General features: G+C 71.1%; 26 protein-coding genes and 2 pseudogenes (1 of these 28 running past the window's edge). 17 read left to right on the top strand and 11 right to left on the bottom strand.

Annotation, left to right across the window (positions count from 1 at the left end; genetic code table 11):
- Window positions 1-1,713, bottom strand: partial view of a glycosyltransferase gene (locus AB0E24_RS41975; RefSeq protein WP_251772717.1) — the 5' portion only. It extends 627 nt beyond the left edge of the window; 1,713 of the gene's 2,340 nt are visible here — the first part of the coding sequence; the start codon lies at window positions 1,711-1,713; its stop codon lies beyond the left edge, outside the window.
- 676 nt (window positions 1,714-2,389) lie between these two features.
- Here AB0E24_RS41975 and AB0E24_RS41970 point away from each other — a divergent pair.
- Window positions 2,390-3,574 (top strand): FAD-dependent monooxygenase, encoded by a 1,185-nt coding sequence (locus AB0E24_RS41970; RefSeq protein WP_359385014.1) that lies wholly within the window; start codon window positions 2,390-2,392, stop codon window positions 3,572-3,574.
- An 81-nt stretch (window positions 3,575-3,655) separates the two neighbouring features.
- Here AB0E24_RS41970 and AB0E24_RS41965 read toward each other — a convergent pair whose 3' ends face one another.
- Both AB0E24_RS41965 and AB0E24_RS41960 read right to left on the bottom strand, forming a co-directional pair.
- Window positions 3,656-4,510 (bottom strand): ABC transporter permease, encoded by an 855-nt coding sequence (locus tag AB0E24_RS41965; protein ID WP_102936478.1) that lies wholly within the window; start codon window positions 4,508-4,510, stop codon window positions 3,656-3,658.
- Window positions 4,507-7,320, bottom strand: coding sequence for an alpha/beta fold hydrolase (locus AB0E24_RS41960; RefSeq protein WP_359385012.1), 2,814 nt, complete (start codon window positions 7,318-7,320; stop codon window positions 4,507-4,509). Before AB0E24_RS41960 ends, AB0E24_RS41965 begins: the two co-directional genes overlap by 4 nt.
- A gap of 166 nt (window positions 7,321-7,486) precedes the next feature.
- On the opposite strand from AB0E24_RS41960, the gene AB0E24_RS41955 reads away from it, so the two are divergent.
- Together AB0E24_RS41955 and AB0E24_RS41950 are read left to right on the top strand one after the other, a co-directional pair.
- Window positions 7,487-8,755 carry a VWA domain-containing protein gene (locus AB0E24_RS41955; protein ID WP_079152770.1) on the top strand — a complete coding sequence of 423 codons (1,269 nt, stop codon included), beginning with the start codon at window positions 7,487-7,489 and terminating at the stop codon, window positions 8,753-8,755.
- On the top strand, window positions 8,755-9,621 hold the full coding sequence (locus AB0E24_RS41950; RefSeq protein WP_069860589.1) for a hypothetical protein: 867 nt from the start codon (window positions 8,755-8,757) through the stop codon (window positions 9,619-9,621). The genes AB0E24_RS41955 and AB0E24_RS41950 overlap by 1 nt, the downstream gene beginning before the upstream one ends.
- A gap of 104 nt (window positions 9,622-9,725) precedes the next feature.
- On the opposite strand, the pseudogene AB0E24_RS41945 reads toward AB0E24_RS41950, so the two are convergent.
- A pseudogene (locus AB0E24_RS41945) lies at window positions 9,726-10,262 on the bottom strand (TerD family protein); the annotation flags it as partial.
- Window positions 10,263-10,415: 153 nt separating this feature from the next.
- On the opposite strand from AB0E24_RS41945, the gene AB0E24_RS41940 reads away from it, so the two are divergent.
- Complete coding sequence (locus AB0E24_RS41940; protein WP_069860587.1) at window positions 10,416-10,784, top strand: BlaI/MecI/CopY family transcriptional regulator; 369 nt, start codon at window positions 10,416-10,418, stop codon at window positions 10,782-10,784.
- Between the two features lie 197 nt (window positions 10,785-10,981).
- Window positions 10,982-11,716 (top strand): M56 family metallopeptidase, encoded by a 735-nt coding sequence (locus AB0E24_RS41935; protein ID WP_331717375.1) that lies wholly within the window; start codon window positions 10,982-10,984, stop codon window positions 11,714-11,716.
- 77 nt (window positions 11,717-11,793) lie between these two features.
- Here the strand turns inward: AB0E24_RS41935 and AB0E24_RS41930 are convergent, their stop codons facing one another.
- The 4 genes from AB0E24_RS41930 to AB0E24_RS41915 all read right to left on the bottom strand — a co-directional run bounded on the left by AB0E24_RS41930 (window position 11,794) and on the right by AB0E24_RS41915 (window position 14,439).
- Complete coding sequence (locus AB0E24_RS41930) at window positions 11,794-12,546, bottom strand: DUF305 domain-containing protein (RefSeq protein WP_359385010.1); 753 nt, start codon at window positions 12,544-12,546, stop codon at window positions 11,794-11,796.
- Between the two features lie 70 nt (window positions 12,547-12,616).
- Window positions 12,617-13,180 (bottom strand): hypothetical protein, encoded by a 564-nt coding sequence (locus tag AB0E24_RS41925; protein ID WP_359385008.1) that lies wholly within the window; start codon window positions 13,178-13,180, stop codon window positions 12,617-12,619.
- A 97-nt stretch (window positions 13,181-13,277) separates the two neighbouring features.
- Window positions 13,278-13,757: a YflT domain-containing protein gene (locus tag AB0E24_RS41920; protein ID WP_069860583.1), complete on the bottom strand. Its 480-nt coding sequence runs from the start codon at window positions 13,755-13,757 to the stop codon at window positions 13,278-13,280.
- A gap of 376 nt (window positions 13,758-14,133) precedes the next feature.
- Window positions 14,134-14,439 (bottom strand): hypothetical protein, encoded by a 306-nt coding sequence (locus AB0E24_RS41915; protein ID WP_069860582.1) that lies wholly within the window; start codon window positions 14,437-14,439, stop codon window positions 14,134-14,136.
- 122 nt (window positions 14,440-14,561) lie between these two features.
- Here AB0E24_RS41915 and AB0E24_RS41910 point away from each other — a divergent pair, with 122 nt between their 5' ends.
- Window positions 14,562-14,930, top strand: coding sequence for an arsenate reductase family protein (locus tag AB0E24_RS41910; protein ID WP_251773904.1), 369 nt, complete (start codon window positions 14,562-14,564; stop codon window positions 14,928-14,930).
- Window positions 14,931-15,116: 186 nt separating this feature from the next.
- Here the strand turns inward: AB0E24_RS41910 and AB0E24_RS41905 are convergent, their stop codons facing one another.
- Window positions 15,117-16,751: an AMP-binding protein gene (locus tag AB0E24_RS41905; protein WP_351386536.1), complete on the bottom strand. Its 1,635-nt coding sequence runs from the start codon at window positions 16,749-16,751 to the stop codon at window positions 15,117-15,119.
- 368 nt (window positions 16,752-17,119) lie between these two features.
- Here AB0E24_RS41905 and AB0E24_RS41900 point away from each other — a divergent pair, with 368 nt between their 5' ends.
- Entirely contained in the window at window positions 17,120-19,123 is a 2,004-nt protein-coding gene (locus tag AB0E24_RS41900) for a M6 family metalloprotease domain-containing protein (RefSeq protein ID WP_359385005.1), read from the top strand.
- Between the two features lie 52 nt (window positions 19,124-19,175).
- On the opposite strand, the gene AB0E24_RS41895 is transcribed toward AB0E24_RS41900, so the two are convergent.
- Window positions 19,176-20,570 (bottom strand): M28 family metallopeptidase, encoded by a 1,395-nt coding sequence (locus AB0E24_RS41895; RefSeq protein WP_359385003.1) that lies wholly within the window; start codon window positions 20,568-20,570, stop codon window positions 19,176-19,178.
- Between the two features lie 339 nt (window positions 20,571-20,909).
- On the opposite strand from AB0E24_RS41895, the gene AB0E24_RS41890 reads away from it, so the two are divergent.
- The 9 genes and pseudogenes from AB0E24_RS41890 (at window position 20,910) to AB0E24_RS41850 (ending at window position 55,183) form a co-directional block, all read left to right on the top strand.
- Window positions 20,910-21,467, top strand: coding sequence for a hypothetical protein (locus AB0E24_RS41890; RefSeq protein ID WP_231981161.1), 558 nt, complete (start codon window positions 20,910-20,912; stop codon window positions 21,465-21,467).
- A gap of 41 nt (window positions 21,468-21,508) precedes the next feature.
- Entirely contained in the window at window positions 21,509-35,890 is a 14,382-nt protein-coding gene (locus AB0E24_RS41885) for a type I polyketide synthase (RefSeq protein ID WP_359385001.1), read from the top strand.
- A gap of 80 nt (window positions 35,891-35,970) precedes the next feature.
- Window positions 35,971-42,555: pseudogene (locus tag AB0E24_RS41880) on the top strand (SDR family NAD(P)-dependent oxidoreductase); the annotation flags it as partial.
- Window positions 42,556-42,603: 48 nt separating this feature from the next.
- Window positions 42,604-48,435 carry a type I polyketide synthase gene (locus tag AB0E24_RS41875; RefSeq protein ID WP_359384997.1) on the top strand — a complete coding sequence of 1,944 codons (5,832 nt, stop codon included), beginning with the start codon at window positions 42,604-42,606 and terminating at the stop codon, window positions 48,433-48,435.
- Window positions 48,432-48,869 (top strand): nuclear transport factor 2 family protein, encoded by a 438-nt coding sequence (locus AB0E24_RS41870; RefSeq protein ID WP_359384995.1) that lies wholly within the window; start codon window positions 48,432-48,434, stop codon window positions 48,867-48,869. The genes AB0E24_RS41875 and AB0E24_RS41870 overlap by 4 nt, the downstream gene beginning before the upstream one ends.
- 35 nt (window positions 48,870-48,904) lie before the next feature.
- Complete coding sequence (locus tag AB0E24_RS41865) at window positions 48,905-49,372, top strand: nuclear transport factor 2 family protein (protein WP_359384993.1); 468 nt, start codon at window positions 48,905-48,907, stop codon at window positions 49,370-49,372.
- Between the two features lie 34 nt (window positions 49,373-49,406).
- Window positions 49,407-50,837: an NAD(P)/FAD-dependent oxidoreductase gene (locus tag AB0E24_RS41860; protein ID WP_079260059.1), complete on the top strand. Its 1,431-nt coding sequence runs from the start codon at window positions 49,407-49,409 to the stop codon at window positions 50,835-50,837.
- Window positions 50,834-54,736: a type I polyketide synthase gene (locus AB0E24_RS41855; RefSeq protein ID WP_359384990.1), complete on the top strand. Its 3,903-nt coding sequence runs from the start codon at window positions 50,834-50,836 to the stop codon at window positions 54,734-54,736. Before AB0E24_RS41860 ends, AB0E24_RS41855 begins: the two co-directional genes overlap by 4 nt.
- A 36-nt stretch (window positions 54,737-54,772) precedes the next feature.
- A complete protein-coding gene (locus tag AB0E24_RS41850; protein WP_069860571.1) occupies window positions 54,773-55,183 on the top strand; it encodes an acyl carrier protein in 411 nt (136 codons plus the stop codon).
- An 84-nt stretch (window positions 55,184-55,267) separates the two neighbouring features.
- Here AB0E24_RS41850 and AB0E24_RS41845 read toward each other — a convergent pair whose 3' ends face one another.
- A complete protein-coding gene (locus AB0E24_RS41845) occupies window positions 55,268-56,527 on the bottom strand; it encodes a cytochrome P450 (protein WP_079260057.1) in 1,260 nt (419 codons plus the stop codon).
- A gap of 172 nt (window positions 56,528-56,699) precedes the next feature.
- On the opposite strand from AB0E24_RS41845, the gene AB0E24_RS41840 reads away from it, so the two are divergent.
- Window positions 56,700-57,566, top strand: a complete 867-nt coding sequence (locus tag AB0E24_RS41840) for an alpha/beta fold hydrolase (RefSeq protein ID WP_359384987.1) — start codon at window positions 56,700-56,702, stop codon at window positions 57,564-57,566.
- Window positions 57,567-57,671 lie beyond the last annotated feature (105 nt).

Here is a 57,671-nt window from a genome sequence, read left to right as displayed (position 1 = left end):
CCAGAAGCCGTTGGAGCCGCCGAAGACACCGAAGGTGTAGAGCCGGGTCCGGCCGGGGTGGCTGACGGCGTAGATGGCCTCGAACTCCACGCCCACCAGCTTGGACACCCATGAGCTCTCGCCGTTGCGGACCACGCAGTGGCCCTGGACCACGTCATAGCCGTTGGAGAGCCAGTGCCAGGCGTGCTGGAAGGCGTCGGGCACCGGGTGGTGGTCGGCGTCGAAGATGCCGACGAACTCACCGCGCACCCGGGTGACCGCGGCGTTGACGTTCTGTGCCTTGGAGGTGCTGCCCGCCACCGGCATCAGCACCAGCCGCGGATCGCGGCGGGCCATCTCCCGCAGGGTCTCCTCGACGGGCATGGGGTGCGGCGTGTTGTACGCGAGCACGATCTCCAGCTCGTTGGGGTAGTCCAGGCGCAGGAAGGACTCGATGGTGTCGACGATGGTCGCGGCCTCATTGGGCAGATAGGCGGCGATGACCGCGCTGGCCGGTGGATACGGCTGCGCGGGCCGCTCGGGCCGGGGTTTGGCGTCGAGCGAGAAGAGGCACTCCAGCACGATCAGCACGGCGGAGAGCACCAGGCCGGACACCACGACCCAGTACGCGGCCGAGCCGACGTCCCAGCCCAGTTCGTACATCTGCTGATAGAAGACGAAGGGGATGCCCACCCCGAAGAGGAGCACCAGGACGGGCGAGAGCGCCGACAGCAGGGCGCGGAGCGCGCCGGCGAGGGTACGACGGCCCCGGCGGTGGGTGCCGCGCATCCACGCCGCGTACTTCACCGGCCGCAGATCCCGGTGGCGGATCGACTCGTCGACCGCGTTCCGGGCGTTGGCGACGGCCTGGGCGCGGTCCGCGCAGTCGGCCAGCGGGGTCCAGCCGATGGCCGGGGTGAGCCGTACGTTCTCATCGGCGACGACGAAGCGGGTCCCGGCCACGGCGTTGGCGAACTTCTCCAGGTCGCGGCGCGCGATGTCCTCGTCCACTCCGGGCATCAGCATCAGCAGATGGCCATCGTCGTCCCAGCCGAGCCGGTCGCAGACGCCGCCCAGCTTCTCCGCCACTCCCGCGAGACGTTCGGCGACCTCGCGGCGCACCCGCGGCCCCAGCCGGGCTTCGAGGGCCGCTATCTCGGCGACGCCGACCATGGCGACGACGCCACCGCTGCGGCTGTCGTCGACCCGCTTGAGTTCCCGGTCGAGTTCGCCCAGGAAGTGGGGCTGGGAGTACAGGCCGGTGCGCGGGTCGAGCAGCAGGTTCTCGACCGGGACCGGGACCCGGCGCAGTTTGGCCTCGATCCGGGCGGAGAGCTCGACGGGGTCGGAGCTCTCCAGCACACAGTCGTCGGCGCCGCCGCGCAGCATGTCGGCGACGCCGCTGGGGCCGGGGTCGGAGGTGACCATGAGCAGGGGGACCGCACGTCCCGCGGGCACGGCACGGACCTCTTGTATCACCTCCAGGCCCTCGTGGGCGTCGTCCAGGGCGACGATCGCGTCCGGTGGGGAGTGCCGCATCTGACGGCTGACGTCGCCGGGCGCCGCATGGCTCACCTCATGCCCGGTCGAGACGAGTGTCCGGGTCAGCCGGTCCAGTCTGGGGCCCGGTGTGCCGACCGCCAGCACATGCCCGCTCGGTCCCGCCAGGCCGCCGCGAGCGGCTGGTACGGGTTGCTGGGATTCGCGTGATCGTGGGTGGTGCGAAGTGAGCACCTTCGTGGTTCCTTTCTGGAAAAGTGCGTCACCGAACGGGCCGTGGGCAGGCCGACGTTCCGGCCCGGGTCCAGGCAGACCACGTGGCCCGTGGGCATGCGCACAGGGGGCATGCGCCTACGGGCAGGCCGGAGGACGGCGTCGCCGGGAAGGCCGGGGCGATCCGCCGTTCGGTGAGTGGAGAGAGGCGGCTACGCCGCGACCGTGGCCGATCCGCGCGGGGAGAGGTGAGCTCTCCGGCTCGGTCTGGGGCAGACGATGGCGACGGCGGCGGGGCACACGCGAAGGTGCTCCAGCGAATTGCGCATAAGGTCCCATCCTGTTCGGATCGTGGGGGGCGGACCGAACGTCAACCAGTGCGGGCCGACCGATCTTTTGCGCTGACCGGTCGGAATCCCAGTCTCATCGATCACTACAGAACCACACAACACATGGAAGTAACACTCTCATTAACCAATGAGAGAGTTCCGCCACTCTCCGGCCGACCGGCCCCGGGCTCAACTGGCTCCAACTCCCCTGCGGAACCCGGGTGTCGGAGCTCTGTCGGCGTGGCGTCGGCAGGGCGTCGGCGGGGCCCGGATCCGGCGTCGGTGTCGCGTCGGTGCGGTGTCGGTGCCTCCGGCCAGGCTTTTCCGGGACGCCACATTCGGTGGTTGAATTCGGAAGGGACAACACCATGCGGAATACACGACGGGTCCTGATTTCCGGGGCCAGTATCGCCGGACCCGCCCTCGCCTACTGGCTGAATCTCTATGGTTTCCGGGTCACGGTCGTGGAGCGCGCCCCGGGGCCGCGCCCGGGCGGACAGGCGATCGACGTGCGAGGTCCGGCGCTGGAGGTGTGCGAGCGCATGGGTGTGCTGGAGGAGATCCGGGCGCGCCGTACCGGGCTGCGCGGAATGTCGATGGTCGACGACAACGGAAAGGAGCTCTTCAGCACCACCGAGCACACCGCGAGTGGTGGAAGTCTCAGCAGCACCGACATCGAAATTCTCCGGGACGATCTGTCCTCGGTTCTCCTGACCGCGGGCGGCGACGGGATCGAGTATCTCTACAACGATTCAATCGCCTCACTCGCCCAGGGCACCGATGAGGTGGCGGTCACGTTCCACCGGGGCGATTCCCGCGCCTTCGACATCGTGGTGGCGGCCGACGGGGTGCACTCCTCCACCCGGGCGCTGGTCTTCGGCCCGGAGGAGAACTTCCTTCGCCATCTCGGGGGTTATCTGGGTGTGTGGACGGTGCCGAACTATCTGGGCCTGGACCGCTGGGAGGTCATCTACCAGATGCCCGGCGATGTCTGGGGCGGCATGGTGATGAGTGTCCGCGACAACACCGAGGCCCGGGTCTTCGTCGGCGTCCACTCGGACGAACCGCCCGCCACCTTCCTCGGCTCCCGGTCCGTCTCGGACCAGAAGCGGCTGGTGGCCGAGCGGTACAAGGACGCGCGCTGGGAGATGCCACGGCTGCTGGAGTACATGTGGGGAGCGCCCGACTTCCACTTCGACGCGACCGCCCAGATCCATATGGACTCCTGGTCCAGGGGCCGGGTGACCCTGGTCGGCGACGCCGGGTACTGCGGCTCACCGATGTCGGGGCAGAGCACCAGCATGGCCGTGGTCGGCGCGTATGTCCTGGCGGGCGAGCTCAAGGCCGCGGGCGGCGACCACACCGCGGCCTTCGCGGCCTACGAGCGCGAGCTGCGTGGCTATGCGACCGCCAACCAGCAGCTCGCGCTGGACAACCAGGCCCGGCGGGAGACCCAGGAGCCCTCGGCCGGGCAGGGGCCGGACACCAACCCGACCCATATCGGCGACAGCTTCTACGAGGTGGTCAACTCCTACACCCTCAAGGACTACTGACCCGGCCCGGACGGCCGGGCCGGATCAGGACACCACACCCGGATCAGGACACCACGCCCGGGTCAGGACATCACGCCCGGGTCAGGACACCACGTCCTTGCGGCCGAAGCCACGGAAGGCGAACGCGATGAGCACCAGCGCGTAGGCGACGGACACCGAGACGCCCTTCACCATTCCGCCCCACTCCAGGTGGGGCTGGAGCGCGTCCGCCCACGCGAACTGCCAGTGCGCGGGCAGAAAGTCGCGCCAGGAGCCGAGCGCCGTGACCGCGTCCAGCACATTGCCCACGATGGTGAGCCCCACCGCACCGCCCACCGCGCCCAGCGGCGCGTCGGTGACGGTCGAGAGCCAGAACGCCAGGGCGGCCGTGACCAGTTGGGACAGGAAGATGTACAGCACCACGAGGGCGAGCCGGGCGAGGGAGTCCCCGATGGGCAGTTCACCGCCCGTGGGCAGCCGCAGCGGCCCCCAGCCGTACGCCACGGTGCCCACCGCGAGCGCGACCAGTGGCAGCAGCACCATGGCGGCCGCGCTGAACACCAGCGCCACCGTCAGCTTGCTCACCAGCAGCCGGGCCCGGGGCACGGGCGCGGCCAGCAGATAGCGCAGCGAGGACCAGCTGGCCTCGGAGGCCACGGTGTCACCGCAGAACAGCGCCACCGGCACCACCAGCAGAAAAGCGGCCGAGACGAACAGCGCGGTGGCGGCGAGGTTGGCGCCGGAGGCGGTGGCCGTGGTCATCAGGGTGACCCGGTCGTCCCGCCCCTCGGGGGTGCCGCCGATGGCGAACGCGACGACGAGGACGAACGGCAGCAGCGCCAGCACCAGCGCCATCACCAGGGTCCGGCGCCGGCGCAGCTGCCGTACCGCCTCGACCCGTAGCGGCAGGGTGTGATGGGCCCGGTAGCCGGGCGCGACCTGGGTCACGGAGCTCACGCGGATCCTCCTTCGATCAGCGTCAAGAAGGCGTCTTCCAGGCGCCGGTTGGGCCCGAAGCTGGTCACCGGGATCTCCAGCCGCACCAGCTCGGCGAGCAGCCGTGCCGGGCCGGTCCCGTCGAGCTGGACGAGCAGTCCGTCGGCGGTACGGCTGGCGGAGATGACACCGGGCAGCACGCTCACCTTGCCGATGAGACCCTCGCTCAGCTCGCCGTCGTGGCCCACCAGCACACTGCCGCCGCTGCCGGTGATCTCACCGACCGGGCCCGCCTGGATCAGCCGCCCCCGGTCCATGACGACCAGATGGGTGCAGGACTGCTCGACCTCCGCCAGGAGATGGCTGGAAACGATCACGGTGCGGCCCGCGGCGGCGTACCGGATCATCACCTCGCGCATCTCGCGGATCTGTGGCGGGTCCAGGCCGTTGGTCGGTTCATCGAGGATCAGCAGATCGGGCAGGCCCAGCATGGCCTGGGCGATGGCGAGCCGCTGCCGCATGCCCTGGGAGTAGGTGCGCACCGCGCGCTCCAGCGCGCTGCCCAGGCCCGCGATCTCCAGGGCCTCCTCGATATGGGCGTCGGCGGCGGGGCGGCCGGTGGCCTGCCAGTACAGCTCGAGGTTGGCGCTGCCGGTCAGATGCGGCAGGAAGCCCGCACCCTCGACGAAGGCGCCGACGCGGGAGAGCACGGGCGCGCCGGGCCTGATGGCCTGGCCGAAGACGCGGATCTCGCCGTCGTCGGGGGCGATCAGCCCCATCAGCATGCGCAAGGTGGTGGTCTTGCCCGCGCCGTTGGGCCCGAGGAGCCCGAGCACCTGCCCCTTCTCCACGCGGAAGGACAGCTCGCGCACCGCGTAGCGGTCGGTGGACTTGGCGTAGCGCTTGCTCAGACCGGTGATCTGGAGCGGCACATCGGCCAGTTCGGGGTCGGGCGCGGGAGTGGCCGTACGCCGTCTGCCGGTCAGCAGGAGCCCGAGCGCCACCACGGCCGCGCCGAGCGGCAGCCCCCACACCCAGGCGGGCAGCGGGGCGGGCTGGGTCCGCACCCCGTCCGCGGTGGGAACCGTCAGGCCGCCGTCCACCAGCGAGGCCGTGTAGGTGGCGGGCTCGGTCGGGGAGGCGTAGCCGAGGTCGGTGGAGGAGAGGACGAGCCGCAGCCGGTGGCCCGCGATGAGCTCGTGGTCGACGGCGGGCAGCCGGACGGTGACGGTGCGGCCCTGCTCGGCGCCGGTGACGCGGAGCGGCGCGACCAGCTGTTCGGGCAGCACCTGCTGTCCGTCCGGCCCCACGTCGTAGACCTTGGCGAAGAGGACGGCGTCCTCGGTGTCGGCCTTGACCCGCACCTTCACCTCGGGCGAGCCGGTGATCCGCAGGGGCCGGTCCAGCGGCGCCGAGTCGAACCGGGCGAACTGGCCGGGGATGTCGAGGGAGAGGCCGACGCCGAGCGAGGACGCCTGGGACAGCGCGGCGATGCCCGGCACGGTGGAGATGGACGGCGGCCCCGCCCCGGGCGGGTTGGCGAAGGACTGCTCGCGGCCGCGCAGCGCCACCGTCCGGGTGCGGTCGCCGAGGCCCGGGTAGTGGTCGCCGGTGGCGCCGCGCAGCTGGATCGCGCCGTTGGTGGTGTCCACACCGCCGGTGCGGCTGATGCGGAAGGCGGGCCCGGTGTCGGTGCCCTTGTCGCCCTTGAGGTAGCGGTCGAACCAGGCGCGGGTGCGCGCCGCCACCCGCGAGGTCTCGCGGTCGCCGCCGTCATGTCCCCCGGCGGTCCAGTCGACGGCGACCGGCGCCCCGTTGGCCCGGATCGCCTTGGCCATGGCGTCGGCCTGGCCGAGGGGGAAGAGGGAGTCGGCCTGCCCCTGGAGGATCAGCGTGGGGGTCTTGATCCGGTCGGAGACGGCGGAGGGGCTGCGGGCCTCGAGCAGCCGGCGGGCGGCGGCGTCGGGCTTCCCGGCGACCGCGACCCGCTCGTACATCTCGCACAGCTGCTTCTCGAAGCGGCCGCAGCCCAGACCGCCCTCGGCCGTTCCCCCGTTCGTGTCTCCTCCGTCGTTCGTGTCTCCCGGGCCCGCCTGGGCGCCCTGGCCCGTGGTGCCGTTGGCTCCTCCCTGGCCGCCGGGACCTCCCTGGCCCATTCCCCCGCTCGCGCCTCCGGCGCCGCTCGCGTCCCCCTGGCCGCCCTGGGCCCCGGTGAGGTCGGCCGAGCCGGTGGTGAAGAACAGCCCGGCCCAGAGCTTCTTGTAGACACCGTTCGGGAAGAGCGCGTCGGCGAGGTTCCAGTAGGTGATCTCGGGCGCGATGGCGTCCACCCGGCGGTCGTATCCGGCGGCGAGCAGGGAGATCGCCCCGCCGTAGGAGGCGCCGGCGACACCCACTCGGGGGTCGCCCTGACGGTCCAGGCGCACCTCGGGGCGCTCGGCCAGCCAGTCGATCAGCCGCCGCACATCGGCCACCTCGTGGTCCGGGTCATTGAGCCCGATCTTCCCGGTGGATGTGCCGAAGCCGCGCGCCGACCAGGTCAGCACGGCGTATCCGTCGCGGGCCAGCGCTTCGGCCTGGTCGCGTACGTCGTCCTTGCTGCCGCCGAAGCCGTGGGCGAGCAGGACCGCGGGCCTGCGGCCGCCGCCCGCCGTGAAGTACGAGGTGTCGATGCGCGCGCCCGGCATGTCCAGCACGCGGTCCTGACGGTGCACGGCCGGCCGGTCGCCGGGGGCGGCGACCGCCCAGGTGCCGGCGCCCGCGAGGACGGCCGCGGCGGCCACGGCGGCGGCCAGGCGCCGGCCCCGCGGCCGGGTCTTTCGGAGATCCATAGCTGAACCCTAGAAGGAGGATGCGAACGGCGGCGCTGACACCAGACGGATTCTCGTCCCCTCCCGGGGGAGTACCCGGACACCCCCCGTACACCCGGCGCGGTATGCCCCAGGGCTTGACGGCCGGCTTTTGGATCAGTCGGTCGACGCTCCATAGGATGCGCCGGTGATCATAAAGAAACGTCTGGCGACAGGCGCGTTGGGGCTGCTCGCTGCCCTCGCCTGCGGCCTGATATCCCCTCCCGCCGCCATGGCCGACGAACCGGCTCCCGATTCCCCCAAGGTCGAGCTGGTGCTCGACGTCAGCGGCTCCATGCGGGCCCGTGACGTCGACGGCGACTCCCGGATGGCGGCCGCGAAGCAGGCGTTCAACGAGGTGCTGGACGCCACGCCGGAAGAGGTACGGCTGGGCATCCGCACCCTCGGCGCCAATTACCCGGGCAAGGACCGCAAGGCCGGCTGCCTGGACAGCGAGCGGCTCTACCCGGTGGGCCAGGTGGACCGCACCGAGGCCAAGGCGGCCGTCGCCACGCTGCGCCCCACCGGCTGGACGCCCATCGGGCTCGCGCTGCGCGGGGCCTCCAAGGACCTCTCCGGCGGCGACGGGACCCGCCGGATCGTATTGATCACGGACGGCGAGGACTCCTGCGGTCTGCCGGACCCGTGTGACGTGGCCCGTGAACTGGCCGCCCAGGGGACCCATCTGGTGGTCGACACGCTCGGGCTGACGCTGGACCGCAAGGTCCGTGAGCAGCTCAGCTGTATCGCCGAGGCCACCGGTGGCACCTATACGGCGATCCAGCACCGGGACCAGCTCTCCAGCCGTATCAAGCAGCTGGTCCGGCGCTCCGCCGACACCCCCGTGCAGACGCCCACGCCGGTGCGGGGGGCCGCGGAGTGCGCGAAGGCCCCGTACCTGGGCTCCGGTCTCTACAGCGACCGGGAGAGCTTCGGGGAACACCGCTGGTACCGGATGCGGGTGGCGCCCGGTCAGGAGCTGCGGGCCTCGGCGAGCGTGGCCATGGACCGCACCGTCGACCCGGACTACGGCGTTCTGCTGCGGGCGGTGACCCCGGGCGGCCGTGAGCTGGTGCGCGGCAGCGAGGCGGGCAGCGGCCGTACGGATGTCATCTCCAGCGGGCTGCGCTATCCGATCGCCGATGTGGACGACGACGAGGACAGGACCGCGCGGACCGTGTGCCTGGAGCTGAGCCAGTCGTTCTCCGCGCCGGCCTCCGTCAAGCGCGCTCCGGGCCTTCCGGTGGAGTTCGCCGTCGATGTGGTCGGCAACGACGATCCGCCCGCCGATCTGGCCGCCTTCGGCCTGGGCCGCGGCTGGGTGCTGCTGGGCGTGCTCACCGTGGGCGGGCTGCTCGTGGGGTTGCTGTGGGGCTGGCTGGCCCGCTGGCGTGTCACCGTCTGGAGGTCCAACTGATGCGAGCCCTGCGTACCGTGGGCGCCGCGCTCACCCTGTGCGCCGCCGCCTGGCTGACCGCCGCCGCCCCGGCCGCCGCGGATGGCACGGACGGTAAGGACGGCAAGGACACGCCCACCGAGGCGGGGACGAACTTCCGTACCGCCACCGAGATCGAGCCCGGCCAGAAGGCCACCGCCGCAGCCTCCACCGGCGACTATCTGTACTGGGCGTTCCCGGCCGCCGCCGGGCGGATCCCCAAGGTCGAGGCGGAGCTGAAGCTGCCCGACGCGGCGAGCCGACACGGCGGCGCCACCTGGCAGCTGGATGTCTACGACGGTCTGCGCCGCCACCAGCCGTGCGCCTCGGGCACGCCGACGCGCAGGGCGGCCCAGCAGGACCGGTCGGTCACCGTGAGCTGCACCTTGCGCCAGGTGCGGTCCTGGTCCGAGCGCTGGGCCAACGACCCGCTGCCGGGCGCGTACTACGTGCGGCTCACCGTCGTCGATCTGCCCGCCCAGGACCTCGGGCTGCCGATCGACGCCGAGATCGAGGCGTCCACCGGCGAGGCGGGCGGGGCGCACGCCGACGGCGGGGACCTGACCCCGCTCAACCCGGTACTGCGGGCCGGAACGGCACCCGGCACGGACTCCGAGCCGCCGGACGACACCTCCTCGGCTTCCCCGGACGACGACAAGGGCGGGGACGTCCCGCACGCGGTCGCCGAGCCGGAGGACGGCTGGGGCTCCGGCTGGTGGTCCGACCGGTGGGTGTGGACCGTCATCGGCGCGGCGCTGGCGGCGCTCGCCGGGGTGGGCGGCTACACCCTCACCCGGGGGCCGCGCCACCCGGGGCGCCCGCCGATCGGCACCGGGTCCGACATCTGACCCGATATCCGGAATCGGCGTGGGGCCCGCACCGTGATGGTGCGGGCCCCACGCCACGCCGGACCCCGGTCGCCCGGACGCTCGGGAAGCCGCGGCGAGGACGCTCAGGAATAGTCCTTGCCCATGAGCCGCCCAAAGTCTTCCGGCTCCGCGTCGAATCCCCGAATAGCGCTCTGAATTCCCCATTCCCCGGACTCGTCCCGGGCGAATACCGCAACCGTGGCGGAAGTGGCTCCTGAGACGCCGGTGAAGTCACTCTTCACGAGTTCGGTGTATCCCTCGAGAATCCGGACGCTGGTGTTCGGAACATCCCCGAACGTCTTCCGCCCCGAACCCTGCTGGATGGTTATCCCGACGACCACCCGCGCGTATTCGGGCGACAGCCGTTCGAGCTCCAGCGTCATGGACTCGTCGGTGCCGAGGCCCTGACCGGTACGGCTGTCCCTGTTGAGGTTGATGGTGCCGTCCGGTGAGCGGCTGTCGAAGTGGACGAGGTACGCGGGCTCACCGTACGGATCGGCGGCGCGGTACGTCCCCGCCACGATGTCGAGATCATGGGCCGGCTCACCGATGGGGCTCGGATCCCACTTGAGCGCCACCTCGATTTTCCGAAGCCCCTTGTTCAGACCAGTCACCCGGACTTCCCTTCCCTGGAACCGTGCAGATGTTGAATGCGCGTGGCGTCAAGCCTATCGCGGGCAGGGCGAGTTGAGGATTATCCGACAGCCGCGTGCGGTGCCCCGCCGAGGGGTCCCTACTATGGGCCTCCGTACTAACGGCGGAAGGAAGCGTCCATGCGACGGTTGGGGGAGCTCGAGGCGGAGATCATGGACCGCCTCTGGGCTTGGCAGCGTCCGACGACGGTGCGCGAGATCGTGGACGACATCAACGAGCACCGTCCGGTCGCCTACACCACGGTGATGACCGTCGCCTCCATCCTCTACAACAAGGGCTGGCTGCTGCGCGCCAAGGAGGGGCGGGCGTGGGTGTACTCGCCGGTGCGCAGCCGCGAGGAGTACACCGCCGCCCTGATGGAGGACGCGCTCGGCACCAGCGAGGACCGCTCCGCCGCCCTCACCCACTTCGTCGAGCAGATGGGCCCGGAGGAGGTCAGCGCGCTGCGCAAGGCGCTGCGGGCCGCGGGGCGGCGGACCCGGGCGTGACCGCGGCCCTCGCCCTGGGCTGTTATGCCGCCATGGTCGGCGTGGTCGTCCCGAAGGCGCTGGTGCGCAGCGCCTGGCCGTATCGCGCTCCCGCCGTGGCGGTTGCCGTTTGGCAGGGGTTGGCCCTTTCCTTCACCATCGCACTGGCTCTGACCACTTATCACCTCGTCACCCCAACTTGGCATCTTCATAATGGAATGTCCGGCTTGCTCCGCTTCTGTGGGCTGACGTTCGACGCCCCTATCCCGGGTACGGGCCCGCTCGGCGTTCCGGCCATCGCCGTACCGGCCTCGGTGGCGCTGCTTCCGCTCGCCCGATTCGGCCATGAACTGCTGCGGGCCCGGCGCGTCCGGGCCCGCCACCGAGGCGTTCTGGACATGGTCGGCCGGCGCTCGGCGCGGCTGCGCGCCACCGTGCTCGACCACGACACGCCCGCGGCGTACTGCCTGCCGGGCCGCAGGCCGCGGATCGTCGTGAGCGCGGGTGCGCTGCGGCTGCTCTCCCCCGCGCAACTGGAGTCCGTACTGGAGCATGAGCGCGCGCATATCGCGGGCCGGCACCATCTGGCGCTCGCGGCCACCGAGGCGTTCGCCCGGGTGTTCCGGTGGCTGCCGCTGGCGCGCGAGGCCAGGGCGCAGACGGCACTTCTGCTGGAGATGGCGGCGGACGACCGGGCACTGCGCCGCCATCCGCGCCAGGCGCTCGCCTCCGCCCTCTACACGATGGCGGCGGGTCACGCTCCCGGTGGCGGCGCGGGCCACGCCCCCGGCGGGGCGCTCACCGCCAGCGGGCCTGGAGCCGTGGTCCGGCTGCGGCGGATGCTGGACGCCCGGCGGCGTCCGCATCCGGCGCTGTGCGGTGTGGTGGTGACGGTTGCGGCGGGCTTACCGCTGCTGCCCCCTCTGCTCGGCTGCGCACCCGGGATGGGGTAGCGCGCACCTCACAGCCCCAGAGGCCGCCCCGGGCCACGCGGAGGGACCGGGCCCGGGGCGGCGGGGTGTACGGCGGATCAGAGCCGGTCGAGAAGCGTCCGCAGGGTGGTGACCTCGGTGGACTGGTTCTTCACGACGTCATCGGCGAGCTTCTTGGCCTTGGCGTTACGGCCGTCCTTCTTCTCGTCCTTCGCCATGTCGATCGCGCCCTTGTGATGGTCGATCATCATGCTCGCGAAGGCGCGGTCGAAGGCGGCCCCCTTGGCTGCCTCGAGCTTCCGCATGTCCTGCTCGGACATCATTCCGCCCATACCGCTCTTACCGCCCGAACCGTGGTCCATTCCCTTCATGCCGTCCATACCGTCCGAGCCATGGTCCATGCCGGGCATACCGTCCGAGGGTGCACCGGATGACTTCTCCGGCTTGCCCCACTCCTTGAGCCAGGACTTCAGGGTGACGATCTCCGGATCCTGAGCCTTCTCGATCTGCCCCGCCAGGCTCTTGATCCGCGCGTTCGAGGCCCGGTCGTCGGCCAGTCGCGCCATCTCCAGGGCCTGCTCATGATGGGGGATCATCATCTGCGCGAAGCTGACGTCCGCGTCGTTGAAGGTGCCCGCCGTGGAGCTCGCGGTCGCCTCGGAGGCGGCGGTGGACTCCTTCGCGCCCGTGTGGTCCATGCCCTTCGTGTCATCGTTCCCGCCACAGCCGGCGAGCAGCAGCCCTCCGGCGGCGACGGCGCCCACGAGCGCGAGACGGCGGTGGAGCGGGCGATGGCGGTGGAGCGGGCGATGATGGAGCGACCGACGCGGGACATGCGTGAATGCGGTCATGTCGATTTACCTCTTTTTGCCAAGTGTTGACTGTTCTTGGGGCGTACCGGCGCGTTACGCGCGGTTCGGCCTATATCCGCAGAACAGACAGGGCAGTGAGGTCGGGTCCGCATGAGGGAGGGTCGAGCCGTGCGGTGGCGGCCGCCGTCACGGGGAGCCCCGGCGGCGGGCCGCTCCGGCGGGCCGACACCACACGCAGCAGCGCTCCGAGGACCCAGACACCGAGCACCGCGACACACAGCGAGGCCATGTCCATACCGGTCATGGGGTCGCGTGGCTTCGTCTCGGGCGCGTCCGGCGCATGCCGGGCCTCCGCGTGCGGGACCGCCGCGTATGGGGCCTCCGCGGACGGGAGCTCCGCGGACGGGGCGGGAGCGGCCCGCTGCGGCCTGGAGCCGGTGGCGACCGTACCGCCACCGCCCATACCGCCCGTGCCGCCACCGTGGTCGCCGCCGTACGGCGCGGGGCGCATCTCGGCGGAGGCACGGTGCGCCGAGTGGCTCATGCCCGAACCGGATCCGCCGTCGGGATGGCCCAGGGTGTGCATGACGAAGACACCGAGCGCGAGCACGACGACGAGCAGGAGCCGCGGAAGGACTCCGCCCGCGCGCATACTCCTGCCGGTGTTCACCATCGCTCCTCGGGGGTCGGCGTGATCTCTTTCGGAGTCACACACTACTGCTAATGCCGTTAGTACGTGCATGGGCCCCCGGAAGACTCACCGAAGCCGCTCAGCCCTCCCCCATCGCGATCCTGGCCAGCATGTTCTTCGCCTCGTCGGCGACCTGAGCGTCCGCGACCACGTCATAGCGCGCGGCCACGATCTGGCTGCGGGACGAGAAGTCGCGCTGTCCCCGGGTCATGGCATGCCCGACGAATCCGAAGATCGCGCCGAACACCGCGCCGTAGACGAGGCCGCTCACCAGCAGCAGGATCACACTGTGGGCCCCGGCGGCGAACACGGACAGCAGCAGCCCGATCAGCAACCCGAACCAGGCTCCGGTACCGGCACCCGCGAGCGCCGCACGGCCCCTGGTCATCCGCCCGAGCACCGTCTCGACCATCCGGAGGTCCGAGCCGATGATCGCCGTGTGCTCCACCGGGAACTTGCTGTCGGCCAGGAAATCGACCGCACGCTGGGCACCGGCATAGGTCGGGTACGAGCCGACGACCGGACGGTCGACCACTTCCGACGGCGGTTGCTGGGTCATCGCCGACTCCCTCCGTCAAGGAGAGCGTGCGCCCGCGTCCGCCCCCTCGCAACGGGAGAGGCGCGAGGGAGTGCGGGAACACCCACGGATGGCCCGCAGCGCCGGATATCCGGAACGCCCGCGCGGCCGTCCGCGAAACATTTCCCCGGAACTCTCCGCCCTTCATTTCCCGCCCGGACCCGACACCGCGCGATTCACGCAAGCGGCCGGTTTCTTTCCACCGAGCGGACGAGCGGAAAGGAGACGCGGGGCCGGACCTTACGGGCGGCTGTCGCGGGCCGGCGCCCCGCTCTCCATGGGCGCCCCGGACGCGGCGATACCGCGCACCACCGGGCCGGGCCCGCCGCGCCCCGAGGAGGCGCGGCGGGACGGGCGGTCAGCGGCGAACGGGTCGGTCGGTGCGGTCGGTGGAATCGTTGCGGATGAGGGAGCGCACCATGCGGCAGGTGATGTCGGAGGGCGGATGCACTCCGATCCGGGCGGCCGTGGAGCGTATCTTGCGGTTGGGCGCCTGCTCCGGGCGGTAGACACCCGAGTTGAGCAGCGCGATGGCCAGACGCATGGCCTTCAGACGGCGGTTGTGGGACTCGTACCACTCACGCGGGCGCCCGGCGGGCATCCGCTTCTTCGGCAGGGTCGGAAAGCTCGGCAGATCGTGAAGAGGGGGTACGGCAACGGCCATCGGCAGCCTCCTGAGATGGTCGGGAAACCTTCCCTTCAACTCCCTCTATTCTACGGCCGGGCACTGACAAAGGCCCCTGGTCAGGCCGCATTCCAAGGCGGTCAGGCGGTACCGTGTGCGGCATGGAGATCTGGATCAATCCGGCATGCTCGAAGTGCCGCGGCGCGCTCACCCTGCTGGACGCGGAGGGCGCCGGTTACACCGTCCGCCGCTACCTCGAAGACGTACCGAGCCAGGACGAGATCCGCGTCGTGCTCGGGCGGCTCGGGCTGGAGCCGTGGGACATCACCCGGACCCAGGAGGCCGCCGCGAAGGAGCTGGGGCTGAAGGACTGGCCGCGTGAGGAGAGCGCACGGGACCGCTGGATCGCGGCGCTGGCCGAGCACCCCAAGCTCATCCAGCGGCCGCTCATCACGGCCGACGACGGTTCGGCGGTGGTGGGGCGCACCGAGGAGGCGGTGCGGGAGGCGCTGTCCCGGTCCCGCGGATGACCTCGGGGCCGATGGGCCTACGTATGGTCTGAGGGCCAATGGGCCGGTGGGCCGGTGGGCCAATGGGCCGGTGGGCACGCCCCGGTGCCCCATGCGCGGCACGGGGCGTACGGGGCGTGCGCGATACGGCGACGGCGCCAGGGCGTGCGAGGGTGCCCGCCGGGGCCACCTCGGCGCGGGAGCCGCTCAGCGGCGCCGTGAAGGGGCCTGCTGTGGGCGCAGCAGGAACCGCTGTGTCTTTCCGCTGGAGGTCTTCGGCAGCTCGGCCACGAAGTGGACGTTCCGCGGATAGGCGTGCTTGGCGTACCGCTCCCTGACCAGTTGCTGAAGCTCGGCCGCGAGCGCGTCGTCCGTCTCCGTCCCCGGCCGCGGCACGATGAACGCCTCCACGACCTCGCCGTACTCCTCGTCCGGCACACCGACCACGGCGGCCTCCGCCACGGCGGCGTGCTCCAGCAGCACGGTCTCCACCTCGAAGGGGCCGATGCGGTAACCCGCCATCAGGATGATGTCGTCGCCGCGCCCGGAGAAGAACATATGGCCCTCCTCGTCGCGGGCGGCGGTGTCACCGGTGTAGAACCAGCGCCCGTCGGGGCTGAACTTCTCGGCGGTCTGCTCGGGCGCGTCGCGGTAGCCCTTGAACCACATCAGCGGGCTGTCGGCGATGTCCACCACGACCCGGCCCGGGACGTTCGCACGGGCCGGGGCCGAGTTGGTGTCCTCGCGGAGCACCTTGACATTCCAGCCGGGCAGCGGACGCCCCATGGAGCCGGGCTTGATCTCGTCGCGCAGGTCGGGGTGCCAGGCATGGGCGACCACCATGCCCAGTTCGGTCGAGCCGTAGTGGTCGCGCACGGGGACGCCGAGTGTGTCCAGCGCCCAGTCGACGACGTCCGGGGGCAGCGGCTCGCCCGCGGCGGAGCAGCAGCGCAGCCGCAGATCGCCGGGTGCGGGAAGGCCGGAGGCGCGCAGCTTCCGGTAGACGGTGGGCCCTGCGGCGAAGTTGGTGACTCCGAAGCGGGAGAGCATCTCCCAGGTGGACTCCGCGGAGAACAGGCCGTTCAGCAGCAGGCCACGCTGTCCGAGGGCGAGGGGCCCGATGATCGCGAAGTACAGGCCGTACGCCCAGCCCGGGTCGGCGCCGTTCCAGAAGACGTCGGTGGGCCGGTGGTCCAGGCCGAACTGCTGGTACATGGCGAAGCCCGCGACGGCCCGCAGCGGGATCGGGACGGCCTTGGGAGTGCCCGCGGTACCCGAGGTGAACAGCTCCACGATGAGCCCGTCGCCGCCCACGGCCACCGGCTCGGGCAGCGGGGCGTGTCCCTCGACCAGTTCCGCGAAGGACAGATCGGCACCGGTGGCCGGGCCGGTGGTGACGATCCGCCAGGGGCGCTCACCGGGGAAGCCCGACTCCGGTTCCAGCTTGGGCCGTTGGTCGGCGTCGGTGATCACGACCTTGGTGTCGTTGCCCGCGATCCGCAGCGCGATGGCCGGCGCGGCGAACGCGGTGAACAGCGGCACCTGGACGGCCCCGAGCCGCCAGATCGCCAGGCTCGCGACCAGCAGTTCGGCGGATTTGCCCATCAAGGTGGCGACGCGGTCGCCCGCTCCGACACCCTGGGCGGCCAGGGCACCGGCCATCCGTGACGAACGGTCACGAAGCTCGCCGTACGTAATGTCGTGGCCGGTCATGTCCTTGCCCACCACCGTGAACGCGACGGCGTCGTCCGGGTGCCTGTCGCACAGCAGGTACGCGGTATTCGCCGCAGGCTCACCGAAGGTCTTGAGCAGGTCAGCCATGCGCTGTTCTGGGCTGGTCAAGAGGGCTCCTAGTGCTGGTATCCACGAGTCGCGCCGAACGGGAGGGAGAGCCGGTGCCCGGCCTCGGGCGAGCGCGGACGCACCTCTGGGGCGCGGGCGCACCTCGCCTTCCGGGGTGGGCTGTTCCCGGCGTAGCTGACGAAGTCCCAGGCGGCGGCAGCTCCCGTTGGCCTGTACACGCTATCGCGCTTTCACACCGGCCCGGCAGCCGGACGCCCCGGTGTCCCGAGGCGCTCTGGCGTCCCCCCTTTCCCCGTCCTACCTTTGGGCAGCGGTAGGCATACCGCTCGCACGGCTTGTCATGTCTGAGCTCCGAGACGCCCGACACGAGGTGAGCCTTGATCCTCCCCCGAAGACCCGTCGGCCGGTTGACCGTCGTCGCCACGATCCTCGCCACCGCGGCGGCCATCGCCGCCGGACCCGCGCGGGCCACCCCCGACGGCACACCGTCGGCCGGACCCGCCCGGCCGCCACTGGCGCGCCCCATCGACCCGCAGCACTGGCGCAACCCCGACGACATGACCTGGGCCGACTACCGCGCGGTCCCCGGTACGCACTGGGCCGACCCCTCGGTCGAGCCCACACAGCGCACCTTCAAGGGCGCGCTGGTGCTCCTGGACTATCCGGACGAGGAGTTCACGGTCAGCCGGCCCGCCGGATCCACCCTCTTCGGCAATCCGCAGCCCAGCGCCTCGGATATCCCCCGCGACCGACTGCCGCGCTTCTACCAGGACTTCCTCAATACACCGGGGCCGCTGAACAACGGTCACACCATCAACGAGTACTGGATGGAGGACTCCGGCGGCCGCATCGGTGTCGATCTGACCGCCTTCGGTGTGTACCGCATGCCGGGCAAGTCCTATCAGTACGGCGTCGAGAGCTCGATGAACCCGGGCGCCTGCCCGGCCGGGGACACCTGCGGCAAGGACATCAGGGCCGACGGCAAGGCCGCCTGGGTGGCCGATGTCGGCGGCGACGAGGCGGGCTCGTTCGACTTCGTCTTCTATCTCACGGCCGGCCAGGACGAGTCGTCCACCTGGCAGGAGTTCGGCCAGATGAAGTTCCCGGGCGCCGGGGACATACCCGCCGCCTGGGGGCCGCCGATGACCGCGGGCGACAACTCCGCACGGACCCGCTATGTGCCGTGGACGTCCTGGCAGGCCGCCGCCCGTATCTGGCCCAACGCCGCCGACGGGTCCTCGGTGCAGGCCGAGAGCTCGGGCATGGCCGTGTACGCCCATGAGCTGAGCCATATCCTGGGCATCGGGGACAACTACAACAACCCGTACGGCACCCCGCTCAGCCGTGCGTACACCGGAATCTGGAGCATGCTCTCCCGCGGTTCCTTCAACGGCCCCGGCGGACCGCACACCCGCTGGCAGATCCCCGCCACGGCCGGGGGCTCGATGGGGTCCCAGCATGTGCTGCGCGACAAGCTGAAGCTCGGCATCGTCGACGAGAGGAACGTGTTACGGCTGGACCGCGACGCGATGAAGGGCTCCGGACTCGTCGTCGCCCGGGTCACCGCACGTTCGGCGCCACCGGGCGAGAAGGGGCTCGCCGGAGTGAACATCACCATGGGCGAGGACCTCTCGGCGCCCTGCGACAACGCCACCGATCCCCTGTGCGACGGCGGCGGCTACGACAACTACACCGTCGAGGTCGTCGACCGCATGGGCATGGACTCCTTCACCCCGGACCACGGGGTGCTGCTCACCAAGACCAAGGACAAGGACCGGGCCCCGTTCGCCTGGGTGGTCGACGCCCACCCCGAGGACATCGACATGGTGGACTTCGAGCGCCCGGACGGCACCACCCAGAAGATCACCATGGGCGACTACCGGCAGCTCAGCGATGCGCTCTTCCACGCCGGGGCCGACTCCGGCAGCCAGTACGAGTACATCGACCAGGCCAACCGGCTGCACTTCTACGTACTGGACCTCAAGCGCGACAGATCCGGAGTGCTCTCGTACACCATCGCTGTGAAGTCCCTCGACGGCGCCGGACCGCAGCGGCGCGGACTGGCTCTCCACCGCGGCGAGGCCAAGGGGGACGCCTCCCGCTCCCGGGCCGTGTGCACCTTCGGCCTCGACAACACCGGGCGTGCCACGGGCGGTGGGGCCGCGACTCCGGCCACCTCGGTGGACTCGGATGTCTACCGGCTGTCGGCGAAGGCCGTCGGCCGGGGCTGGTCCGCCTGGCTGCCCAACCGTCTCGCCACCGCCAGGGCCGGAGGATCGGTGGATGTCGAGGTGGCCGTGGCCGCGGGGAAGGGCGCCGAGCGGCACGGCGAGGTGGTCCTCACCGCCCGTTCGGAAAGCGATCCGCACCGAACCGCCAAGGCGCTGTGCCGGCTGTCGGGTCGCCGGTAGGGCGACGGGTACGGCCCGCCGACACCCGGTGAGCCGTACCCGTTCGGCGCTCCTACGTCGCGTCGGTCGCGGTCTGGATCGGCACCCGGAGGGTGTCGGGCTCACAGCCCGCCGTACCGGCGATGATCCGCGCCGCCCCCTTGGTGAGCGGCACGAGGCTCTGCTCGTCCACCTTGTCCGGGGTGTCCCGCGGATCGAAGATGTACATGGGCGTGGTGATCATCTGCACCAGCGGCACACCCGTGTAGTAGAAGTAGGCGCCGTCGGTGGCCGGGTTCGGCGCGAAGGCGGTCGGCGACAGGATCCATGAGCGGCGCAGGTCCTCCGCCGCGAGTGACTCGGCCACCAGCTGCTCCAGCCGCGGCGCCTGGGTGGTGAACCACCAGCGCACCTCGGGGTCGTCGGTGGGCACGACCTCGCCGTCGACCACCTCCGCCTGGCGTGCGGCGTGTTCCAGATGCATTTCGAGGACCACCCGCGGAAACAGCTCGGGGTGCGCCGCGATGAACGCCTGTGTGCCCGCTGCGCCCGCCATATGGCCGGACGTCAGCACGAACAGCATGTTGTGCGGCCGCAGTTCCTGCGGCACCGACGCCCAGAACTTGGCCTGCGCCAGGACGAGCGCGACCCCGGAGGCATCCTCCACCGCCGACGCCCAGGGACCGTCGTGGTGTGAGCCGACGATCACCCAGTGGTCGGAGGCGCCGGGCAGGGTGCCCACCACATTGTGGGTGGTCTCCTCGGTGATGGTGGCGTCGGAGACGATCCGGCCCTCGCACTCCCCCGACGCCATCAGCTCGCGGACCCGCTGCCCGTCCTTGCCGCTCAGCCAGATACCGGGGATGGAGCGCCGTTCGGCGTCATAGGGCCAGTAGAAGTCGCTGGTCTCCCAGGGCAGTCCGGTGAGCAGGCCGACATAGGCCGTGGCGCCGTCCTTGCGGGCGATGTCGAAGTCCAGCACATGGGGAAGGTCGAAGGGCACGGTCTGGACGAGGTCGGGGAACACGCCCTCGGGGTCGTAGCAGCCGGTGGCCCGGGCCTGCACCTCGGTCTGCGGCAGCCGGGTGAAGCCGATCTCCTGGACCGCGATGGAGCCGCGCACCTCACCGTCCTCCATCCGCACCAGCCGGCCCTCGGTGCCCTCGGTCGGGGTGGTGTACGGCTGGGCGAGCCCCTCGAAACGGATGACCTCATCGGGCCGTCCCGCGGGCCAGATCTCGAAGGCCGCGGACCTCGGCCGCCAGATGGGCGTGTCCAGCGGCTCAAGCCGCACATCCGCCAGCCCGGTCTCCCGGAACTGCTCCGCGGCCCACTCCTCGGTCCACCCGTCGGCCGGATAACCGGCCCGGCGAATCCCCTGGCTGACGATCAATTCGATCCAGGCCATCATCTCCTTCGACGTGGGTGCCCGATCGATGTACTTCTCCAGCTCCGGCCAGCCGCTCATCGTCATCCTCCTCATCGCCAAGATCCCGGTTCATGGTCGACGGGCGGGCTAAAGCTGGGCTAACGCGATGCCAGTGCGCCGCTTTTCGCGGAGCCCCATTTCGTACCGGTCCGCCGTCGATGAGCAGGCCAAGCCGGGCGTTAGACCCACTTTGGCCACGGCACAAATGATGGTCGCCGTATCCGGACAAGCCGCCTGACCGGCGGTTCAGCCGCAGGTCAGCACCCGAATGACGGTGGGGAGTCGAGTGTGCGCACCGAAACGTCACAGGAACGGGAACCTTATGACACGGCCCGGCGGAGGAGGTGGCGCCGACAGATCCCGGCCGGTGTCGTGGGTGTGGCAGCCGTGAGCCTGGTCGCGCTCGCCGTCTCCCCGGTGAACGCCGAGCCCGATACCAGAGCGAAACCGCCGCACGGCAAAAATCCCCTTCCCGCTCCCCCGCAGATCCGCGATCTCGACTTTCTGCTCGGCTCCTACACCTGCGACTACACCCCACCGCCGGGCGGAAAGCCGGCGGTGCTGAAGCTGACCACCAAGCGGGCGATGGGCGGGCACTACCTCTACACGGACGCCACGCTCGAGCCGGGCAGCGTGGTCGGCCGTACGTCCTTGGGCTGGAATCCCGTCGACGGGAAATTCATCAACCAGTACCACGACAACTGGGGTTCATCCGGAAACTACACCTCGTCCGGCTGGAAGGACGGCCACCTGATATTCAAGGGTCCCCTCACCCAGGTGATCACACCGAATGGTTCCGGGCAGACAACCGGCGTGAAGCTGGACCTCGTGGACGACTACCAGGTCCTCGGCCCAGGACATTTCAAGGACACCACGAGCTTCACCTTCCCCGACGGAAGTACTTTGCAGGGCAGTTACGACTGCCGCCGCCAATAGCGTTCAGCGTTCCGGACCGAGGGAAGTGGGGGTGGCCGACCATGGCGAGCAATGAAGAGAAGCTGCTCGACTATCTGAAGCGGGTCACGGCGGATCTCCGTCAGACGCAGCGGCGTCTCAAGGATGTCGAGTCCGCGGGGTATGAGCCGGTCGCGATCGTGGGAATGTCCTGCCGCTTTCCCGGAGGCGTACGGTCCCCCGAAGAGCTGTGGGAACTGGTCGCCGCGGAGCGGGACGCCATCTCGGAACTCCCCACGGACCGCAATTGGGATGTGGAGAACCTCTTCCATCCCGATCCGGAACACCCGGGGACGAGCTATACGCGCGAGGGCGGCTTCATCGACGACCCCGCGGGATTCGACGCCGCGTTCTTCGGCATCAGCCCCCGCGAGGCCCTCGGGATGGCGCCCCAGCAGCGGCTGGCCCTCGAGGCGTCCTGGGAGGCCATCGAGCACGCCGGTGTCGACCCGGAGTCGCTGCGTGGCAGCCGGACCGGCACCTTCATCGGCTGCGACCACCTGGACTACTGCTCCGACGCCTCCCAGGTGCCCGAGGGCTCGGCCGGCTACTTCACCATCGGCAACTCCGCCAGTGTGGTGTCCGGCCGCGTGGCGTACACCCTCGGTCTGGAGGGGGCCGCGGTGACGGTGGACACCGCGTGCTCCTCCTCCCTGGTGGCCATGCATCTGGCCTGTCAGGCGATTCGGCAGGGCGAATGCGATATGGCGCTGGCCGGGGGCGTCGCCGTGATGTCCTCGACGGCGCCGTTCATCGGCTTCAGCGAGTTGCGAGGGCTCGCACCGGACGGCAGGTCCAAGGCGTTCTCGGCGAACAGCGACGGCATGACCCTGGCCGAGGGCGTGGGCGTCCTGCTGCTGGAACGGCTCGCGGACGCGCGCCGCAACGGCCACCAGGTGCTGGCCGTGGTCCGGGGCACGGCGGTCAACCAGGACGGCGCAAGCAACGGCCTCACGGCCCCGAACGGGCCCTCGCAACAGCGAGTGATCCGGCAGGCGCTCGCCAACGCCCGGCTGTCGCCGTCGGACGTGGACGCCGTCGAGGCACACGGCACCGGGACTACGCTCGGCGATCCGATCGAGGCCCAGGCGCTGCTGGCCACGTACGGGCAGGAGCGGCCCGAGGGGCGTCCGCTGTGGCTGGGGTCCATCAAGTCCAACATCGGACATGCGCAGATGGCCGCGGGCGCGGCCGGGGTCATCAAGATGGTGATGGCGATGCGGCATGAAGTGCTGCCCGCATCGCTGCATATCGATGAACCGACGCCCCATGTGGACTGGAGCGCGGGCGATATCCATCTGCTCACCGAGGCGCGGGAGTGGCCTCGCGGCGAGCATCCACGCCGGGCGGGGATCTCTTCGTTCGGCATCAGCGGAACCAACGCACATGTCATCGTGGAGCAGGCCCCCGAAGAACCGCCGGCGGCGGTCGTCGCTGTCGCGGCGGAGTCGGTAGAACCGGTGGAGCTGGCGGAGCCGGTAGAGCCGGTGGGTGGGCCGGTGCCGTGGATGGTGTCCGCGCGCGGGGCAGAGGCGTTACGGGGCCAGGCGCGGGCACTGGCGGCACGGGTGAACGCCGACCCCGGGGTGAGCGCCGAAGAGGTGGGCTGGTCCCTGCTGCGGTCCAGGACCCTCTTCGACCACCGAGCCGTGGTCATCGGCCAGAACCGCGAAGAACTGACGGCGGGGCTGGAGGCACTGGCCGCCGGAGAACCACATCCGGGTGTGGTGGAGGCTGGAAAGGCCGCCGAGGTGGCCGGAAAGACCGTGTTCCTCTTCAGCGGACAGGGCAGCCAGCGCCCCGGCATGGGCGCCGAACTCTACGACCGCTTCCCCATCTTCGCCGAAGCCTTCGACGAAGTCTGCGCCCTCCTCGACCCGCATCTTGAGCACCCGCTGCGGGAGTTGGTCTTCAGCCGCGAACCCGAACAGGTCGCGTTGCTGGACCACACCACCTACGCCCAGGCCGGGCTGTTCGCCCTGCACATCGCCCTGGCGCGACTACTCGACTCCCTCGGCGTACGACCCGACACCGTCATCGGACACTCCATCGGCGAGATCGCCGCCGCCCACATCGCCGGAATCTTCGACCTCCCCGACGCCTGCCACCTCGTCGCCGCCCGCGCCACCCTCATGGGCGGACTCCGCGAAGGCGGGGGGATGGCCACCATCGCCGCCACCCCCGACGAACTCGCCGACGACCTGGCCCAACACGAGGGCCAGGTAAGCATCGCCGCCCTCAATACCCCCACCAGCACCGTCATCTCCGGACCCACCGAACTCATCACCAACATCAGCGCCACCTGGGCAGCCAAAGGCCGTAAAACCCGCACCCTCACCGTCAGCCACGCCTTCCACTCCCCGCTCATGGCCCCCATCCTCGAACCCTTCAAAGAGGCCATCAGCGGGCTGACCTACCACCCACCCACCATCCCCCTCATCAGCAACCTCACCGGACAACCAGCGGATGAGCACATCACGACGCCCGACTACTGGACCCAGCACATCCGCCACCCCGTCCACTTCCACCCCGCCGTCGCCCATATCGCGCCCGAAACCGGCATCTTCCTCGAACTCGGCCCCGACCCCACCCTCACCACCGCAACCCACCACACCCTCCACCACCACACCAGCACCGCGCAGAACCCCACCAACCAGCCCACACCCCTGATCACATCCGCCCTCACCCGTAAACAGCCCGAGCGGCAAGCCCTCACCCACGCCCTCGCCCGGCTCCACACCGCCGGTGTCGAAATCGACTGGACCAGCTGGTTCCCGGCCGACCCGGTTCCCCGGGTGGTCGGGTTGCCGACGTATGCCTTCCAGCACCAGCGCTTCTGGCTGGCCCCGCCAGCCGCCCGTACGAGCTTCGAGGGGACTGCCGGGGACCCTGCCGAGGCGCGGCTCTGGCATGCCATCGAGGAACTCGATGTCGATGCCCTGAGCAGCACGCTCCGGCTGGAGAAGGACAGCCCCGGCGTCGACGCCCTGCTGCCCGCGCTCCCCGTACTGTCCGCCTGGCGGCGTCAGCACCGCGAGCGTTCGACCATCGGCTCCTGGCGCTACCGGGCCACTTGGCAGCAGCTCCCCGACCCGCCCACACCGGCCCTCACGGGCACCTGGCTGGTGGTCGTCCCCGCCGGGCAGGAGGAACACGCGACGGTCCAGGTGACCGTCCAGGCGCTGCGGGCGCATGGCGCCACGGCGCTCCGGCATGGGGTCAACGCTCATGACATCGATCGCGCCGCGCTCCACGAACGCCTCGCCCGGCTCACCGAGGAGTTCCAGCCCGCCGGAGTCATCAGCCTGCTCGCCCTCGACACGGAACCGCTCATCGGCCACTCCGCGGTGCCCGCCGGGCTCGGCGCCACCACCGCGCTCCTTCAGGCTCTCGATGACGCCGAAATCGGCACGCCCCTGTGGTGCCTCACCCAGGGCGCCGTCGCCACCGGCCGCGGCGACCTTCTCCCCCACCCCGGGCAATCGCAGATCTGGGGGTTCGGCCGGGTGGCCGCGCTGGAGTATCCGCAGCGCTGGGGCGGCCTCATCGATCTGCCCACCACCATGACCCACCACACCGCGGGTCGGCTGGCGGCGCTTCTCGTACCCGGGCAGCCCGAGGACCAGGTCGCCATCCGCACCACCGGGACGTACGCACGCCGCCTCGCCCGTGTGCCCGCCGCCGACACCGCCCCCGCCCCTTGGGAGCCGTCCGGCACCACGCTCATCACCGGCGGCACCGGGGGTCTCGGCGCCCAGATCGCCCGCTGGCTGGCCCGCCGGGGCGCACCCCGTCTCCACCTCATCAGCCGTTCCGGACCCGATGCGCCCGGCGCGTCCGAGCTCGGTGAGGAGCTCACCGCTCTGGGGACGGACATCACCATCACCGCCTGCGATGCCTCCGACCGCGCCGCACTTCAGCGGCTCATCGACACCGTCCCCGCCGAACACCCCCTCACCACCGTCTTCCACACCGCCGGGACGATGGAACTCGGTCAGATCGGCGAGCTGGACCCCGGGCGGTTGCAGTCCGTTCTGCGGTCGAAGGCCCTGGCCGCCGCTCATCTGCACGACCTCACCCAGGACTTCGATCTCGCGGCCTTCGTGCTCTTCTCGTCCAACGCCGCGACCTGGGGCAGCGGGCAACAGGCCGCCTACGCCGCCGCGAACACCTACCTGGACGCGCTCGCCGAACACCGCCGGGCCCGGGGCCTGCCCGCCACCAGCCTCGCCTGGGGCCCGTGGGGCGAGGCAGGCATGGCGGCCGACCAGCACACGCTCTCCCATCTCAAGCGGCGCGGTCTCTCGCCCCTCCCTACCGACCTCGCCATCGCGTCACTGCACCAGGCCCTGACACACGACGACACCGCCGTCACGATCGCGGATGTCGACTGGGAGACGTTCGGCCGTACGTTCACCACGCAGCGCCCGAGTCCGTTCCTCACCCGTCTGCTGCCGACGAGCGCGGAGCCCACCACGCCCGCGGCCACCGCCGACGACAATCCGCTGCGGCAGCAGCTCGGCGCGGCGCCCACCGCTCAGCGGCACCAGATCCTGGTGCGCCATATCCAGACCCTGGCCGCGACGATCCTCGGCCACCCCGGGCTGGACGCGATTCCCCCGGGGCAGCCCTTCCAGGAGCTGGGCTTCGACTCCCTCACCGCCGTTGAGCTGCGCAATCAGCTCGCCGCCAGCACCGGGCTCTCGCTCGCCCCGGCGCTGGTCTTCGACCATCCGACGCCGAACGCCCTCGCCACGTATCTGGGCGCCGAACTGACGGGGCAGAGGGCCACCGTCGCCACCCATACGTCGTCCGTGGCCACCGATGACGAGCCGATCGCGATCGTCGGCATGGCCTGCCGCTACCCGGGCGGTGTGCGCTCACCGGAGGAGCTGTGGAAGCTGGTCGCCGCAGGTCGGGACGCCATCGGGGAGATGCCCACCGACCGTGACTGGGATCTGGACACGCTCTTCGATCCCGACCCGGAGCGCCTGGGCACCACCTATGCGCGTGAGGGCGGCTTCCTCCACGATGCCGCCGGATTCGACGCGGCGTTCTTCGGCATCAGCCCACGCGAAGCGCTCGCCATGGACCCCCAGCAGCGCCTGCTCCTGGAAACCGCCTGGGAGACCTTCGAGAGCGCGGGCCTGGACCGGGACACACTCGCCGGGAGCAACACCGGCGTCTTCGCGGGCGGCACCTATCAGGGCTATGGCGCCTCCGGAAGCTCCTCGGCGCGGGAGGTCGAGGGATACCTGCTCGCGGGCGGTACGCCGAGTGTCATGTCGGGCCGGGTGGCGTATGCGTTCGGCCTCGAAGGCCCGGCGGTCACGGTGGACACTGCGTGCTCATCCTCCCTGGTGGCGATGCATCTGGCGGCCCAGGCCCTGCGCCAGGGTGAATGCACGATGGCGCTCGCGGGTGGCGTCACCGTGATGGCCACGCCGACCACCTTCGTGGAGTTCTCCCGCCAGCGCGGACTGGCGGCCGACGGTCGCTGCAAGCCGTTCGCGTCGGCCGCCGACGGCACCGGCTGGGGCGAGGGCGCCGGGCTCCTGCTGCTGGAACGGCTGTCGGACGCGCGCCGCAACGGCCACCGTGTGCTGGCGGTGATCCGGGGCTCCGCCGTCAACCAGGACGGCACGAGCAACGGCCTCACCGCCCCGAACGGGCCCTCACAGCAGCGAGTGATCGGCCAGGCGCTCACCAACGCCCGGGTGTCGCCCACAGAGGTCGATGTGGTGGAGGGACACGGCACCGGGACCACGCTCGGGGACCCGATCGAGGCACAGGCGCTGCTCGCCACGTACGGGCGGGAACGGCCCGAGGGACGTCCGCTCTGGCTCGGCTCCATCAAGTCCAACATCGGCCACACCCAGGCCGCCTCCGGAGTGGCCGGGGTCATCAAGATGGTGATGGCGATGCGGCATGAAGTGCTGCCCGCATCGCTGCATATCGATGAGCCGACGCCCCATGTGGACTGGAGCGCGGGCGATATCCAACTGCTCACCGAGGCGCGGGAGTGGCCACGCGGCGAGCATCCACGCCGGGCGGGGATCTCTTCGTTCGGCATCAGCGGAACCAACGCACATGTCATCGTGGAGCAGGCCCCCGAAGAACCGCCGGCAGTGGTCGGCGCTGGCGCGGGCGAACCGGTAGAGCCGGTGGAGCGGGCGGAGCCGGTAGAGCCGGTGGGTGGGCCGGTGCCGTGGGTGGTGTCCGCGCGCGGGGCGGAGGCGTTACGGGGCCAGGCGCGGGCACTGGCGGCACGGGTGAACGCCGACCCCGGGGTGAGCACCGGAGAGGTGGGCTGGTCCCTGCTGCGGTCCAGGACCCTCTTCGACCACCGAGCCGTGGTCATCGGCCAGAACCGCGAAGAACTGACGGCGGGACTGGAGGCACTGGCCGCAGGCGAACCACATCCGGGCCTGGTGGAGCCCGGAGAGGCCACCGACACCACGGGCAAGACCGTCTTCCTCTTCAGCGGACAGGGCAGCCAGCGCCCCGGCATGGGCGCCGAACTCTACGACCGCTTCCCCATCTTCGCCGAAGCCTTCGACGAAGTCTGCGCCCTCCTCGACCCACACCTGGAACACCCACTCCGGCAGGTGGTCTTCGACACCGACCCCGAGCATGCCGGGCTGTTGGACCACACCACCTACGCCCAGGCCGGACTGTTCGCCCTCCACATCGCCCTGGCACGACTGCTCGACTCCGTGGGAGTACGACCCGACACCGTCATCGGACACTCCATCGGCGAAATCGCCGCCGCCCACATCGCCGGAATCTTCGACCTCCCCGACGCCTGCCACCTCGTCGCCACCCGCGCCACCCTCATGGGCCAACTACCCGAGGGCGGGGGGATGGCTACCATCGCCGCCACCCCAGAGGAACTCGCCGACGACCTCGCCAGCCACGACGGCCAGGTAAGCATCGCCGCCCTCAACACCCCCACCAACACCGTCATCTCCGGACCCACCGAACTCATCACCGACATCAGCACCACCTGGGCAGCCAAAGGCCGTAAAACCCGCACCCTCACCGTCAGCCACGCCTTCCACTCCCCCCTGATGGACCCCATCCTCGAACCCTTCAAAGAAGCCATCAGCGGACTGACCTACCACCCACCCACCATCCCCCTCATCAGCAACCTCACCGGACAACCAGCAGATGAGCACATCACCACCCCCGACTACTGGGCCCAACACATCCGCCAACCCGTCCACTTCCACCCCGCCATCACCCACACCGCACCCCACACCAGCACCTTCCTCGAACTCGGCCCCGACCCCACCCTCACCACCGCAACCCACCACACCCTCCACCACCACACCAACACCGAGCAGAACCCCACCAACCAGCCCACACCCCTGATCACATCCACCCTTACCCGTAAACAGCCCGACGGGCAAGCCCTCACCCACGCCCTCGCCCGGCTCCACACCGCCGGTGTCGAAATCGACTGGACCAGCTGGTATCCCGCCACCCCCACCCCCCGCACCATCGACCTCCCCACCTACGCCTTCCAACACCAGTACTACTGGCTGTCGTCGGCCGCCTCCTCGAGTCCGACGCCCACCGAGGCAGCTCTGGTCGACAGGAAGTTCTGGGAGGCGGTAGAGCGCGAGGATCTGGAAGCCCTGGCGGCGACCATCGACTCACCGGCTGACCAGCAGCCCATGCTGAGTGCCGTGCTCCCGACGCTGTCCGCTTGGCGGCGGCATCACCGGGAGCAGTCGGTCATCAATTCCTGGCGGTATCAGATCGCCTGGAAGCGCCTTTTCGCTCCCTCCACCCCTCCGGACCTCTCCGGCACCTGGCTGCTGATCATCCCCGCCGGTCAGTCCGACCACCCTGCTGTGGAAACCGTCGCGCATGCCCTGACCACCCATGGCGCCACCCTGATCCGCCATGTGCTCGACACCCACACCGTCGATCGCGACGCCCTGGCGGACCACCTCACGCGTCTGGCCATGCAGGGCGAACCCGCCGGAGTGCTGAGCCTGCTCGCACTCGACGAGGGGCCGCACCCCGAATATGCCGCCGTGCCCTCCGGGCTGGCCGCGACCACCGTGCTCCTCCAGGCCCTCGGGGACGCCGAGATCCCGGCACCCCTGTGGTGCCTCACCCAGGGCGCCGTCGCCACCGGTCCCGGCGATCCGCTACCCAGCCCGCGGCAGGCGCAGACATGGGGACTTGGCCGCGCCGCCGCTCTGGAACACCCTCGCCGCTGGGGTGGCCTGATCGACCTCCCGGCCGTCATCGACCACCACACGGCCGACCGTCTGGCCGCCCTGCTCACCCCCGGTCGGCCGGAGGACCAGACCGCCATCCGCGCCATCGGCAGCTACGCCCGGCGCCTCCGTAAGGCCACCGCCCCGACCGCCGCCCCCAGGACGTGGCAGCCCACGGGCACCACGCTCATCACCGGCGGCACCGGTGGCCTCGGCGCCCATGTCGCCCGCTGGCTCGCCCGCCTTGGCGCACCCCATCTCCACCTCATCAGCCGTTCCGGTCCGGACGCACCGGGGGCCGCCCAACTCACCCAAGAGCTCGCCGACTTGGGCACGGCTGTCACCATCACCGCATGCGATGCCTCCGACCGTGCCGCACTCCAGCGCCTTCTCAGCGCCATCCCCGCCGAACACCCCCTCACCACCGTCATCCACGCCGCCGGAACCTCGGACACCGAGCTCCTCGCCGATCTGGATCCGGAGCGGCTGGAGCATGTGCTCGGGCCCAAGGCCCTGGCCGCCGCCCATCTGCATGAACTGACCCAGGAGCTCGACCTCAGCGCCTTCGTGCTCTTCTCGTCCGGCGCGGCGGCGTGGGGCGGCAGTCGCCAAGGGGCCTACGCCGCCGCCAACACCTACCTGGACGCCCTCGCCGAACACCGCCGCGCTCTGGGCCTGCCCGCCACCAGCCTCGCCTGGGGCCCCTGGGGCGACGCGGGCATGGCCGCCGACGAAACCGCGCTCGCGTTCTACGGCCGACGTGGGTTGTCTCCGCTGAGCCCCGAACTGGCCGTCGTATCGCTCCAGCACGCCCTGGACCACCGTGACACCACGATCACCGTCGCCGACATCGACTGGGAGAAGTTCCCAACGGCGTTCACCGCCCAGCGCCCCAGCCCGCTGCTCGACGACCTGATCACGGCCATCGAGAGCCCGACCGAACGCATCACGGGCGCATCCACCGGCACCTCGCTCCGGCAGCGGCTCTCCGCCGGCACCCCCGAGCAACAGCACCAGCTCCTGCTCGAACGCGTCCAGTCCCTCGCGGCCTCGATCCTGGGGCATTCCGGGCCGGACGCCATTCCGCCCGCCCAGCCGTTCCAGGAGCTCGGGTTCGACTCCCTGACCGCCGTGGAGCTGCGCAACCAGCTCGCCACCGCCACCGGAATCGACCTCGCGCCCGCGCTCGTCTTCGACCATCCCACGCCCAATGCCCTGGCCACCTACCTTCGCGCCGAACTCACGGGCCAGCAGACGGCCGTCGCCGCCCACAGCCCCACCACGGCCGCCCAGGACGAGCCGATCGCGATCGTCGGCATGGCCTGCCGCTACCCCGGCGACGCACACTCCCCGCAGGATCTCTGGGAGCTGGTCATCGCCCACCGCGATGCCATCGTGCGGATGCCCACCGACCGCAACTGGGATCTGGACGCGCTCTACGACCCCGACCCCGACCGCGCGGGGACGAGCTACGTCCGCGAGGGCGGCTTCCTCCGCCACGCGGCCGAGTTCGACCCCGCGTTCTTCGGCATCAGCCCGCGCGAGGCGATCGCCATGGACCCGCAGCAGCGGCTGCTCCTGGAGACCGCCTGGGAGACCTTCGAGAGCGCGGGCCTGGACCGGGACACGCTCGCCGGCAGCAACACCGGAGTGTTCGCGGGGGTGACCTCGCAGGACTATCTGTCCCTCACCGGCGATACGGCGAGCGACGTCGAAGGCTATGTCGCCACGGGCAATATCGGCAGTGTGGTGTCCGGCCGGGTGGCCTACTCGTTCGGCCTCGAAGGCCCGGCGGTCACGGTGGACACTGCGTGCTCATCCTCCCTGGTGGCGATGCATCTGGCGGCCCAGGCCCTACGCCAGGGCGAATGCACGATGGCGTTGGCGGGTGGCGTCACCGTGATGGCCACGCCGGGTGCGTTCATCGAGTTCTCCCGCCAGCGCGGTCTTGCACCCGACGCGCGGTGCAAACCGTTCGCGGCAGCGGCGGACGGCATGGTGTGGGGCGAGGGCGTCGGCCTCGTACTGCTGGAACGGCTGTCGGACGCGCGCCGCAACGGCCACCGTGTGCTGGCCGTCGTCCGGGGCTCCGCCGTCAACCAGGACGGCACCAGCAACGGCCTCACCGCGCCGAACGGACCCTCGCAGCAACGGGTGATCCGGCAGGCGCTCGCCAACGCGCGGCTGTCGCCGTCGGACGTGGACGCCGTCGAGGCACACGGCACCGGAACCACGCTCGGCGACCCGATCGAGGCACAGGCGCTGCTCGCCACGTACGGACAGGAACGGCCCGAGGGACATCCGCTGTGGCTCGGCTCCATCAAGTCCAACATCGGCCACACCCAGGCCGCCGCCGGAGTGGCCGGAGTCATCAAGATGGTGATGGCCATGCGCCACGGCGTGCTGCCCGCATCACTCCACATCGACGAACCGTCCCCGAATGTCGACTGGAACGCGGGCGACCTGCGCCTGCTCGCCGAAACCGTCCCCTGGCCCCAGGGCGACCGGCCCCGCCGGGCGGGGGTCTCCTCCTTCGGCATCTCGGGTACGAACGCCCATCTCATCCTTGAGCAGGCCCCCGAGCCAACCGGGCCCGCCCCCGTATCGAACGTCGCGGGGGTCGTGCCATGGGTGGTCTCCGCACAGAGCGACGCGGCGCTACGGGGCCAGGCGCGGGCCTTGGCCGGGCACATCATCGGCGACCCCGAGGCGAGCGCCGGAGAGGTGGGTTGGTCCCTGCTGCGGTCCAGGACCCTCTTCGACCACCGAGCCGTGGTCATCGGCCAGAACCGCGAAGGACTGACGGCGGGACTGGAGGCACTGGCCGCAGGCGAACCACATCCGAGTCTGGTGGAGCCCGGAGAGGCCACCGACACCACAGGCAAGACGGTCTTCCTCTTCAGCGGACAGGGCAGCCAGCGCCCCGGCATGGGCGCCGAACTCTACGACCGCTTCCCCATCTTCACCGAAGCCTTCGACAAAGTCTGCGCCCTCCTCGACCCCCACCTGGAACACCCACTCCGGGAGTTGGTCTTCAGCCGCGAACCCGAACAGGCCACGTTGCTGGACCACACCACCTACGCCCAAGCCGGACTGTTCGCCCTGCACATCGCCCTGGCACGACTGCTCGACTCACTCGGCGTACGACCCGACACCGTCATCGGACACTCCATCGGCGAAATCGCCGCCGCCCACATCTCCGGAATCCTCGACCTCCCCGACGCCTGCCACCTCGTCGCCACCCGCGCCACCCTCATGGGCCAACTACCCCAAGGCGGCGGCATGGCCACCATCGCCGCCACCCCCGACGAACTCGCCGACGACCTGGCCGCACACGACGGCCAGGTGAGCATCGCCGCCCTCAACACCCCCACCAACACCGTCATCTCCGGCCCGACCGACCTCGTCGCCGACATCAGCGCCGCCTGGGCAGCCAAAGGCCGTAAAACCCGCACCCTCACCGTCAGCCACGCCTTCCACTCCCCACTCATGGACCCCATCCTCGAACCCTTCAAAGAAGCCATCAGCGACCTGACCTACCACCCACCCACCATCCCCCTCATCAGCAACCTCACCGGACAACCAGCAGACGAACACATCACCACCCCCGACTACTGGGCCCAACACATCCGCCAACCCGTCCACTTCCACCCCGCCATCACCCACACCGCACCCCACACCAGCACCTTCCTCGAACTCGGCCCCGACCCCACCCTCACCACCGCAACCCACCACACCCTCCACCACCACACCAGCACCGAGCAGAACCCCACCAACCAGCCCACACCCCTGATCGCCTCCACCCTCACCCACAAACGACCCGACACCCACGCCCTCACCCACACCCTCGCCCAACTCCACACCAGCGGCACCACCATCGACTGGACCAGCTGGTATCCCGCCACCCCCACCCCCCGCACCATCGACCTCCCCACCTACGCCTTCCAACATCAGCACTACTGGCTCGCCCCGCCCGCGCCACGTGCCGACAGTCGTCTCAACGGCCACAACCCGGCCGAGGCCAGCCTCTGGGACGCCATCGAGGAGCTGGACGTCGACGCCCTCGCGAGCTCACTCGACCTGGAGAAGGACAGCCCCGGCGTTGATGCCCTGCTGCCCGCGCTCCCCGTACTGTCGACCTGGCGCCGCCGGCACCGCGAACGGTCCACCATCGACTCCTGGCGTTACCGCGTCGCATGGAAGCAGGTGCGGGACCCCGCCACCGCGCCGACCCTCAGCGGGACCTGGCTGCTGCTCGTGCCCACCGGGCTGGAGGAACATCCGGCCGTCCACGCCACCGTCGAGGCGCTCGACGCCCATGGCGCGGCCCACGAGGTTCTGTCCATCGATGGCGTGGACGCCCGGCGCGACGCCCTCGCCCCGCTGCTTTCGCAGCTGCCCGATGGCAGCACCCCCGAGGGCATTCTGAGTCTGCTCGCGCTCGACCAGACGCCCCACCCCGGCCACCCGGCCGTCCCCACAGGGCTGGCCGCCACCGCCGCCCTCGTCCAGGCCCTAAGCGAGGCACCGCTCATCGCGCCCCTGTGGTGTGTCACCCAAGGCGCGGTGGCCGCCAACGCCGCCGATCCGCTGCCCCACCCGCACCAGGCCCAGATCTGGGGCATGGGCCGGGTCGCCGCGCTGGAGCACCCCCGGCTCTGGGGCGGCCTCATCGACCTCCCGGCCGTCGCCGACGCCCGCACCCCGGCCCGTATCGCCGCCATGCTGGTGCCCGGTCAGCCGGAGGACCAGGTGGCGATCCGCTCCACCGTCCTGGCCCGGCGCCTGGAGCGGGCCGCCTGCCCGGACACCGCGCCCAGCGCGTGGCGCCCCGACGGTACGACCCTGATCACCGGTGGCACGGGGGGTCTCGGCGCCCATGTCGCCCGCTGGCTGGCCCGCCAGGGCGCACCCCATCTCCACCTTGTCAGCCGCTCAGGACCCGACGCGCCCGGAGCATCCCAACTCGCCCAAGAACTCACCGACTTGGGCTCGGCCATCACCATCGCCGCCTGCGACGTCTCCGACCGAGCCGCGCTCCAGCGCCTTCTCGACACCATCCACGCCGAACACCCCCTCACCGCCGTCGTCCACGCCGCCGGTCTCCCGGAGAACACCCCGCTCGCCGAGCTGGATCTCCCGGGGATCGACGCTGTGCTGCGGCCCAAAGCACTCGCGGCCGCCCTGCTCCATGAACTCACCGAGGAGCTGGACCTCAGCGCCTTCGTGCTCTTTTCGTCCGGCGCCGCCGCGTGGGGCGGCGGACGACAGCCGTCCTACGCCGCCGCCAACGCCTATCTCGACGCCCTCGCCGAACACCGCCGGGCCCGGGGCCTGGCCGCCACCAGCCTCGCCTGGGCGCCGTGGAGCGATGCGGGCATGGCGTCCGACGAGGCCGCCGTCGACTACTACCGCCGGCGCGGGATGCGTCCCCTGGACACCGATCTCGCCATCGCCTCGCTCCAGCACGCCCTGGACCACGGCGACACCACGATCACCATCGCGGACATCGACTGGGAGAGGTTCCCGGCCGGTTTCACCGCACAGCGGCCCAGCCCGCTGCTGTCCGACCTGGCCGCCGCCGCGTCACCCGGCCCCGATGCCGCCCCGGACGCCACCGCGGCCATGAACGGTTCGCTTCAACGGCAGCTGGCCACCGGCACCCCCGCCCAGCGGCACCAACTTCTTCTGCATCACATCCAGACGCACGCCGCCGCGATCCTCGGCCACCCCACCATCGATGCGATCCCACCCGCCCAGCCGTTCCAGGAGCTGGGGTTCGACTCCCTCACGGCCGTCGAATTCGGGCACCGCCTCTCCGCCGCCACCGGCGTCGACCTCCCGCCCACCCTTGTCTTCGACCACCCCACACCCAAGGAGCTGGCCGACTATCTGCGCGAGCGGCTCGTCGAGGGGGAGCCGACCTCCGAGGGACATCTGCTGTCAGAGCTCGACCGCTGGGACTCGGTCTCGGAGCGCTCGGCGGTGGACGAGGCGGCCCGTCGCCGGATCACCGGACGGCTGCGGCTGCTGCTGGCCAAGTGGAACGACACGGAACGGGACACGGAGCGTTCCGCGGCCCACAGCGAACTCGAGACGGCGACGGCAGAGGACATTTTCGACCTCATCTCGGACGAGTTCGGAAAGTCCGACGAGTTCCGAAAGTCGTGAGCCCGATGACCCCCATCCCCCGCGACGCGTCAAGGAGCCTCCGCTAGATGTCGAACGAAGAGAAGCTGCTCGACCACCTCAAGTGGGTCACGGCCGAGTTGCGCCAGACCCGTCAGCGTCTGCGGGAGGCCGAGTCCGCGGAGCCGGAGCCCATCGCGATCGTGGGCATGGCCTGCCGCTATCCGGGCGGGGTGCGGTCGCCGGAGGAGCTGTGGCGGCTGGTGCGGGACGGCGAGGACGCCGTTTCCGGCTTTCCCACGGACCGGGGATGGGGCACCGAGGAGCTGTTCGACCCGGATCCCGAAAGCTATGGGAAATCCTACGTGGACCAGGGCGGATTCTGCTACGACGCGACCGAATTCGACGCGTCCTTCTTCGACATCAGCCCCCGCGAGGCCCAGGCCATGGACCCGCAGCAGCGACTGCTCCTGGAGACCGCGTGGGAGGCGTTCGAACGCGCCGGGCTCACCCAGGAGTCGCTGAGCGGCAGCAACACCGGTGTGTTCGCCGGGGTGGGTTCGCATGACTATCTGTCGGTCATCGGCAACATCACCAGCGAGGTGGAGGGCTACGTCGGCGCCGGGAACCTCGGCAGTGTGGTGTCCGGCCGGGTCGCGTACTCGCTCGGCCTCGAGGGCCCGGCGGTCACGGTGGACACCGCGTGTTCCTCATCGCTGGTCGCCATCCACTTGGCCTGTCAAGCGCTGCGCAACGGCGAATGCGATCTGGCCCTGGCCGGCGGGGTGGCCGTGATGGCGACGCCCGGCGGGTTCATCGAGTTCTCGCGTCAGCGTGGCATGGCCCCGGACGGCCGCTGCAAGCCATTCGCGGCGGCCGCCGACGGCACCGGCTGGGGCGAGGGCTCCGGGTTGATCGTCCTTGAGCGGCTGTGCGAGGCGCAGCGCCGCGACCGCCGTGTCCTCGCGGTGATCCGGGGTTCCGCGGTCAACCAGGACGGGGCCAGCAACGGCCTCACGGCGCCCAACGGGCCCTCGCAGCAGCGGGTGATCCGGCAGGCGCTGGCCAACGCGCAACTGTCCACCGCCGAGGTGGACGCGGTCGACGGACACGGCACCGGGACCACCCTCGGCGATCCGATCGAGGCCCAGGCGCTGCTGGCCACGTACGGGCAGGGCAGGCCGGAGGACCGGCCACTGTGGCTCGGCTCGATCAAGTCCAACCTGGGGCACACCCAGGCCGCCGCCGGTGCGGCCGGTGTGATCAAGATGGTGATGGCGATGCGGCATGAGCTGCTGCCCGCCTCGCTGCACATCGATGAGCCGACGCCCCACGCCGACTGGGCGTCGGGTGCGGTGCGGCTGCTGACCGAGCCGGTTCCCTGGCCGCGCGGGGAGCGTGCGCGCCGGGCCGGTGTGTCCGCCTTCGGCATCTCCGGTACGAACGCCCATCTCATCCTGGAGCAGGCACCCGCCCCCGCCGGAACACCATCCGTCACAACGGTGCCGACCGACGGCGACGGTGTTCCGGCGGGTGGTGTGGTGCCGTGGGTGGTGTCCGGGCGTGGCACTGAGGCACTGCGCGGCCAGGCGCGGGCGCTGGCCGAACGCGTGGCCACCGACCCCGACGCCTCCCCGGCGGAGGTCGGCTGGTCCCTCATCAGCACCCGCTCCGTCTTCGACCACCGCGCCGTCATCGTCGGCGAACACCGCGACGAACTCCTCGCCGGACTCAACGCCCTCGCCACCGGCAACACACACCCCACCATCACCGAACCAACCACCGGTCCCGGCGCGGGCGGCATGGGACCCGTCCTGGTCTTCCCCGGCCAAGGCTCCCAATGGCTCGGCATGGGCGCCGGACTCCTGGACACCTCACCGGTCTTCGCCACCCGCGTAGCCGAATGCGAACACGCCCTCACCCCCCACGTCAACTGGTCCCTCACCGAGGTTCTGCGCGGCGGCGTCAACACCGCCGACCTCGCCCGCGTCGACGTCGTCCAACCCGCCCTATGGGCCGTCATGATCTCCCTGGCCGCCGTATGGGACCACCACGGCCTCACCCCCACCGCCGTCATCGGACACTCCCAAGGCGAAATCGCCGCCGCCTGCGTCGCCGGAGCCCTCTCCCTCGACGAAGGCGCCCGCATCGTCGCACTCCGCGCCCACGCCCTCCGACGCCTCGCCGGACACGGCGCCATGGCCTCCCTCACCACAAGCCAAACCCACACCGAAGAACTCCTGATCAACCTCGGCGAACCAGCCCGCGAAGTCGGCATCGCCGCCGTCAACGGCCCCGGCTCCGTCGTCGTATCCGGACCCCCAGAACAAGTCGCCCACGCCGTCACCGCATGCGAACAAGCGGGCCACCGGGCCCGGCTCATCGACGTGGACTACGCCTCCCACAGCGCCCAAGTGGACGAAATCGCCGAAGAGTTGAGGGAAGTGCTGTCGGGGATCGAACCCGTCCAGGCGGAGGTGGCGTTCTACTCGACCGTCACCGGCGCCCGTATGGACACCAGCGGCCTCGACACCGCGTACTGGGTCAAGAACCTCCGCGAACGCGTACGCTTCGCCGACGCCGTACGAGCACTCCTGCACGACGGCCACCGCGTATTCATCGAGGCCAGCACCCACCCCGTCCTCACCATCGGCATGCAGGAGACCTTCGAGGAAGCCGGTGTGCCCGCGGCCGCGGTGCCGACCCTGCGCCGGGACCACGGCGACCAGGCACAGTTGATGCGGTCGGTGGCGCAGGCGTTCACCGCCGGCGTCGCCGTCGACTGGACCCGCTGGTTCCGCACCGACCCCGCACCCCGCACCATCGACCTGCCCACCTACGCCTTCCAGCGGCGGCGGTACTGGCTGGACGGGCGGGGTGGCCACAGCGGCGACCCGGGCGACCTCGGGCTGGGGCCCGCGGGGCATCCGCTGCTCGGCGCGGCCGTGGAACTCGCGGAGGGCGGCGCCCATCTGCTGACCGGCCGGCTGTCGCCGCGGACCCATCCATGGCTGAACGACCACCGGGTGCTGGACACCGTCCTGCTGCCGGGCACCGCCTTCGCCGAGCTCGCCCTGCACGCGGCCGCGCGGACCGGCTGTGACCATGTGTCGGAGCTGACCCTGCACGCGCCGCTGGTGATTCCACAGGGTGAGGCGGTCGATGTGCAGATCGCGGTGGCCGCTCCCGATCACACCGGTGAGCGTCCGATCACGGTGCATTCCCGGCCCGCGGCCGAGGGGGACGACGGGGCCTGGACCCGGCACGCCACCGGCGCACTCGCCACCTCGCCACCAGCCAACGCCGTATCGCTGAAAGGCGCTTGGCCGCCTCCCGGAGCCACTCCGCTCCCCATCGATGACTTCTACCGTCAGCTCGCCGACCACGGCTACGGCTACGGACCGTCCTTCCAGGGCCTCACCGCCGCGTGGCGGCTGGACGGCGATGTCTACGCCGAGGTGTCCCTGCCCGAAGGGGAGCGCGAGGGCGCGGCCGCGTACGGTATCCACCCCGCCCTCTTCGACGCCGCGCTGCACGCCCGTGCGCTGGACGTCGCCCCCGGCTCCGAGGACGCGCGGCGGATCCTGCTCCCGTTCACCTGGAGTGGTCTGCGGCTGTGTGCCACCGGGGCGGACACGTTGCGGATCCGCATCACCCCGACGGCACCGGACCGGCTCACCCTGCTCGCGGCCGATCCGACCGGCGCGGCGGTGGCCGTGGTGGACGATCTGATCCTGCGCCCGGTGCCGGACGGGCAGCTGGGCCGGGCTCGTGCGGCGGGCAGGAACTCCCTCTTCCAGCTCATCTGGACGCGGATGACACCCACCGCGCCCGCCCCCACATGCCGTTCCGCGGTGATCGGTCCGGACGGTGGTCCGCCGGCCGACGCACTGCGCGACGCAGCCCGCCTCCCGGACCTCGCCGCCGTGCGGGCGACCGTGGCGGACGGCGCCCTGCCCCCCGATGTGGTGTTCGCCTCCTTCGGCTCCTCCGCCGATGGCCGGGGCGATCCGGGCGATCCGGGCGATCCCGTGGCGCGCACCCATGACCTCGGCAAGGAGGCCCTCGGGGTGCTGCGGGAGTTCCTCGCCACGCCCGAATTCGCCGACGCCCGGCTGGCGGTGGTCACCCGTGGGGCGGTCGCCACGCAGAGCCATGGCGATGTCCACGATCTGCCCGCCTCCGCCGTATGGGGCCTGGTGCGCAGCGCCCAGTCGGAGAACCCCGGCCGGGTCCTGCTGCTCGACCTCGACGAACGCGACACCTCGCTACGGTCCCTGCCCGATGCCGTGGCCTCGGGCGAGCCCCAGCTGGCGCTGCGCGACGGTGTGGCGTACGTACCGCGACTGGTCCACGACGACGCGGCCAAGCGGCTCACCCCGCCGGAAGGGGCGGCCACATGGCGTCTGGGGCTGACCGGCCACGGCAGCCTGGACCAGCTGGCGCTGGTCGACTGCCCGGACAACACCCGCCCGCTGGACCGTGGCGAGGTCCGGGTGGCGCTTCGGGCGGGCGGTGTGAACTTCCATGACGTCGTCGTGGCGCTGGGCATGGTGGAGGATCCCCGGCCGCTGGGCGGCGACGGTGCGGGCGTGGTCGTCGAGGTGGGCCCCGGGACCGAGGGGTTCGCGGTGGGCGACCGGGTCATGGGCCTGTTCAACGGCACCGGGCCGCTGGTCGTCACCGATGTCCGGATGATCACCGGGATCCCCGCGGGATGGTCCTACGCACAGGCGGCGACCACACCGTCCGCCTTCCTCACCGCCTACTACGCTCTCGCCGATCTCGCCGGGCTGCGGGCCGGGGAGAAGCTGCTGCTGCACGCGGCCACCGGAGGGGTGGGCCTGGCGGCCGTGCAGCTGGCGCGCCACTGGCAGGCCGAGGTGTACGCCACGGCGGGCCCCACGAAGTGGCATGCCCTGCGGGAGCGCGGTTTCGACGACCGCCATATCGCCTCGTCCCGCACCCTCGACTTCGAGGAGCGGTTCCGCGCCGCCGCCGGATCCGTCGATGTGGTGCTCAACTCCCTGGCCGGTGACTTCGTGGACGCGTCCTTGCGGCTGCTGGGGCCAGGCGGTCGCTTCATCGACATGGGCCGGACCGACATCCGCGACGCCGAGCAGGTCGCCGTCCGCTGTCCGGGCGTCGCCTACCGAGCGTTCGACCTGGTCGGCGGGGCGGGCCCGGACCGTATCCAGCGGATGCTGGCCGAGCTGTCGGCCCTCTTCGAGAACGGGACGCTGCGGCCGCTGCCGACCACGCTGTGGGACATCCGCCGGGCTCCCGAGGCGTTCCGCCACTTCAGCCAGGCCCGTCACATCGGCAAGATCGTCCTTACGCTCCCCAGCGCCCTCGACCCGGAGGGCACGGTCCTCATCACCGGTGGCACGGGCACGCTCGGCGCCGCCACCGCCCGCCATCTGGTGGCCCACCACGGCGTACGGCGGCTGCTGCTCATCAGCCGCCGGGGCCTCGACACCCCGGGGGCCACGGAGCTGGCGGCCGAACTGACCGGGCTCGGCGCGGAGGTGTCCATCGCGGCGTGTGACGCGGCCGACCGGGCCGCCCTGGCCAAGCTGCTGGAGACCGTTCCCGGCCGCCATCCGCTCACCGCCGTCGTCCATGCCGCCGGGCTGCTGCGCGATGCCACGGTCGAGGCGCTCACGCCCGATCAGCTCGATGAGGTGCTGCGGGCGAAGGCCGACGCGGCGTGGAATCTGCATGAGCTCACCCGCGACGCGGGGCTGTCCGCGTTCGTGTTGTTCTCCGCGGCCGCCGGGCTGCTGGGCGCCGCGGGCCAGGGCAACTACGCGGCGGCCAACGCCTTCCTGGACGCGCTGGCCGTGCACCGCCACGCCCAGGGCCTGCCCGCCACCTCCCTGGCCTGGGGGTACTGGGCCGAGGCCACCGGGATGACCGGCGGGATGACCGACACCGACCGGGCGCGGCTGGCGCGGTCCGGGATGGTGGGGCTGGAGACCGAACAGGGTCTCGCGCTGCTCGACATCGCCCTCGACAGCGGCCTTCCGGCCCTCGCGCCCATCCGGCTCGACCTGGCCGCCATGCGGCGTGAGGCCCACGCGGACGATCTGCCACCCCTCTTCCGGAGCCTGGTGCGCAGCGCCACACCGCAGGCGGCCACCGGAGCCGCCGGACCGGGCGGAGCGGCACCGGCGGAGGCGTTCGCCGCCATGTCCGAGGAGGACCGGCAGCAGGCGCTCCTCAAGCTGGTGCGCGGCGCCACGGCGACGGTGCTGGGCCATGACACGGCGGACGCCATCCACCCCGCCCAGAACTTCCGGGAGCTGGGCTTCGACTCACTGACCGCCGTGGAGCTGCGGAACCGGCTGGGCGCCGCCACCGGTCTGCGGCTGCCCGCCACGCTGGTCTTCGACCACCCCACGCCCACCGCGGTGGTACGCCTGCTGCGAGAGCTCCTGGTCCCCGCCGGGGTGACGCCGACGGACTCCCTGCTCACCGGGCTCGACTCCCTCGACACCGCCCTGACCGGGGGAATCGCCGACGGGGAGCGGCGGGCCCGGATCGCGGCGCGGCTGCGGGAGCTGCTGCGCAAGGTGGACGGGCCGTGGCAGGGCGCCGAGGGTGACGACCCCGCCGAGGAGGATCTGGCGTCGGCCAGCGACGAGGAGTTGTTCCAGGCGCTCGACAACGAGCTGACCGTCCCCTCCGACGACAGTCTCCGATGAATCAGGACCGCTGGATCAGGACCGCCGTGACGATCGGGTTGATGCGATATGACGGATGACGAGAAGCTCCGCAGCTATCTCAAGCGGGCGACCGCCGATCTGCGTCTGGCCAGGCGGCAGTTGCGCGAGGTCGAGGACCGCGCCCGGGAGCCCATCGCCATCATCGGGATGGCCTGCCACTTCCCCGGCGATGTGGCGACCCCCGAGGACCTGTGGCGGGTGGTGGACGAGGGTGTGGATGTCATCTCCTCGTTCCCCGAGGACCGTGGCTGGGACCTGGACAGCCTCTACGACCCGGACCCCGAGCACGCCGGTACCAGCAGCGCCCGCGAGGGCGGCTTCCTGCGCGATGTGGCCGATTTCGACGCCGAGTTCTTCGGGATCAGCCCGCGGGAGGCCGCGGCGATGGATCCGCAGCAGCGGCTGCTGCTGGAGACGGCGTGGGAGGCGTTCGAACGCGCCGGACTGACACGGGAGGCGCTGAACGGCAGCCGCACCGGGGTGTTCGCCGGAGTGGACTCGTACCACTATCTGTCGCTCATCGGCCAGACGACCGGTGACTCGGCGGGCTATGTGGCCACCGGCAACCTCGGCAGTGTGGTCTCGGGCCGGGTGTCGTACTCATTCGGTCTGGAGGGGCCCGCGGTCACGGTGGACACCGCGTGCTCATCGTCGCTGGTGGCCACGCATCTGGCGGTGCAGGCGCTACGGCAGGACGAGTGCTCGCTGGCCCTCGCGGGCGGCGTGACGGTGATGGCCACACCCGGCGGGTTCACCGAGTTCTCGCGTCAGCGCGCGCTGTCCCCGGACGGGCGGTGCAAGGCGTTCGCCACGGCGGCGGACGGCACGGGCTTCTCCGAGGGCGTCGGACTGGTACTGCTGGAGCGGCTCTCCGACGCACGGCGCAACGGACATCGGGTGCTGGCGGTGGTCCGGGGGTCGGCCGTCAACCAGGACGGGGCCAGCAACGGGCTCACGGCGCCCAACGGGCCCTCGCAGCAGCGGGTGATCCGGCAGGCGCTGGCCAACGCGGGACTGTCACCGTCCGAGGTGGACGCGGTGGAGGCACACGGAACGGGCACGACACTGGGTGACCCCATCGAGGCGCAGGCGCTGCTGGCCACCTACGGACAGGACCGGCCGGAGGGACGCCCGCTGTGGCTGGGCTCGATCAAGTCCAATATCGGGCACACGCAGGCCGCCGCCGGAGTGGCGAGCGTCATCAAGATGGTGATGGCCCTACGCCACGAGGTGCTGCCCGTCTCGCTCCACATCGACGCCCCGACACCGCATGTGGACTGGGGCGCGGGCGAGGTGCGGCTGCTGTCGGAACCGGTCGAGTGGGCGGCGAACGAACAGCCGCGCCGTGCGGGTGTGTCGTCGTTCGGCATCTCCGGTACGAACGCCCATCTCATCCTGGAGCAGGCACCCGCCCAGCCGGTGGAGGCCGCCCGCGCACCGGACAGTTCACGGGGCGGTGTTCCGGCGGGTGGTGTGGTGCCGTGGGTGGTGTCCGGGCGTGGCGCTGAGGCACTGCGCGGCCAGGCGCGGGCGCTGGCCGAACGCGTGGCCACCGACCCCGACGCCTCCCCGGCGGAGGTCGGCTGGTCGCTGATCAGCACCCGGTCCGTCTTCGACCACCGCGCCGTCATCGTCGGCGAACACCGCGACGAACTCCTCGCCGGACTCAACGCCCTCGCCACCGGCAACACACACCCCACCCTCACCGAACCAACCACCACCACCGGCCCCGGCGCGGGCGGCATGGGACCCGTCCTGGTCTTCCCCGGACAAGGCTCCCAATGGCTCGGCATGGGCGCCGGACTCCTGGACACCTCACCCGTCTTCGCCACCCGCATAGCCGAATGCGAACACGCCCTCACCCCACACGTCGACTGGTCCCTCACCGAGGTTCTGCGCGGCGGCGTCAACACAGCCGACCTCGCCCGCGTCGACGTCGTCCAACCCGTCCTATGGGCCGTCATGATCTCCCTGGCCGCCGTATGGGACCACCACGGCCTCACCCCCACCGCCGTCATCGGCCACTCACAAGGCGAAATCGCCGCCGCCTGCGTCGCCGGAGCCCTCTCCCTCGACGAAGGCGCCCGCATCGTCGCCCTCCGCGCCCACGCCCTCCGACGCCTCGCCGGACACGGCGCCATGGCCTCCCTCACCACAAGCCAAACCCACACCGAAGAACTCCTGACCAACCTCGGCGAGCACGCCGACGCCGTGGGCGTCGCGGCGGTCAACGGACCGGGGTCCGTGGTGATCTCCGGCCCACCCGAACAAGTCGCCCACGCCATCACCGCATGCGAACAAGCAGGCCACCGAGCCCGGCTCATCGACGTGGACTACGCCTCCCACAGCGCCCAAGTAGACGAAATCGCAGAAGAGTTGAATCAGCTCCTGGCCGGGGTCAAGCCGGTGTCGGCCCAGGTGGCGTTCTATTCGACCGTCACCGGCGCCCGTATGGACACCAGCGGCCTCGACACCGCGTACTGGATCAAAAACCTCCGCGAACGCGTGCGGTTCGCCGACGCCGTACGAGCGCTCCTGCACGACGGCCACCGCGTATTCATCGAGGCCAGCACCCACCCCGTCCTCACCATCGGCATGCAGGAGAGCATCGAGGAGGCGAGGGTCGACGCGGTCACCATTCCGACCCTGCGGCGCGACCACGGTGGCCCGGACCAGCTGGCGCGGTCGGTGGCGCGGGCGTTCACCGCCGGGTTGTCGGTCGACTGGACCCGCTGGTTTCCCACCGACCCCGCACCCCGCACCATCGACCTGCCCACATACGCCTTCCAGCGTGAACGGTACTGGCTGGACGGAGCGGGCGGACCGGGTGGCGATCCGGCCGGTCTGGGGCTGACGGCCGCCGGCCATCCGCTGCTCGGCGCGGCCGTGGAACTCGCCGACGGCACCACCCACGTGCTCACCGGCCGGATCTCCGCACGGTCCCACCCGTGGCTCGCCGAGCATGTGGTGGCGGGTGCGGTGCTGGCGCCGGGTGCGGTGCTGGTGGAATGGGCGCTGCGGGCGGCCGACGCGGTCGGCTGCGGCGGTGTGGAGGAGCTCGCGCTCCAGGTTCCGCTGGCGCTGCCCGAGTCCGGTGGGCTGCGGGTGCAGGTGGTGGTGGGTGCCGTGGCGGAGGACGGGCGGCGCGAGGTGCGGATGTACTCCAGCCCCGACCACCCCAACTCCCTTGACCTGGGCCTTGATTCCGGCGCGGACACGGGGTGGGTGTGTCATGCGGTGGGCGTACTCGCACCCGCGGCGGAGGCCCCCGCGCCGGTGGAGGGCCTGGGCGGGGCCTGGCCGCCGCCGGGCGCGGAGCCGCTGGACGTCGGCGCCTTCTATGAGCAGGTGCTGGCGGCGGGTTACGGATACGGCCCGGCGTACCAGGGGCTGAAGGCCGCGTGGCGCCAGGGCGGGGATGTCCTCGCCGAGGTGGCGCTGCCCGATGCGGCGGGCGGCCGGGACGGATACGGCATCCATCCGGCGCTGCTGGACGCGGCCCTGCATCCATCGCTGCTGATGGACCGGCCCGAGGGCCAGGAGGACGACGGCCAGGTGTGGTTGCCGTTCGCGTGGAACGGCGTGTCCCTGTGGGCCACCGAGGCGGCCACGGTACGGGTCCGGCTCTCGCGGGACGAGGAGCGGCAGTCGCTGCGGCTGACAGTGGCCGACACGGTGGGCGCCCCGGTGCTGACGGTCGACTCGCTGGTGACCCGTCCGGCCGCGGCGGACCAGCTGCGCTCGGCCGCGGCCACCCGCGCCGTGGACGGGCTGTTCACCCTGGACTGGATGGCGTTGCCCGCTCCGGCCACCGCGCCGTCCCCGGCGTCGGTGGTCGGCGAAGGTGGCTGGGTGGTGCTGGGCGAGGACCGGCTGGGGCTGGCCGAGCCGGTCGCGGCCGGGGTGGGCGCCGATGCCACGGTGAGCCATCCGGACCTGGAGGCGCTGATCGCGGCTGTCGACGCGGGCGAGCCCGCCCCCGCCGTCGTCCTGACCCATCCGTACACCGCTGAGGGCGGCCACGGGGACGGGCTGGGGGCGGTCGAGGAGCTGTTGGGGCTGGTGCGGTCCTGGCTGCGGCGACCTGCGCTGGCCGACGCACGCCTGGTGATCGTTACGCGGGGCGCGGTGGCGGCGGGCCGTGCGGGCGACGCCACCGATGACGCCGATGACACGGCGCTGGATCCGTCCGGTGTGGATCCGTCCGGTGCCGGGGCGTGGGGGCTGATCCGCAGCGCCCAGTCGGAGAACCCGGGCCGGTTTGTACTGCTCGACCTCGATGAAGGCCACGAGGGCCGTGCGGGCCTCGTGGAGGCCGTGGTGCGCGCGGTCGAGTCGCATGAGCCGCAGCTGGCGGTGCGGGACGGGCGGGTGCTGGTGCCCCGGATGGTCCGCGCGGTGGCCGCGCCGGGCCCGACCACCGACGACCAGGGCGAGTCCACCACCGGACTGGACGAGAACACCACCGGACTGGACGGGGGCGCCACCGGGCTGGACACGGATGGCACCGTGCTCATCACGGGTGGCACCGGCACGCTGGGCGTCCTGGTCGCCGAGCATCTGGTGCGCGCCTGGGGTGTCCGGCATCTGCTGTTGGTGAGCCGAAGCGGTCCGGAGGCCGCCGGGGCTGGTGAACTCACGGCCGCACTGACGGAGTTGGGCGCTGAGGTACGGATCGCCGCGGTCGATGTGACCGACCCGGACGCGGTGGCCGCTCTGGTGGCCGGGGTCGACTCCGCGCATCCGCTGACCGGTGTCGTCCACGCGGCCGGGGTGCTGGACGACGGCGTTCTCACCACCCAGACCCCGGAGCGGCTGGCGCGGGTGTGGCGTCCGAAGGCCACGGCCGCGGCCCATCTGCACGCGGCGACCGCGGAGCTGCCGCTGTCGCTGTTCGTGATGTTCTCCTCCACGGCGGGCACGCTGGGCGCCTCGGGGCAGTCCAACTACGCTGCGGCGAACGCCTATTGCGACGCCCTGGCCGCCCGGCGCCGCGCACTCGGCCTGCCGGGTCTTTCGGTGGCGTGGGGCCTGTGGGCGGACGCCAGCGGGATGACCGGGCATCTGGGGGAGGCGGACCGGGCCAGGATGACCCGGTCGGGCATCGGGGCGATGTCCAGCGAGCGGGCGCTGGGGCTGCTGGACGCCGCCATGCGCCATGGCCACCACCATCTGATCGCGATCGATCTGGACGTACGGGCCCTGGCGGGCCGGCCGGCGCTCACCCTGCCCGCTCCGCTGCGGGCGCTCGCCGGTGGCGGTACGGCCCGGCGCACCGCGGCCACCGCCCGGCCGCACACCGACTGGGCCGGTCATCTGGCCGCGCTGCCGCTGGAGGAGCAGCGCCGTACGCTGCTCAATCTGGTCCTCAGCCATGCCGCGGCGGCGCTTGGCCACTCCGACCCGGGGCGGATCCAGACCGAGCGCGGTTTCCTGGAGCTCGGTTTCGACTCGCTGACCGCGATCGAACTGCGGAACAGGCTGACCGCGGTGACCGGGCTGCGGCTGGCCACCACCCTGATCTTCGACCATCCGAATCCGGCCGCGCTCGCCGCCCATCTGCATTCGGAATTGGCGCCCGAGGATGCGGATCCGCTCGCGCCGATGCTGGGTGAAATCGACAGGATGGAAAGCGCGCTGCTTTCCGTGGCCCAGGACGAGACGGCCCATGAAGCGCTGCTCGAGCGCCTTCGGATCACACTGTCGAAACTGGGTGCCCTGCACGGCGGCGGGACGGAGGAGGGCCCCGCTGCGGGGCGTATTCAGGACGCCACGGCCGACGAGATCTTCCAGTTCATCGACGAGGACCTTGGCCGAAGTGAAAGCAATGGAGAGCATGCTCATGGGGGCACACGGTGATTGATGAGCGAAGCCGGAAGAAGCTCATTCTCGAGCACAGCCGCCGGATGAACGCCGCGGATGTCGATGGACTTCTCGAACTCTACGCGGACGAGGTCGCCTTCGAGGATCCGGTCGGATCGGGGCGCCGGACCGGGCGGGACGCCCTTCGTGCGCATTTCGAGGAGCTCGCCGCGGCGGGTATCGCCGAGATTCCCGGTGAGCCGGTCGCGGGGCAGGACGGTGTGCATGTCCTGGTGCCGGTGACGGCCACCATGGACTATCTGCCCAAGGGTCCCGGTTTCGCCGAGCGCGGCTGGCTGGCGGCCCCGGACACCCCGGAGAGCTCCCGTATCACCTGGGACTACGTGCTGATGATGCGTGCGGGGGCCGGTGGCCTCATTCAGGAACTCCAGATGTTCTGGGGGAGGTCGGACATTGGTATCACCGGCTGATCCCCCACTTCCCCGGCACCGCACAGGAGGCGTTCATGGCCGATGAGGCGACCCTCAAGAGGATGGCTCTGGAATACGCGCGGCGCATGAACACGGGCGATGTCGAAGCCGTATTGGAGCTCTTCTCGGACGACATCGTCTTCGAGGACCCGGTCGGCGCGCCCCCGCTCATCGGAAAGGACGCCCTTCGCCAACATATCGCCTGGTCCATCGAATGCCAGGTGCATGAGACCCCGGGCCGTCCGGTCACCTCGATGGACGGCCGCAGGGTGGCGGTGCCGACCACGGTCACGGTGTACGCACCGGCCAAACTCACCTTCAGCATCATCGGCGTGATCGAACTCGGTGATGACGGTCTGGTCCATCACGCCCAGGCGTTCTGGGGCATCACGGATACGAAAGTGGGCGACGGCCCCGAACTCACCGGTGTCGCGCATTTCATGGCGGTCACCCAGAACCTCGCCAAGATGGTCCAGGCCAAGGGCAGCCCCAGTCCGATGTAAAAGCCGTAAGCGGTGAAGGGACGAGAGCAGAACCATGACCGAACCCAAACACGGAGTCGTTCTGGGCGGAGGCTGGGCGGGAATGCTGGCTGCCCATGTGCTGGCCCGCCATCTGGAGCGCGTCACCGTCGTGGAGCGCGATGTGCTGCCGGACGGCCCCCGGCACCGCAAGGGATCGCCGCAGGGGCGCCATGTGCATGTGCTGTGGTCCAGCGGTGCGCGCATCGTGGACACGCTGCTGCCGGGCATGATCGACCAGTTGCTCGACGCGGGCGCCCGCCGGATCGGTTTCCATCAGGACCTGGTGACCTTGACGTCCCACGGCTGGCAGCACCGCTTTCCACCGCGGCAGTACGCGCTGATGTGCACCCGTCCGTTCCTGGACTGGAAGGTCCGTGACCGCGTTCTGGCCACCGGGCGGATCACCCTGCGCCAGCGCGCCGAGATCCTCGATCTGGCCGGCGACGCCAAACGGGTCACCGGGGTCCGGGTGCGCGACATGGACAGCGGTGCGGCGGAAACGCTGGCGGCCGATCTGGTGATCGACGCCTCGGGGCGCGGTTCCCGGCTCAGGCACTGGCTGTCGGCGCTTGATGTGCCGCCGCTGGAGGAGGACATCGTCGACGCGGGCATCGCGTACGCCACCCGCGTGTACCAGGGGCCGCCGGGTGCCGCCGCCGGGTTCCCTGCCGTCAACGTGGCCGCCGACCACCGGCTGCGCGAGCCGGGCCGGTTCGGGGTGGTGTATCCGCAGGAGGACGGCACCTGGATGGTGACCCTGTCGTGCACCCGGGGCGCCGGGCTGCCCACCCACGACGACGAGTTCCTGCCCTACGCCCGGACGCTGCGCCATCCGCTGGTCGCGGATCTCATCGCGCTGGCGAAGCCGCTGACCTCGGTGGCCGTCTCGCGGGTCGGCGCCAACCGGCGGCTGTATCCGGAGCGGCTGGACATCTGGCCGGAGGGGCTGCTGGTGCTCGGGGACGCGCTGGCCGCGTTCAACCCGATCTACGGCCATGGCATGAGCTCCGCGGCTCGCGCGGCCGCCGCGCTGGACACCGAGCTCCAGCGGTCCGGAACCGCCGAGGGGACGACCCGCCGGGCTCAGCAGGCGATCAGCGCCACCGTGGACGACCCGTGGATCATGGCCGCGTCCAAGGACGTGGAGTATGTCAACTGCCGGATGAACACGACGGATCCGCGGCTGACCGGCGGGGCCGTGGCGCGGCAGCGGTTCTCCGATCTGATCGCCGACCGGTCGATCCGCTCCTCGGCGGTGTGTGATGTGGTCACCGATGTCATCAGCCTGACCGCGCCGCAGTCCGAGCTGGCGTCCAGCGGCTTTCTGTCGCTGATGCACAAGGACCGGGTCCTTCCGGAGCTCACCGAGCCACCGCTGACCGCCGATGAGCTCGCGCTGGTGAACCTGAGTCCGCGCAGCGCGGTGAGTGCGGGCGGCTCATGAGCAACGAGGAAAAGCTCGTCGACTATCTGAAGTGGACCACGGCCGAGCTCTCCGAGACCCGGCAGCGGCTGCGCGAGCTCCAGGCGGACCTGACGGAGCCGATCGCCATCGTCGGCATGGCCTGCCGCTTCCCGGGCGGTGTGCGCACCCCGGCACAGCTGTGGGACCTGGTGGCCGACGAGCGGGACGCCGTCTCCAGCTTCCCCACCGACCGGGGCTGGGACCTGGAGAACCTCTACCACCCCGATCCGGACCACCACGGCACCTCGTACGTACGGGCCGGCGGCTTCATCCATGACGCGGCCGACTTCGACGCGGAGTTCTTCGGCATCGGCGCCCGGGAGGCGGCGGCCGTCGAACCGCAGCAGCGGATGCTGCTGGAGCTGGCCTGGGAGGCGGCGGAGAGCGCGGGCATCGATCCGCACACCCTGCGGGGCAGCCGGACCGGTGTCTACACGGGGGTGATGTACCACGACTACGCCTCGCGTCTGGACGAGATCCCCGAGGGCCTGCTGGGCCATGTGGGCAACGGCAACGCGGGCAGTGTGTCCTCGGGCCGGGTGGCGTTCACCCTGGGTCTCCAGGGCGCGGCGGTCTCCTTGGACACCGCGTGTTCGTCGTCGCTGGTGGCGATGCATCTGGCGGCCGGGGCGCTGCGGCGGGGCGAGTGCACGCTGGCGCTGGCCGGTGGCGCCGCCATCATGTACACCGCGAGCGTGTTCCAAGTGGCCTCCAGCCAGCGCCAGTTGTCCCCCGATGTGCGGTGCCGGTCGTTCGCGGACGCCGCCGACGGCATGGTGTACGGCGAGGGCGCCGGGCTGGTGCTGCTGGAGCGGCTCTCCGACGCGCGGCGCAACGGCCACCCCGTATGGGCCGTGATCCGTGGCTCGGCGATCAACCAGGACGGTGCCAGTACGGGCATGGCCGCGCCGAACGGCCCCGCCCAGCAACAGCTGGTCCGTGACGCCCTGGCGAACGCCGGGCTGTCCACGGGGGACGTGGACGCGGTGGAGGCGCATGGCACCGGTACCGCGTTCGGCGACTCCATCGAGCTCCAGGCGCTGCTCGCCACGTACGGCCAGGACCGTCCCGAGGACCGGCCGCTGCTGTTGGGGTCGATCAAGTCGAACATCGGTCATACACAGGCCGCCGCCGGAATGGCCGGTGTGATCAAGATGGTGATGGCGATGCGCCGGGGTGTGCTGCCGCGTTCACTCCATATCGACCGGCCGACCCGGCTGGTGCGCTGGCGCAAGGGCGCGGTGCGGCTGCTGACCGAGCGGATGGACTGGCCGCGGGTGGACCGGCCACGGCGCGCCGGTGTGTCCTCGTTCAGCGCCAGTGGCACCAACGCCCATGTGATTCTGGAGGAGTTCACCGAAGTGCCGGACGGCACCGACGACAGGGGCGCCCGCGACCCGGGCGTGGTGCCGTGGGTGCTGTCCGCGCGGAGCGCGGCGGCGCTGCGCGGCCAGGCCCGTGCGCTGGCCGCGCATTCGGCGGCGGCCGGTCCGGGGCTCTCCCCCGCCGATGTGGGCTGGTCGCTGGTGACCACACGGTCGGCTTTCGACCACCGGGCCGTCGTGATCGGCCGGGGGCCGGACGAGCTGAGGGCGGGGCTGGCGGCGCTGGCGGCCGGCGAACCGCACCCCGCGGTGGTGGGACCCGAGGTGTCCCGTACCGGCGCGGCGGCGGCCCCCGCGGGCGGGGCGGTGTTCGCCTTCGGTGGCGAGGGCGGTCATCCGCCGGGGACGGGCGCCGAACTGTACGGCCGGTTCCCGGTCTTCGCCACGGCCATGGACGAGGTCGGCGAGCTGCTCGGGGTGAAGGGGGAGCGCGACGCGTCCTCCCGGGCGGGGCTGTTCGCCCTCCATATCGCGCTCGCCCGGCTGCTGGCCTCGGTGGGGGTGCGTCCCGACGCGGTGGTGGGCCGTGGGGTCGGTGAGATCGCGGCGGCGCATTTCGCCGGTGCTCTCGACCTCGCGGACGCCTGCCGGCTGGTCGCCGCCGACACCGATCCGGACACGGTGGAGTACGAACGCCCTGCCCTGCCCTCGCTCGACGAGGCCGGTGCGGTGTGGGAGTTGGGGCCCCAGGCGATGCTGCCCTCCGCTCCTGCGGCGCTGGTCCTCTCGCCTTTCCGGGGTGAGGGGTCCGAGGTGCGCGAGTTGCTGCGTGGCCTGGCCCGTATGCACACCATGGGCGCCACCGTGGACTGGGCGGCCCTGTTCGACGGCGATCCGGCTCCCCGTACCGTCGCACTGCCCACCTACGCCTTTCAGCGACAGCGCTACTGGCTGGAGAACGAGGCTCCGGCGGATGCCGTGCCCACGGTGGAGACCTGGGCGGACGCCGAGTTCTGGGATGCCGTGGCGGGTACGGACACGGCGGCTCTGACCCGGGCGCTGGAAGTCCCCGCCGAACGGCGGGAGGCGCTCGCGGAACTCCTGCCCGCCCTGGCCACCTGGCGGCGGCAGCGGGAGTGGCGCTACCGCATCGTATGGAAGCCCCTCCCCGACCCTCCGGAGCCACGGCTGACCGGCACCTGGCTGGTGGTGACGTCCGGCGACGACGGGGAGGACACCACGGCGGCCGCCGTGGTCACGGCGCTGCGCGGCCATGGCGCCGAGACCGTCGTGTGCGCCCTGGACACCACGGCGCCGGACGGCGAGGCGCGGGCCCGGCGGATGTCCGAGGCCGTCGCCGGGCGGCCGGTCGCGGGGGTGCTCTCGCTGCTGGCGCTGGACGGCGGCGGGACACCGGACGACGACGGACGGGGCCCGGCGCTCGCCCCGACCGTCGAGTTGTTCGAGACGCTGCGGCGGGCCGGGGTCGAGGCCCCGGTGTGGCCTGCCACCCGCGGTGGCGTCAGCGTCGATCTGGGCGATCCGATGTCCCGTCCGGAGCAGGCCCGGTTCTGGGGTCTGGGCGGTGCGCTGGCGATGGAGCAGCCGCACCGGTGGGGCGGGCTGGTCGACCTGCCGGAGCGGTTGGACGACCGGGCGGGGCGGCGGCTCGCGGCGGCCCTGACCGGTGCGTACGGCGAGGTGGAGGTGGCCGTGCGCGGCCACGGCTGCTTCGCCCGGCGTCTGGTACGCGATGTCCCCATGGCCCCCACCGCCCCCGCCCGGCGGCTCCGGGGCACGGTCCTCATCACGGGCGCCGCCACCGCGCTGGCCGCGCACACCGCCCGCTGGGCGGCCGGGGACGGCGCCGAACACCTTCTGCTCATCGACACCGCGCCACCGGCCGCCGACCTGGTGGCCGAGCTGAGCGCCTCGGGTGTACGGGTGTCCGTGGCCACCGTCGATGTGGCGGACGCGGAGGCGCTTGCCGCGGCCGTCGAGGGCATTCCCGCGGAGTTCCCGCTGACGGCCGTCCTGCACCTCACGGCGCCCCTTGCCGCCGAGGCCGGGCAGCTGGAGATGGCGCGGATCGAGCGCGAATGGGCGGCGACGGTGGCGGGCGCGGTGAACCTCTGCGCGCTGGGGAGCGACCACGAGCTGTCGGCCCTGGTGCTCGGGTGCTCGGTCGTGGGCGTCCTGCCCAGCCCGGGACTGGGCAACCAGGCGCCGGCCCACGCCTATCTGAGCGCGCTCGCCCAGGAGTGCCGGGCCCGGGGCGTTCCGGCGACCTCGGTGTGCTGGGGCTCGATCGACGACCCCGACACGGCCGCCGGCGCCGCCAAGCAGCTCCGGACCAATGGAATGCCCGCACTGCCCGAGCGCTCGGCCGCCGCCCTGCTGCGGCAGGCCGTCATGGCGGACACGGCGTCCGTGGTGATCGCGGACATCGACTGGACCTGGATGGCCGCACACGCCTCCGAGCTGGGAACACATCGGCTCTTCGAGGACCTTTCCGGCCCCACGGCCACGCCGCATACGCACCGCGGTCGGTGACCGAAGCCGACCGGCCCCAACCAGGCGGGAGTACCCATGAACGCACACGCCGCAGTCAACAACCACACCCCTGGCGACGCCGCCAACCCTCAAGGAGACGGATCCGCGATGCAGACGGAGAAGAGTGAGACCGCACTCGACGGAGCGGCGCTGCACCAGGCGCTCGCCATCGCCACCGCCGAGGAGCGCGAGGACATCATGCGGGAGACCGTACGGGCGCAGCTCGCCGACATCCTGGCGCCCACCGTGGTGGAGGACGACAGCAACTTCCTGGAGAACGGGCTCACTTCGCTGACGGCTCTCGAGCTCACCCGCAATCTGATGACGCTCACCGACGTGGAGATCCCGCTCGTCGCCATCCTGGAGTACCCCACCCCCGCCCAGCTCGGCCACTATCTCGCCGAGGCGTACGCCGCGGTCAACTCCGGTGACGGTGCCACGGCGTAGCCCGGCCCGGAGGGCACAACGCCGCGCGGAAGGGGATCGCCCCCTCCCGCGCGGCGTTTTCGGTACGAGTGGTCGGTTCGTGCGTCAGAACGCGCACTCCACATGCTTGATGGCCTCGACGAAGCTGGCCACCAGCCGCCGGGGCTCCCCCACCGTGCGGATCTCGGGCAGCCGGCTGAACAGCTCGCGGAAGAGCACCGTGACCTCCATCCGGGCGAGATGGGCGCCCAGGCAGAAGTGCGGGCCGACCGATCCGAAGGTCATATGCGGATTGGGGTCCCGGGTGATGTCGAACTGATAGGGGTCGGTGAAGACGCTCTCGTCCCGGTTGGCGGACCAGTAGAAGAGCAGCAGTTTCTCGCCCTCCCGGAAGCGGTGGCCGTTCACCTCGCAGTCCCGCTTGACGGTCCGGCGCATCCAGTTGATGGGGGTCGCGACCCGCAGGATCTCCTCGACCGCGCCCGGTGCGTATGCCTCGAAGTCGGAGAGCAGCAGCTTCCGTTGCTCCGGATGCTCGGTGAGCAGCACCAGACCGCGTGAGATGGCGTTGCGGGTCGTCTCCATTCCGGCGACGACGAGCAGGATGAAGAAGGACGAGAGCTCTTCGGGGCTGAGCCGCTCGCCGTCGATCTGCGCCTGCACCAGCCGGGTGATCAGGTCCCCGGTGGGGTTACGGGTGCGGTCGGCGGCGAGCCGTGCGATGTAGTCGGCGAGCTCATGTGAGGTCTTCAGCAGGGCGGCGGTGGCCTGATCGGCCCGCGGAACATATTCGGGGTCGAAGGTGCCGACGATGATATTGGACCGGTCGTAAATGAACTCGTAGTCGTCGTCGGGAATCCCCATCATGCCGCTGAGCACCGCGATCGGCATGATGGCGGCGACCTCCCGGACGAAGTCACAGGGCCCTTTCGCGATGAGGTCGTCGACAATCTTCCGGGCCGCCTTGTGGGAGGCCGCCTCGAACTCGGCGGCCATTCCCCGGCCGAACGCGCGGGACACCAGCCGGCGCAGCCGGGCGTGCTGGGGATTGTCCATATTGATCATCGACCCGAAGAAGCTGTTGAACTCCTCCGGCAGATCGATGATGCTGATCGCGGTGGGCAGGGAGCCGAAGTCCTGTGGACGCCTGCTCACCTCGGCGATATCGGCGTGTCTGACCATCGCGTAATAGCCGGATCCCTGCCCGAAACCGGGCATGACCGGCTCCTGGAAGAGCACGGGCTCAGGCCGCAGGCGCAGCGCGGCGAAAGCGGCGTCACGATCGCCGTAGGGCTGTGCCCAGAAGGACAAGTCGGTGAGGTCGATGTTCTCGACATGGGCGAACCTGGATTCCGGGGGATACACGGCGCCTCACTTCAACTCGGGGTCTACGGTCGGCAAAAGAGATGGGTCGGCATGAGAGTATGAATCGCCCGGCGGTCCAGCATCTCGCGGCCCGCTTAAGCGCCGCTAATCCGCGCATACATCACATCCCCAGCGGTCGAATCCGATGGGGCGGCCCGGCTAGAATTCCGCCATGGATCTTTCCGTGCCCGTCACCGACGATGTGAAATTGCATTTCCGGCACCGGCCGGGAACGGCGTCCCTTCGCTTTCTCCTGGTCCATGGCATGGCGTCGAGCGCCCGGCTGTGGGACGAGGTCGCCGACCATCTGGCCGCCGCGGGCCATGCGGTGTACGCGGCGGATCTGCGCGGCCACGGGGACTCCGACACCCCGGAGACCGGATACGACACCCCGACCGCGGTCGCGGATCTGGTGGCGGCGGCCGCCGCCCTCGGTCTTGACCGGGTGGTGGTGGCCGGTCACTCCTGGGGCGGCAATGTCTCGGTGCGGCTGACCGCCGAGCACCCCGAACTGGTGGCCGCGCTGGCCCTCGTGGACGGCGGCTGGCTGGAGCCGGCCAAGGCGTTCTCCTCCTGGGACGCGTTCGTCGGGGCGTTGCGGCCGGCGTCCCTGGAGGGCGCCACCGAGCAGAGCGTGAGCGACTATTTCCGCGCCATCCATCCGGACTGGTCCCCGGCGGCGATCGAGGCCGCGGTGGCCACGATGGTGGTCAACCCGGACGGTTCGCTGTCCCGGCGCATGTCCACCGAACAGCACATGTCGATCCTGCACAGCATCTGGAACGAGCCGCCGAGGCCGTGGTACGCGGCCATCGACGTGCCCACCCTGCTGATGCCCGCCATTCCCAAGGGCGCGGACGGGAAGTGGGCGGACCGCATCCGCTCCCGCATCAGGGAGACCACGGCCGACCTGCGCCACGCGACGATGCGTGAGTATCTCGACTCCGAGCACGATCTGCACGCCCAGCACCCACGGCGGGTGGCGGACGATCTGCTCGACCTGGCCCACGGCGTTCGGCCCGCCCACAGCGCTCGCTGACCGCGCACGGCGATTCCCCCGTACCGAGACCGTACGGGGGAATCGCCGTGCGCCGTGGGGGCGGGGGGGGAGGCCGCCACCACCCGGGAGAACCCCCGGTCGCGC

Source organism: Streptomyces malaysiensis subsp. malaysiensis, from assembly GCF_040653035.1.
Classification (GTDB): Bacteria; Actinomycetota; Actinomycetes; order Streptomycetales; family Streptomycetaceae; genus Streptomyces; species Streptomyces malaysiensis.
The sequence above is the reverse complement of the archived record's forward strand: the minus strand, read 5'-3'. Positions and strand labels throughout refer to the sequence as shown.

Excerpts from the sequence above, each read along its gene's own strand:
- AB0E24_RS41970 (WP_359385014.1), top strand. The coding sequence starts at position 2,390 with ATGCGGAATACACGACGGGTCCTGATTTCCGGGGCCAGTATCGCCGGA.
- AB0E24_RS41960 (WP_359385012.1), bottom strand. The coding sequence starts at position 7,320 with ATGGATCTCCGAAAGACCCGGCCGCGGGGCCGGCGCCTGGCCGCCGCC.
- AB0E24_RS41950 (WP_069860589.1), top strand. The coding sequence starts at position 8,755 with ATGCGAGCCCTGCGTACCGTGGGCGCCGCGCTCACCCTGTGCGCCGCC.
- AB0E24_RS41940 (WP_069860587.1), top strand. The coding sequence starts at position 10,416 with ATGCGACGGTTGGGGGAGCTCGAGGCGGAGATCATGGACCGCCTCTGG.
- AB0E24_RS41935 (WP_331717375.1), top strand. The coding sequence starts at position 10,982 with ATGTCCGGCTTGCTCCGCTTCTGTGGGCTGACGTTCGACGCCCCTATC.
- AB0E24_RS41930 (WP_359385010.1), bottom strand. The coding sequence starts at position 12,546 with ATGACCGCATTCACGCATGTCCCGCGTCGGTCGCTCCATCATCGCCCG.
- AB0E24_RS41925 (WP_359385008.1), bottom strand. The coding sequence starts at position 13,180 with ATGGTGAACACCGGCAGGAGTATGCGCGCGGGCGGAGTCCTTCCGCGG.
- AB0E24_RS41920 (WP_069860583.1), bottom strand. The coding sequence starts at position 13,757 with ATGACCCAGCAACCGCCGTCGGAAGTGGTCGACCGTCCGGTCGTCGGC.
- AB0E24_RS41915 (WP_069860582.1), bottom strand. The coding sequence starts at position 14,439 with ATGGCCGTTGCCGTACCCCCTCTTCACGATCTGCCGAGCTTTCCGACC.
- AB0E24_RS41910 (WP_251773904.1), top strand. The coding sequence starts at position 14,562 with ATGGAGATCTGGATCAATCCGGCATGCTCGAAGTGCCGCGGCGCGCTC.
- AB0E24_RS41895 (WP_359385003.1), bottom strand. The coding sequence starts at position 20,570 with ATGAGCGGCTGGCCGGAGCTGGAGAAGTACATCGATCGGGCACCCACG.
- AB0E24_RS41885 (WP_359385001.1), top strand. The coding sequence starts at position 21,509 with ATGGCGAGCAATGAAGAGAAGCTGCTCGACTATCTGAAGCGGGTCACG.
- AB0E24_RS41875 (WP_359384997.1), top strand. The coding sequence starts at position 42,604 with ATGACGGATGACGAGAAGCTCCGCAGCTATCTCAAGCGGGCGACCGCC.
- AB0E24_RS41865 (WP_359384993.1), top strand. The coding sequence starts at position 48,905 with ATGGCCGATGAGGCGACCCTCAAGAGGATGGCTCTGGAATACGCGCGG.
- AB0E24_RS41860 (WP_079260059.1), top strand. The coding sequence starts at position 49,407 with ATGACCGAACCCAAACACGGAGTCGTTCTGGGCGGAGGCTGGGCGGGA.
- AB0E24_RS41855 (WP_359384990.1), top strand. The coding sequence starts at position 50,834 with ATGAGCAACGAGGAAAAGCTCGTCGACTATCTGAAGTGGACCACGGCC.
- AB0E24_RS41850 (WP_069860571.1), top strand. The coding sequence starts at position 54,773 with ATGAACGCACACGCCGCAGTCAACAACCACACCCCTGGCGACGCCGCC.
- AB0E24_RS41840 (WP_359384987.1), top strand. The coding sequence starts at position 56,700 with ATGGATCTTTCCGTGCCCGTCACCGACGATGTGAAATTGCATTTCCGG.